A 57,671-nucleotide genomic window follows, 5' to 3' on the forward strand; every position below is an offset into this window, starting at 1 on the left:
CGTGCCGCCGCGCCGCAACGCCGCCTGGAGGCTGTCGCCCGTTTGCGAGCCTCGGGGATTCCAGTGGGGGTGATGGTGGCGCCGCTGATTCCGGTGTTGACCGATTATGAACTGGAAACCATCGTCATTGCGGCTCACAAGGCAGGCGCGCAGAGCGTGCAATACATCCTGCTGCGTTTGCCCCTGGAAACTGCGGACTTATTCGAAGAATGGCTGCAACAAAACTATCCGCTGAAAGCCGAACATGTGATGAATCGGGTGCGGGATAGCCGGGGAGGTAAAGCCTACGACGCGGCGTTTCATCAACGTCAAACCGGCAGTGGCAGTTATGCCGATCTGATCGCGCAACGTTTCAAGTTGATTACTAAAAAGTTGGATTTCGCGCGTTCACTACCGCTGCTACGCAGTGATTTGTTCCGCCCGCCAAACTTAGGCGGACAGATGAGTTTCGATTTTTTCGATTGAACTCGGCGTCAGGCTTCGTTTTCCTCTTCTTCCCGTCTTTCCAGCAAGCCTTGCTCACGGATCATCGCTTTAAAACCTTTCATCACCGGCCGGGAAATCGCGGTTTCTGCCATCAAGCGTTTTTCGTAAATTAGATTTTTCAAGGCTTCGTCGTTTTCGTTGGCGCGGGCGGTCTCGATCAAAGGATGCAGACCGGCTTCCAGAATTTGTCCAGGCAAGTGTTTGACGCAATCGTACAGCAGCCCCATCACCACCTTTTCTGTGGGACGCATTTTGCATTTGCCGTCGATGATTTTCAGCATCACCGTCACCGCGCAATCGACGTGGATGGGGCTTAATGGATGGCTGTTCACCCATTGCTGAACGTGTTCGGGCGTCATCCTATCTCCTCGCCGGCAGCGGTGCGTTTGGCATAGTCCAGCAAGGATTCCTCCACCGCCGCATAGGCGTACTCCGCCACTGCGCGGACGCCGATAGCATGCACTTTTGCGGTCGGACCGTCACCGATGCGCGCCACGAACACCGCATAACAGTCTTTAATGGTTTCCAAAATGCCGGGCATTGCGGACTCGTCGGCATGCTGGCCCAGACAGTAATTGGCTACTTCGCGGGTTTCCAGTAACTCGCAGGCGGTTTCGGTAACGCTATACACCGAAAACTGCTTGGCGTGGCCGAAATGTTCGTTGATGGAAATGTTGTCTTTGGTGGCGACGGCCAGTTTTAACGGAAACTCAGTCATGCGCATTCGTGTGTTTAGATTTCATGTGATGGCTCTTGCTTAGGTTTGGTTGACCCCAAGCAAGACCAATACCAAATGCGGCTAAGGCCTTATTTTCCGGGTTGTAGCGAGGGCGAGTCCGGGGAAAGGGGCAAGGTTTTGTCGAGTTTGCGACAAGCGTCGCCGACAAACGGCCTAGTCTTCGTGCTTTTTTAATGTGGTGCCGGCCGGCTTGAAGGTGTGCAAATCTACCAATGGCTCAGTACCCTGAGCGGCGCAACCCCAATTCAATTGTTGATCCTGGGTGAAGCGCTTGCCTAACTGCCAGGCAATTTCGGCGCGGGCCAGTTCCACGCCCAGGTAAAAGGCATGGCCGCCGTCGGTTTCGACATGTAGCTTGGGATAAAGATCAAACGGGTCTTGTGCGGTGTGCAGGCCATCGCGGTTAAACACATGAATACCGTCGCTGCTGACTTGAATGCGGTAGCTGGGGTCTTTGATTTCCGCTGCTAAACTTTCAATTTCCTCACGGCTATTCAAAAATGGCGAGCTGTCGTGCACGGTCAGCAAGTCCGGCGCGATGTGTTTGGGCAGGGTGTTGTGCTGCTTGGCCGTGTACATGATGCGGCGGGCGCTGTCGGCTTCTTTGATCGCGCGGCGCGCGTGCTTGCTCACTTCGGTAGCCAAAATATGGTTGATATTCAGCTCCGAGCAAATCCCCAACAGCATCGCATTGATGCCGGAGGTGTCGGCGTGGGTCAGTTCGGTGAGATTGCCGACGCCCATCATCATTTCCACCTCCGGGTAGCGGCGGCGGAATTCATGATTGCGGACGATGGAATCCGTAAAACCAAAGTGGATCGGATCAAGGATGGGATCGACGACGAAGGCGCGGTTCTTCGCGCTCAAGATTTCGATGGCTTTATCCAGTGTACTCAAGTCGCCGTGGGTTTCTGGGATCAGAATCGGCGTGGTTGCCACTTCCTCGGCAATCCACAGGCTTCTTGCGGTCAGGCTGAGCATGTAGTCGGCGCCGGCTTGGCCACCGGCCAGCAAATCGGCGTCTTCCAGAGAATCGATGCTGACGGTGAAGCCTTCTTGTTTTAATGTGCGGATGCTCTCGGCCAGATGCGGAAACGGCGTGCCGGGCAGGCAGCCGATGTCTATCACATCGGCGCCGTTGGCTTTATAGTAGTAGGCGCGCTCGATGACTGCCTCGACGCTGATGCTAGGTGCGTCGGTAATTTCAGCGAAAATTTTGGTTTGGTATTGGCTGAGGTCGTAATGCTGAGCAGCCATGCCAAAATGCTGCGGCAGATCCTTGATTTCTTCCGGGCCGCGTTCAAACGGCACGCCGAAATGCTGCCGCAGCGATTCCAGATCACCGCGACAGCGACCCGGCAAAATCACCCGATCAGCCCCTTGTGCGTCGGGCATGCGGCGGATGATCATGTCGCTGGTAATCAGCGCGGCTACGGTCACGCCCATCACATACACTTTGTATTGGAAATCCGGTTGCATTTTTTCCAATACCTGCCGAACTTGCTTCTCCGCCAGTCGGCCGGTGACGAACAGAATGCGCTCGGTCATAGACTGGCCAGTCGGGCCTTGACCGCAGCGATTAGTTGCTCGACATCATCAACGACCTGCGTGTAAGGGAAACTGCGAATTTTATCGGTTGCTTCCAGATCAATGGGGCGCGGATAGACCATGAATTTTTTCTTGCCGGGCGCCGTGGTTTCAATTTCCGGCATCGTATCGCAAGGGTAGACGATACTGGGCACGCGGCATTTGCCGGCCTGGGAATACAGGTTGGTCACCAATGAATCGGCGATGCCCAGCACGCATTTGGCGATGGTATTGGAGGTAGTGGGGGCCATCACAAAGGTGTGGTAATAGCCTTTATAAAACAAGCCGACCGGCGGCGCGGAGGCGGCTTTATCGCGATAGACCGGCATTTTGGCCTTGATGTCGTCCAGGCGGATGCCGTACATTTTCAACACTTCCTCGCCGGCCTGACTCAAATACAAATCGACGTTGTCCAGCGTCAGCATGAATTCGAGACATTCTTCGATATAGTGTCCTGAGCCGGTAATAGCCCAAGCAAGACGCGGCGTGGTCATGGTGTATGCATTAGTTTTGGGGACGGGGCATTATACGTGAAGACGGCGGCTAATCGACCATTCAGCCTTGTCCAATGACACATGAGCCTGAGCGAGGCGCTGTATTTCCACCGTGAGATGAGCCTGGAAGCGCGAAAGTTGGGATCATGGAGACATGATCGTGACGTTACAGACTCAAGGACTAAAAACGCTGGCACAAGTGCAAGCCTTTGTTTCCAGCAACCAAGCTATTTCGTTTACGCTGACGGATCGGGTCGCCGCTTATGGCTGGATGACCGATACGCTCAAGCAGTTTCATTACGCCCGCTGTACCCGCACTAACAAAGGTGTATTGCGCCAATACCTGGGCAAGATGACCGGCTTATCGCGAGCACAGGTCGCACGCTGTATCAAACAATTCAGCGATGACGGCGTGATCCAGGATAAGCGGCGGGCGCCCGCCGTGCCGTTTGTGAAGCGTTACACCACGGAAGACATTCGCTTGCTGGCCGAAATGGATGCGCTGCATGGCACCGTCTCCGGCACAACCACGCGTAAGCTGTGCGAGCGGGCGTTCAAGGTACATGGGGACACCCGCTTTTAACGGTTGGCGGGGATTTCCAACGGCCATCTCTACAACCTGCGCCAGCACAAGACTTACCAGGCTAAACGGGGCTCCTTCGATAAAACTCGCCCGACCAAAGTTAACATCGGCGAGCGCCGAAAGCCCTCCCCGGACGGCAGTCCTGGCTACCTGCGCGTGGACAGCGTCCATCAGGGCGATCTGGACGGCATCAAAGGCGTGTATCTGATCAACGCCGTGGATGAGGTCACCCAATTTCAGGCGGTGTTTGCCGTGGAGCGCATCAGCGAAGCCTTTTTGCTGCCGGTACTGGAAGCCATGATGGATGCGTTCCCGTTTGTGACTAAGAGCTTTCATTCCGATAACGGCTCGGAATATATCAATCACCAAGTGGCGAAATTGCTGGAGAAATTGCGTATCGAGCAGACCAAATCGCGTTCGCGCAAGACCAACGACAATGCGCTGGCGGAGAGCAAAAATGCTTCGACCGTGCGCAAATATCTCGGTTATAGCCACATTCCCCAACAGTTTGCCAGCCAAGTGAATGCCTTCACCGTCGAGGTGCTATCGCCGTATCTGAACTTCCACCGCCCCTGCCACTTTCCAAAGGAATATCAGGATAAAAAAGGCAAAATTCGCAAACGCTACTGCTATCAGGACATGATGACGCCCTATGAAAAATTCCGCTCATTGCCCGAGGCAAAAGGCTATCTCAAGCCGGGAGCCTCGTTTGAAAAATTGGACGCATTGGCCGCCCAATGCAGCGATAATGATGCCGCCCAACACCTCAATAAGGCCAGGGCAGAACTCTTTCAATCAATCAACAAATCCCAACAAAGCGCCGCCTAAATCATTTCTCATCAATCCCCTTCGCTCAGGCTCATGTCTGGATTGGAAAATACTCATTCGCCGGTAATACGGTCCTGTCTGTCGCTCATGCGTCGACATAGATAGTCTGGTTTGTTGTATGAATTCATGAATTTGTAAGATTGGGCTTACAATATTGCTTTAATTCGGCTGGCTTGGTTTGCCGATAGATTATTGGTTTTCGACCTTAAACAGCCTATTTCATTGCCACGATGGACAGTTTACATTTTTCAGAACAGCACAGCGCTGATGCTCAATTAAAACCGCACATTATCGTGTTTGCCGGTGCCAAGAGCGGGGTCGGTAAGACCAGTGTGGTGGCTAATGTAGCGGCAGCGATGGCAATGCGCGGCAAGCGCGTTTGTGTATTGGACGTCGATACCGGTCTGTCGAATATCAACACATTACTCGGGCTGCGGCCGGCGCACCGTTTGGAGCAGCTGCTATTCGGCGAAAAAACGATTGCTGAGGTTTTGCTGAAGACCGGCGAGGATGTGGGCGTGTTGTCCGCCGTAAGCTTAATTGGCGGCGCACCTGTTTCTGCCGCGCAGATGACTAAGCTGACGGAAGCGTTGACCGAGCTGGAAGCGCAATTTGATTATTTTTTGATCGACACCGCCGCGACGCATACCGAAACCGTATTGCGCTTTATCGAGCTGGCGCAATCTACGTTTTTAGTGGTCAGCGGTGATCCGGCGGCGCTAACCGATGCTTTTGCATTACTGAAGACCTTAAATTCCCGCCAGTATTCGGGCAGCCTGCGCGTCGTTGTGAATCAGGCTGTCGATTATCCGGCCGCGACCGATATCTATCGGCGCTTTGCGGCCGTGGCGGAAAAGTGTTTGCAACTTAAGGTGGAGTACGGCGGCTTTGTCATTCGGGACGAGAATCTGCCCAAAGCCGTGGCTTTGCAAATGTCGGTGGTGGATTTAGCCGCCAATTCCCCGGCCAGCCGTTGTTTGTTTGCATTGGCGGATAATATTATCAAGCACATCGGCAGCGAAATGGCCGGCACCGGGCTGTTGGATTACTGGCAAGCCTTGTTAACCCCCGCGCCGTTCAAGCATGCGGTGGCCGATACTGCCGAGAGCGAACCGACTGCGGCGGGTAATTCCTGGCTTGCAGGCGACAAAGCAGAGCTTAGTGTCAGTGAGTTGAGCCGGCGACTGTTGTCGGCGATGAAACATCAATTGCTCGATCAACCGGATCTGGAGCGCTTTACCGGCGAATTTGTAGAAGCCTATTGCGAGCAGTTCGGCCGTTTTCCGAATACCTTCAAACAGCTGTTTTATCGCTGGCTGGAAACCGAAAATTACGCCGAGCCCAGGCTAATCGAGTTGGTCACCACATTAGAAGCCTTGCAGGCGATGCGTTATCAACGGCCGATGTTCAGCCTGGAAGAAAATGCGGCCCGATTAGTAGCGCAGTTGCAAGGGCAGCGGGAACAGCATAAAGACTTGGTGGAGCAGTTATGCGCGGCTTATCGGCAGTCTTTTCACGAAGAGCTGTTCGATGCCGAACAGGTCTTGCTGGAACGCATGCAAGCCGAGGAGTTCACTGAACAGCGTTTCGAAAAATTGCTGGAAAAATTGCGGGACAGCTTTCAGGCCCGCTTCAAGCGGCCTTACCAAAGCCGGCACGAACTGGCGCTGGCATCCGCTGTCGAGGCTTTAAATGTGATGGGCGTCGATCAACAAAATTTGCAAGACGAAATTACTATGCTGATGCACGGTTTTCAGCTATTGGGTTCGCGGCGGGAAAAGTTGCTGACTGCTCTCAACGCCTTGCAAAATTCCGATTTGCCGCTCGTAGCCTCGGCCGTCCGGGATAATTGAGACGGCGCTTTAGGCGCGCGCGCAAACCCAGACATCAACTTTGCCTGCTCCGGCTTGTTTTAGCGCGGCGGCCAGTGCCGAGGCGGTAGCGCCGGTGGTCATTACATCATCAATAATTGCGACATGTTGAAACGTCAGGGGCCTCACAATCTTGAAGGCCAGGCGCATGTTTTTCCGGCGCTGCTTGGCCGGTAAGCCGGTTTGATGGCCGGTATCGCGCTGGCGAACGCAGCTACGTAAATCCAGCGGAATGCCGAGTTGCCGGGACAAATGCCGGGCAATTTCTATCGACTGATTGAAGCCGCGTTCTCTGTAGCGTTTGGGGTGCAGCGGTACGGGTAGCAGGCAATCCGGCAATTCCGCGCTATCGGCAATATGCTCGGCCAGCAAGGCTGCCATTAAGCGGGCGTTTTTATAATCGTTGGCGAACTTTAATTGGCCGATTAAATAGCGCATCTGGCTTTGGTACAAAAACGGCGCATAGGTCTCGTCGAAGGCCGGCGATTTCTGCAGGCAACGGCCACAGAGTTGCGGCACATCGATTGCGGTTTCGAAGTGTTCTCCGCAGCGGTAACAGCAAGACAGGTTACGCGGCAGGTCGGTCAAGCAGCCCAGGCACAAATCCAAATCGCCATATCCCGGACTTCCACATAACACACAACGTGGCGGCAGCAATTTCTTCTGTATAATGTTCAGCCAGTTGTTTACCATAATTTTAAATATAGGTTGATAAGTCGGCTAGCGCCGCTGTTGCCCTTAAACTCGGAGATTATCAGAATGTCTGCAAGCCAGAAACCCTTGGAGTCAGCGGCTACCATCCGTCACGACTGGCAATTACACGAAGTCGAAGCCTTGCTGGCGCTACCGTTTAACGATCTGATTTTTCAGGCGCAAAGCGTGCATCGAGTGTATTTCGATCCTAACGAGGTACAGGTTAGCAGTCTGTTGAGTATCAAGACCGGTTCCTGTTCCGAGGATTGCGGATATTGCCCGCAAAGTGCGCGCTACGATTCCGACTTAAATCCGGAAGCCTTGATGCCGGTTGACGCCGTATTAAAAGCCGCGCAGCAAGCCAAAGAGCAGGGCGCATCGCGGTTTTGCATGGGCGCAGCGTGGCGTAGCCCGAAGGACAGAGACATCGAAAGAGTCGTGGAAATGGTGCAGGGCGTCAAGGCGCTGGGTATGGAAACCTGCGTGACATTGGGTATGCTCAGCGACAAGCAAACGCAAGCCTTGAAAGACGGCGGCCTGGATTATTACAACCACAATCTGGACACTTCGGAAGACTATTATTCCGAAATAATTACCACCCGGACCTATCAAGACCGCCTGGATACGCTGGAGCGGGTGCGTGATGCCGGTATTAACGTCTGCTGCGGCGGGATTGTCGGGATGGGCGAGTCTGCAACCGACCGCGCGAAATTGCTGTTGCAACTGGCGAATATGCCTAAGCATCCGGAAAGTGTGCCGATCAACATGCTGGTGCAAGTCGAAGGCACGCCGCTGCACGGCACTGAAGCGCTGGATCCCATCGTTTTCGTGCGCACCATCGCTGTCGCCAGGATTCTGATGCCGCAATCGCGGGTGCGCTTGTCGGCTGGCCGCAAAGCGATGAGCGACGAGATGCAGGCTTTGTGTTTCCTGGCCGGCGCTAATTCGATTTTCTACGGCGATAAGCTGCTGACCACAGATAACCCGATGACCAACCACGACCAGCAGTTGTTCGAGCGTTTGGGTGTGCGGATGGGTGGATCAAGTTACGCCTGATGGTCAACGCTTTCTACGACTTTGCTGGTGAACTGCGGCGACTGGAGCAGGATAATCTGTATCGGCGCCGTCGCGTTGTCGACGGTCCGCAAGACATTAAGCTGAATGCCGATGGCCGGCAGCTGATCAATTTTTGCAGCAATGACTATTTGGGTTTGGCTAATCATCCGGAGGTGAAGGCGGCGTTTAAGGCCGGCGTCGATAGTTACGGCGTCGGTAGCGGCTCCGCGCATTTAATCTGCGGGCATAGTAATGCGCATCATGCCTTGGAAGAAGAGTTGGCTGCGTTTACCGGGCGCGATAGGGCCTTGCTGTTTTCTACCGGCTATATGGCGAATCTAGGTGTAATTTCTGCTCTGCTGGGACGCAGTGATACGGTGTTGGAGGACCGCTTGAATCATGCTTCGTTGCTGGACGGCGGCTTGTTGTCGCGGGCGCGTTTTCAGCGCTATCGGCATGCCGATGTCGAGGACTTACAGGCCAAGCTGTCGAATGCTGCCAGCAAGGCCATGGTGGTCAGCGACGGTGTGTTCAGCATGGATGGCGATTTGGCGCCGCTACCGGCCATGGTCGAGTTGGCGGAACGGCATCATGCCGGTTTGCTGGTCGATGACGCCCATGGTTTTGGCGTGTTGGGGAAAAATGGCGGCGGCGTGGTTGAGCATTTCGGTTTGAGTCAAAACCAGGTGCCTATCCTAATCGGCACACTGGGTAAGGCTTTCGGGACCTTCGGGGCGTTTGTGGCCGGTTCCGAGGACTTGATCGAGATGTTGATTCAAAAAGCCCGGAGTTATGTGTTCACGACCGCACTGCCGGCGGCTGTGGCTGAAGCGACTCGCGCCAGTCTGCGTTTGCTGCAAGTGGAGTCCTGGCGCCGCGAACAACTGCAAAATCTGATCGGCCGTTTCCGACAAGGTGCGCAGCAGCAAGGCTTGGAACTAATGGACTCTTTTACCGCGATTCAACCTGTTCTGATCGGCGACAGCGGCCAAACCGTCGCGGCTAGTCAGCGCTTGCTGGAGCAAGGGTTTTGGGTCAGCGCGATTAGGCCGCCGACTGTGCCGGCCGGCAGCGCTCGCTTGCGGATCACTTTTTCTGCTAATCACACAGAACAGCAGGTCGATGCCCTGTTGGCGGCATTGGCTAAGGCTTTTTCATGACTGGCATTCACAGAGAAATATATGGCCAGGGCAGACCATTGGTCATGCTGCACGGCTGGGCGATGCATAGCGGCATTTGGCGCGAGTTTGCCAGACAAGTGGCTAGGCATCGGCAAGTCATTTGCTTGGATTTGCCTGGGCATGGTCGTAGCACCGGGCTGGACCGATTCGATCTCTCAAGTATCGGTTCTGCCTTATTTGACGCGATCCCTGTCAATCGTTTCAGCCTGTTAGGTTGGTCCTTGGGCGGGACGGTAGCTTTGGATATGGCGGCGCGCTGCCCCGAGCGAGTAGAGTCGCTGTTTCTGTTATCCGGTAATCCTAAATTTGTTAAGACTGCCGATTGGCCGGGAGTGAGGCCGGAGGTGCTGGATGGTTTCGTCGCCCAGCTTAGCGATGACACGAAATTGACCTTGCAACGCTTTTTGGGTTTGCAAGTGCAAGGTTTGCCCGAAAGCCGGCAATTGTTGCAGCAATTGCGCTTGGCGGTGCATGAGTGCGATGCGCCGGCGCGCGATGCATTGCAGGGTGGCTTGCAGATTCTGAAAAACAGCGATGTACGTAAATCCTTGGTGGGCTTGCGTTGTCCGATCACGGTGATGCAAGGCGATAAAGATACTTTGATTCCGGTGCAAACCGGGCAATCGATAAAGACTTTAAATTCGCGCGTCAAACTGCATGTCTTGGCAAATGCCGGACACGTGCCGTTTCTGTCGCATGCCCAGCAGTTATGCGGCATTGTTGCTGCGGCTGAATGAGTCTTACGGTGCTGGATAAAACCAAAATCAGGCGTTCGTTTGCCGCTGCGGCCGAAAGCTACGATTCGGCGGCGATATTGCAACGCCAAGTGGGATTGGCTTTGCTGGAAAAATTTCCGTTGCAGCCGGCACCGGGTTGGGTGCTGGACGTGGGCTGCGGCACCGGTTTTTTGACGCGGTGTTTGCCGTGCGGCAGTCTGGATCAGTCTTGCTTGGCATTGGATATTGCTTTGCCGATGCTGCAAGCGTCACGTCGGAATAACCGAGATTTGCCGGTCGATTATGTCTGCGCCGATGCCGAAAATTTGCCGTTTGCGGATCACACCCTGCAACAGGTTTATTCGAATCTGGCTTTGCAGTGGTGTCAGGATTTATCGGCGGTGTTTGCCGATGTGCAGCGAATATTGAAACCCGAGGGACAGCTGGTATTTTCGACCTTCGGCCCGGACACTTTAAAGGAGTTGAAAGGAGCTTGGACCGGTGTCGACGATTTTGCTCATGTTAACGATTTTTATAGCGTCGGAGAGATTTGCGAATTTCTGGCGCTCGCCGGCTTAGGGCGGGCCGATGTGGAAACTGTGATGTATCGCTTAGCTTACCCTTCGGTGCTGGCTTTGATGCGAGAGCTAAAACACCTTGGAGCACATAATGTCAGCGATGCCAGAAATCGGCGGCCCACCACCCGTTCGCAATTGCAGCAAATGATGCGGCAGTATGAAACCAGTATGTTAAACGGCGAAATAGTGGCCAGCTATGAAATTATTTTCGTGTGGGCAAGGTCATGAAGGCCGGTTTCTTTGTTACGGGCACAGATACCGATGTCGGTAAAACTTGGACGACTATTGCGTTGATGCGCTGGTTTCAAATGCAGGGCTTGAGTGTGGTAGGGATGAAACCCGTAGCCGCCGGCTGCGAATGGCAAGACGGCATGCTGAAAAATTCCGATGCGCTACTGATGCAGCAATACGCTTCAGTGCCACTGGCATACCGGCAAATTAATCCCTATGCCTTTGAAGCGGCAATTTCTCCGCATTTGGCTTGTGGTGATGTTGAAGTTTCGATGGATGTTATTTCGGATGGATTTATCCGATTACAACAGCTGGCTGATGTGGTTTTGGTTGAAGGTGCGGGCGGCTGGTATTCGCCATTGAGCAGTGTTTTGGACAATGCCGGTCTTGCCCAAGCCTTGCGTTTGCCGGTGATTCTGGTGGTGGGTGTCAGGCTGGGTTGTATCAATCACGCGCGCTTGACGATGTCGGCTATACGCCACGCCGGTTTGTCTTGTGCCGGTTGGGTTGCGGTGCAAATTGACCCTAAGATGCCCGGTTTCGATGGTAATCTGGCGTTTTTGCAGGAAGTGATAGAGGTACGGCTGTTGGGTGTTCTGCCGTTTTTGGCTGCTGCCGACTTTGAGCTTTTGGCGCCGAACTTGAGTTTACCAAACTGGCAAAAAGTTGATGTACATCAAAAAAAATGATTAACAGATGTTCAAAATGACGACTCCATTACAAAAACAACCAGGAGACGTTATATGGCTTTAATTACTTGGACTGCGGCTCAGTATGGCACGAATGTCGGATTTGCCGACCAAGAACATCAAACCTTGTTCGGTTTGCTGAATAAACTGTACGATGAGGCCACGGGCGGCGCGGCGCGCGCTACTGTTGGCGCTTCGCTGGATGCATTGATTACCTACGTGGTCGATCACTTTGCTCACGAAGAAAGGGAAATGGTTGCTAAAGGCTTTGGCGGTTATGATCGTCACAAAGCCGAGCATGAAGCATTGATCGGTATCTGCGCGGATTTGCAGAAAAAATTCCATGCCGGTGAAGCGGAAGTCACAGAGGACGTAGGTCAATTGGTAAAAGGCTGGTTGGATAATCACATTCCGAAATTCGACATGGCTTATGCGGACGCATTGAAGTAATGACAGCATAAATCTGTCTCTAATATGCAACAAAAGGCTTGCGAGCAGCGATGCTCCCAAGCCTTTTTTATGTGTATTTTTTACAAACGGGAAAACCTCTTCTGGTTTGTGGGTGAGTCATGGGTTAAAATTGCCCAGTTAATTTATGATAATTATCAGTAAATGGAATTGTTCGCGCGCTTGATGTCGTGCGACGATATTACGAAGATATAACGCATACAAGTTTATAACTACTAATGGGGAGGCTGCTCCGTGAAGAAAACAAAGCAACTGCTCGCTTGTCTGGTCTTGATGGCTTTAGGCCTGGGGACTGCGCATGCGGACTATACACTCAACCTGATGAAGGGCGTGACGCAACTCAGTAACGAGCTTTACGATTTGCACATGCTGATTCTGTGGATCTGTGTGTTTATTGGGATCGCGGTATTCGGCACTATGTTTTACTCGATTTATCATCATCGTAAATCAAAGGGTCATAAAGCCGAGCAGTTTCATGAGAATACGACTGTCGAGATTATCTGGACCATCATTCCCACGCTGATTCTGGTGGGTATGGCGATACCTGCCACCAAAGCCGTTATCGATCTGGACAAGGTGCAGGACTCTGAGATGAGCATCAAAGTCACCGGTAAACAATGGTATTGGGAATACGAATATCTGGATAGCGGCGTGCATTTCGAAAGCCATTTAGACGAGGCCAGCGAAAAAACGCACCGGGTCAGCACAATGGATCCTCATAACGTACCAAACTATCTGTTGAACGTTGACAAGCCGTTGGTTGTGCCTGTGGGTAAGAAAATCCGCTTTCTGTTTACCGCTGCCGACGTAATTCACTCCTGGTGGGTTCCTGATCTGGGCTGGAAAAAGGACGCTAACCCCGGTTTCGTTAACGAAGCTTGGACTTATGTCGACAAACCCGGCACTTATCGCGGTCAATGTACCGAGTTATGCGGCCGCGACCACGGTTTCATGCCGGTGGTGGTGATTGCGATGGAGCAAGATCAATACGATGCCTGGGTTAAAGCGACTTTGGATAAGCAAAATCAGAAGCCTGACTTGAGCGACCAAACTCGCAATACGCTGATGGCAAAAGGTGAGTCTGTTTATCTGAAAAACTGCGTGGCTTGCCACCAGATCGACGGTAACGGTATCTCCGGCTGGTTCCCCGCGTTGAGAGGCAGCGAGAAAGTCACCGGCAATATGGATCAGCTGATTGGTTTTATTCAGGCAGGTACGAGCAAAATGCCGGCCTTCAAAAAATTGCCGGATGACGAATTGGCCGAGCTGATTACTTACATCAGAAACGCGCCGGCATTGGGTAACAACGTGGGTGATGAGATTCAGCCTAATAAAATCACACCTAAATGGGACGATGATGAGTAATTCACTGATTTTCGCAATGAACTCATTTTCTAATTTTTGCTGAGGTATAAAGTATGACTGCTGTCGTAGCTGAACATGATGATCATCACGATCACCACGATCACGGCCCCGAAAAGGGCGTTTTACGGTGGATATTTACCACCAATCATAAAGATATAGGCACCTTGTATCTGGTATTCGGCCTGATAATGTTTTTTGTCGGCGGTGCCATGGCCTTGGTCATTCGCTCCGAATTATTCGAGCCCGGTCTGCAATTTGTCGATCCTAACTTCTTTAACTCGATGACCACCATGCACGCCTTGGTGATGGTGTTCGGCGCCGTCATGCCGGCGTTCGTCGGCTTGGCCAACTGGATGATTCCGATGATGATCGGCGCCCCGGATATGGCCTTGCCTCGGATGAACAACATGAGCTTCTGGATGTTGGTAGCCGGCGTATTATTGTTGGCCAGCACTTTGTTCATGGAAGGTGGTGCGCCATCGGGCGGTTGGACTTTTTATCCGCCCTTGGTTTTTCAAAACGGTAAATCGTTTCCTTTCGCTATTTTCTCTGTGCATTTACTGGGTATCTCTTCGATCATGGGTGCGATCAACGTGATCGCTACCATTTTCAACATGCGCGCGCCCGGCATGACCTTGATGAAAATGCCTTTGTTCGTCTGGACTTGGCTGATCACCGCGTTTTTGTTGATCGCGATCATGCCGGTATTTGCCGGTGCGGTAACCATGTTGCTGACCGACAAATTCTTCGATACCAGCTTCTTCGATGCGGCTGGCGGTGGCGATCCTGTGTTGTATCAGCACATTTTCTGGTTCTTCGGTCATCCTGAAGTGTATGTAATGATTCTGCCGACTTTCGGCGTGGCATCTACCATCATTCCGGTGTTTGCGCGTAAACCTCTGTTCGGTTATGCCTCTATGGTGTATGCGACCGGTGCGATTGCGTTCTTGTCTTTTATCGTTTGGGCTCACCACATGTTTACCGTGGGTATGCCGGTCGCGGGTGAGTTGTACTTTATGTATGCCACCATGCTGATCGCGATTCCGACCGGCGTAAAAGTGTTCAACTGGACCGCAACCATGTGGAAAGGCTCCATGACCTTCGAAACGCCGATGCTGTTTTCGATTGCGTTTGTGGTGCTGTTTACCATGGGTGGTTTTACCGGTTTAATGATGTCGGTAGCACCGGTGGATTTTCAATACCACGATACGTATTTCATCGTTGCCCACTTCCATTACACCTTGGTGCCGGCGTCTATTTTCATCCTGATGGCTGCCGGTTATTTCTGGCTGCCTAAATGGACCGGCAATATGTACAACGAGAAAATCGGCAGACTGCATTTTTGGTTGTCAGCCGTTTCCGTGAACATATTGTTCTTCCCGCAACATTTCTTGGGTCTGGCCGGCATGCCGCGTCGTATTCCCGATTATGCGATTCAATTTGCGGATTGGAATATGGTGTCCAGTATTGGTGCGTTCATCTACGGTTTCAGCCAATTGTTGTTTGTGTACATCGTCATCGACACCATCCGCGGTGGAACCGGCGAAAAAGTGAGCGACGAGGTTTGGGAAGATGCCAGCAAACACAGTCTGGAATGGACCGTGCCTTCGCCTGCGCCTTATCACACCTTCAGCACGCCGCCGGCGAGAATCCCTACCGAGCATTTTTAAGGCTTGAAATGAGTGACTGAAATGGGCCATGTCGTTTGACATGGCCTATCGGGTAAATAAATGGATACAAAAAAGAAAAACATTTTGACGGCTCTGGTGTTGTTTGCGGTGGCCTTCACGATATACGTATTTGCGGTCATTAAGGCTATCTCGCAATGAGCGAGGATATTGGGCAAAAAAATACCAAGTTGGTCCGTAAATTGGCGCTTGTCGCAATTGCCATGTTTGGTTTTGGTTATGCTCTGGTGCCACTCTACGATGTGCTTTGCGATTTGACCGGCTTGAACGGTAAGGTTGAAGGTCAAGCCGTTCAAGAAGTGGCGTATCAGGTAGATAATAGTAGGGAAGTGACAGTAGAGTTTCTCACGTCCTTAAACGAGTCCACTCCAATGTTGTTTCGCTCAGAAGTGAAAAGCATGAAAGTGCATCCGGGTGAATACTACACGGTTAATTTTTATGCCAAAAATACCACTAACATGCCGATGATTGCCCAAGCCATACCCAGTATTACGCCGGGTCTGGCCGCAGAGTTTTTTAAAAAGACCCAGTGCTTTTGCTTTACCGAACAAACCTTTGCTGCGAACGAAGAAAAAACCATGCCGGTCCGTTTCGTTGTAGAACCGACGTTACCCGAACGCTATAAGACCGTCACGCTTGCATACACTTTTTTTGATAACACTAACATCAGTAAAAAATAGAGGGGAAGGATATGTCTACACACGATAGTTATTACATACCGCATAAAGCCGTGTGGCCGGTTTTGGCTACCGGCGGCTTGATGATGACGCTGGCGGGCTTTGCCAATCATTTGAACGGTTCGTCGATAGGTTCCGGGATGATGCTAACCGGCTTCGTCATTTTCTTGGTGATGCTGGGTTTGTGGTTTGCGTTGCAATCCACCGAGAGCGAATCCGGTATGTACAACCATGGCGTCGGTATTTCCTATCGGATGGGTATGATGTGGTTCATTTTTTCCGAAGTCATGTTCTTCGCCGTTTTCTTTGGTGCACTCTGGTATACGCGTAATCTATCGGTGGCTTGGTTGGGTGAAACCGGTCTTCCAAGCGGACCGGGCCGTTCGACACACGATACTTTATGGCCGGCGTTCCAAGCGGTTTGGCCGACTAACGGTCCAGGCAAAGTAGGCGGCGATTTCGAGCCGATGGGCGCTTTTGGTTTACCGTTCCTGAATACCCTGTTGCTGTTGTCTAGTGGCGTAACCTGCACCTGGGCGCACCACGGTCTGTTGGCGAAAAACCGCGACCAATTGATCAAAGGTTTAATCGCTACCGTCGGTTTGGGCTTTTTGTTCGTGGGATTTCAAGCAACCGAGTATTACGAAGCCTATCACGAAATGGGTCTGACACTGGGTTCCGGCATTTATGGTTCAACCTTCTTCATGTTGACCGGTTTCCACGGTTTCCACGTTTGTGTCGGTGCGATTATTTTATCGGTGGTGTTATTCAGAAGCTGGAAAGGTCATTTCACCCCGGAAAACCACTTTGCCTTTGAAGCCGCTGCTTGGTATTGGCATTTTGTTGACGTGGTCTGGTTGGGTCTGTTCGTGTTTGTTTACATGATGTAACACCGATTAACTACACCCGAAAAAGCGCGGTCTGTGCAGATCGCGCTTTTTTTTTGTCGGCTCTTATGGGGTTGAAGTTGCTGTTGGCGGGTTTTGATTGGCATGTATACGCGCAGCAATGCCGTGGGGTTGGATCATTCCGCTGGCGTAGGCGATGAACAGCAGAATGAACAAAGCCAGCGATAGGCCGATCCGCATGGTCAAGGCCTTGGCAGTCTTTGCCGAATCGCTGTCTTCCTTGTGTTTGACAATGTGAAACAGCGCGGAACCAAGACTGATGACGATGGCCAGGAATGCGACGATAGTGAGCGTTTTGATGAGCATGGCGGCGTTAATAAATAAAAACCTGCATTCTCGGCGATTCGGGTACGCTTGCCAATAGCGCATATTCATACTGGAGCTTTCACCTATGATCAAATTGAGTACCGGCGGTATCGAATTCCGTTGTTCGCTATCAGCACTGAGCGGATACCTGCTGTTATTCGGCTTGTTGTGCAGTTTGGGGTTCTGGCAGCTGAGTCGAGGCGAGCAGAAGACGATTTTGTTAGCTCAACAGCAAGAGGCCAGCAACGCTGAAGCCTTGGATTTAACTCGGCAAACCGGAATCAATAGTGATGCTTTACGTTATCGGCCCGTTTTAATCAGCGGCCATTATGATGCTGTGCATCAGATTTTGATTGATAACCAAATGCTGAACGGTAAACCCGGTTATCTGGTTTTAACACCGTTTTTGCCCGACGGCGGTCAGCCTGGCATATTGGTTAACCGCGGCTGGATCGCTTTAGGCGTCTCCCGTGACGTTTTGCCGGACATCAGTATCAGCATGGTCGCTCAGCAAGTACGAGGCAGAATCAACCGTTTTCCGGAGCCTGGTCTGAAATTAAAAGGTGCGGAAATTCCAGGGGAAACATGGCCGGTCAGGGTGCAAGTTTTAGATAGCAAACTCTTGGGGGATAAATTGGGGTATGCGTTGGCTGATTATCAGATCGAACTGGACCCGGCGCAGTCCGAGGGTTACCAACGGCAATGGAAGATTGCTGTCGCAATCCCGCCTGAAAAACATAGAGCCTATGCAGTACAATGGTTCGGCTTGGCACTGACATTAACAGCCCTATTTGTTTGGACTAGTAGTCGAAAAATACCCCGTGGATAATCAATATAAAAAAAACCGCATCACCATAGTAGTGATATTTGCCATGTCCATTGTGCCTTTTGGGTTTGCATGGTTTTTGGCGAAAAATCCGGACATCGTTAAGCTTGGCACCAACAATGGTGCGCTAATTAGTCCGCCGCAAGTAACCTCTGCCGACGAGTTTTCCGGCTACGATACATTTTCCGAGCAAAACATGCAGGAGTTGAAAGGCCACTGGGTATTAGTCAATCCGGTGCCGAAGAATTGCGAGGAAACATGTCGCGATGCCTTGTATAAAACTAATCAACTGACATTAATGATGGGTAAGGATATTGCCCGGATTCGACGCTTGGCGGTGCTGTTCGATAAAAATTATCAGTTGCCGGCCGAATGGCGCGATGACGGGCGCTTATTAAAAGCCTTGCCAGCCGCCTCGTTGCAGGAAAAATTAAAGCAATTAAGCGTGCAGCCTTTGCCGGAAGGCATGCTGATCATCATGGATCCACTTGGGAATCTGATGATGCAATACGCCCCAGGTTACGACCCTTATCAAGTCAAAAGCGACTTAAGCAAGTTACTCAGAATTTCACAAATCGGTTAGAAATATGTTCAGAAAATTAACTCTGTGTTGCGCGTTTTTGGCGCTGCTCGTCATACTCGTCGGCGCTTATGTCCGACTCACGCACGCCGGTTTGGGTTGCCCGGACTGGCCTGGCTGTTACGGCAAGGCGTTCGTCAGCGACAGCGCGGCATTTAAAGCCGACGCCGCCGCAGGATTTCCGCAGTATGCCTTGGATACCGCAAAAGCCTGGAAAGAGATGGCGCACCGCTATTTGGCTGGCGGCTTGGCGTTATTAGTGTTGGTTTGGTTTGGGCTGGCGTGGAGGGAAAAGCCCCGAGCGCCCGCAGTGATGCTGACCACCTTGGTATTGCTGTTGATAGCCGGGCAAGCCGGTTTAGGCATGTGGGCGGTGACATCCGGCACCCGACCTGGTGTCGTAACGGCGCATCTGTTACTGGGGTTTTTCACGTTTTGGACGCTGGGCTGGAGTTATTTACGACTTAATCCGGCTGCCTCGCTAAGGCCGGTTCGTTCCGGTCCGGTAGTATTTACCAGTTTGGCGATGCTGGTGTTACTGGGGCAGATAGTGTTGGGTGGCTGGGTCAGTAGCAACTATGCCGGCTTGGCCTGTAGCGATTTTCCGCGCTGCAACGGCGAATGGTTGCCGGGCGCCGATTATCTGAGCATTTTGGATCTGTTCAGAGACAGCGGTCTTTCGGCCGATGCGAAAATGGCGATTCAGGCGCTGCATCGGGTCTTGGCGGCTTTTACTTTTCTGGTCTTAAGTGCCCTGATGTTGTCCGCTACTTCGGAACGTTATCCAAAACCGGTACGTTTGGCGGGAAATATTCTCAGTATGCTGTTATTGGTGCAGATCGCACTGGGGATTTTTAGCGTCAAGTACCAGCTTCCATTGGCTTTGGCTGTCGCGCACAATGCGTTCGCGGCCTTGTTGATGTTGCCCTTGCTGGGAATTTTGTTTTATAGCCGATACAGCACGGGCGCTGAAGACGAAATCTTAAGCTTTGAAGCTGATGAGGTTGTTTCAGCTGAACAGGCGCCTGAACAACCACAGGTCAGCAGCGAAGATTCTTTATATCTGCGTTTGACCACCCAGCTGAAAAGAACCAGAACTGGTCTGGGCGGGGTGCTGAGCAGTCTGGCTTTCGGGCAAAAAGCGGTTACCAAGGAGTTGTTGGCGGATATAGAAGCCCAGTTATTGATGGCTGATTTGGGTATCGAAACCACCACGCAATTGATTAAACAACTGACCGATAGTTTAGAGCGTGATCAGCTTAGAGATGGTCAGGTGTTAAGCCAGACCTTGAAGCAAAACTTATTAGCCATGCTGGAGCCTTGTAGTTTGCCGCTGCAAATTCCCAAGCAGGATGGGCCGTTCGTAATTCTGGTGGTGGGTGTTAACGGTGCCGGCAAGACAACTTCGATCGGTAAACTAGCCAAACGCCTGCAACAACAAGGCCATAGCGTGATGCTGGCTGCGGGGGATACCTTCAGGGCCGCAGCAGTCGAGCAGTTGCAAACCTGGGGCGAGCGTAACGATATTCAGGTCGTGGCGCAGCATACCGGTGCCGATTCCGCATCGGTGATTTTCGATGCCTTGCAGTCCGCCAAAGCCAAAGAGGTGGATGTACTGATAGCTGACACCGCCGGACGGTTGCATACCAAGTCCAACCTGATGGACGAGTTGAAAAAAATCAAACGCATCATGACCAAACTAGACGAGTCGGCGCCACACGAGGTATTGCTGATCCTGGATGCCGGCACCGGGCAGAATGCTCTGTCGCAGGCTAAACTATTCAACGAAGCGGTGGAGCTGACCGGCATAGTCTTAACCAAGCTGGACGGTACCGCCAAGGGCGGGATTATTTTCGCGCTGGCCAATCAACTGCATATCCCCATTCGTTTTATCGGCGTGGGCGAGCAGATTGACGATTTACAGGATTTCAATGCGCAAAACTTCGTCGATGCCCTATTTGTTCAAGAATGACGCGTAAAAGACTGATCCCATGTTGAGATTCGAACACGTAAGCAAACGCTATCCTGATGCCGGGGAAGCCTTGACCGATGTCAGTTTTCACTTGCATCGCGGCGAAATGGCATTTTTGACCGGCCGTTCCGGCGCCGGCAAGAGTACCTTGCTGAAGTTGATCGCGATGATGGAACAATGCACGCGCGGCAGCGTATCACTGGACGGTCAGGATATTACGCGCATCGGCGAGCGGAAGATTCCTTATATGCGCCGCAATTTGGGCCTGATTTTTCAGGATTACAAATTGCTGAACGATAGAACGGTATTCGATAACGTGGCCCTGCCATTGGTAGTGTCTGGGTATAACCACCAAGAAGTGGCGCGGCGGGTGCGGGCATCTCTGGATAAAGTGGGGCTGTTAGGTAAGGAAAAAAAACATCCCTTGGCGCTGTCCGGTGGTGAGCAACAGCGCGTGGGTATCGCCCGAGCCATTGTCAACAAGCCTAAGCTGATTCTGGCCGACGAGCCGACCGGTAACCTGGACCCGGATCTGTCCGCCGAAGTGATGTTCATGTTCGAGCAATTCAAGCAAGTCGGGGTGACGGTGTTGATAGCCAGCCACGATATAGAGTTGATTAATCATCTCGGCCATCGAGTATTGACACTCGATAAAGGCCATTTGGTTGCGAGTTGACGATGAAACACAATCACCGCAAACAAGCCGGCAGCAGGCTGGTGGAGTTATTCCAAGCTTATTTGCTTAATCATGCTCATGGCTTATTTTCCAGCCTGGGTCGATTGAGCCGCACGCCGTTTACGTCTTCCATGACCATATTGGTACTGGCCATCGCCATTTCCTTGGCCAGCAGCTTTTATATCGTTGTCGCCAACATCCAGCAATTGACCGGTAATCTGGAGTCCAGCAATCAGATGTCCTTGTTTTTGCATGACAACATTACCGATGCGGCCGGGCAGAAGCTTGCCGAGCAGATACAACAGAACGGTAGTGTCGTGGACGTGAAATTCATCAGTAAGAAGCAAGCCTTGGAGGAGTTCAAAGCCAATAGCGGCTTCAGCGATGCGTTGAATGCGCTGGAACGCAATCCCTTGCCGAGTGTGATTCAAGTAGTGCCGAAAAATGCGCTGGAAAACAACGAAGACATCGAAAAATTGATGGCAGATTTTAAGCAATTCCCGCAAGTCGATTTCGTCCAGGTCGATATGCAGTGGGTGGCGCGCTTGCAAACCATCATGCTGATCGCCAGCCGTGGCGTGATGTTGGTCAGCTTGTTGCTGGGTTTTGCGGTAACGTTCATTACCGGCAATACCATTAGGCTGGAATTGCAGAATCGCCAGGATGAAGTGTTTATTTCCAAACTGGTCGGCGCTACCCATGCTTTTATTCAACGGCCATTTTTGTACACCGGTTTTTGGCTGGGTTTTATCTCGGGCTTTCTCGGCTGGCTGATCATGACGATCATGCTATTGATCCTGGAAACGCCGGTAGAGAAGTTATCGACCTTGTACAACAGTTCTTTCGACTTACTGTTTTTGAGTTTCTCGGAGTTTATTTTGCTATTGATGATCTCGTCGGTATTGGCGGTAGTCGGCTCCTGGGCCGTGCTGCACTATCAATTGCGCCAACTTAAACCGCAATAAGCCTATGAAATTTTGGGAAACCAAGACCTTGGCGCAAATGAGCACGGAAGAGTGGGAATCGCTGTGCGATAACTGCGGCAAGTGTTGTTTGAATAAGCTGGAAGACGAAGACACCGGCGAAATTGCCTTTACCAGCGTGGCATGCGATTTGATCGATTTGGAGTCCTGCCGTTGCACGCGTTATAGCGAGCGTTGCACGCTGGTGCCGGAGTGCATCGACTTGAAGCAGCACGATTTCGCCGAGTACAACTGGTTGCCTTCAACCTGCGCGTATCGTTTGTTAACCGATGGCGAACCTTTACCTAGCTGGCATCCCTTGCTTACCGGGACTAGCGAATCGGTGAAAGAGGCGGGCGTGTCTATCGGCAGCTATGCGATCAAGGAGTCGCAAGTCACCGATCTGGAAGATCATATTATCGAATGGTTGCAGCCCTGATTAAGGGCAGACTGGGCCGCCGGTAACCTTCGTTTTCCGGCGGCGACAGGTGTGAAGTATCCTGGATTGCTTATCCTTTGGGTGTCCGCTTTTGATTATCCTTTGCCGGGTAACATGCCTACCGTACCCGGTTTAATGCGTTTACAACTAACCACTACGTCTTCCTGACGGCATTTTGCTTCCTGTGGATTGCTGCAAGTGTCGCAAACCGTATTGCCACTGCTTTTTACCGCATCAACATGCCAGCCGTAACCTTGTGATTGGCAGAATTTCTTGCTGAATCTATCGATGTTGTAATTTTTGGAGGCATTCTCCTTGGCTTTACTCTCAACTTGGCAGTGCTCCGGGGCCAAGGTGTTCGCCATGATGTCGCGGTAAATATATTCGGTAGCCTGGGCTGAGCTGGCTAACAATAAAGAGGCTAACAGCGTGCCGATAAAAGTCGTTTTCATCATATTAATCCTCGCGATTGCCGATGACGCGGATGTTCATTAAGCGGTTTTCTTCGGCAATTTGGTCCTTGATGGGTGCAAATTTTTCGTTTTCGCTCATTTTGACCGCCAGGATGGCGCCAACAACAACTGCGGTAGCCAGCACCACATACAACACGAAGTTATCTTTTTCTTGTTTTACTTCTGTCATGGTTTTACCTCTTGTAATAGTAAATCGGTCAGTGCCGAACCGAATTTGTATTGAAAAACCTGTTCGCCCTATATCAGGGCCGGCACTGATTTGACGTCAATCACAGCGATTTCTCCGATACCCATAGCATGCTCGCGCCGCAGAGCCAGTTCGAATATCTCGCTGAAAGCATTGAATGCATCAGCCAGGAATTGCGTTACACCTCCAAATAAGCAGTTCCGGATTGAAAAAGCCTGATTTAAGCATTTCCGGCCTGCTTCATGGTAGCGAATCGAAACAATAAAAGAAATGAGCGGGCTTGTCAAACAAATATCGTATCAATATTATGAGTTTGCCGTTGTTTCCGCAAAGACTGTCCGCAAATAGCGCTAGGGTTTTGCGCTATCATCTGCCTTCAACAATCTGATTTGACGCGGTTTGGCTTGCAAAGCCGATGGCGCTATATTTGAAACGTCTTGAAAACGGGGTGTACATTTGGCGATAGAATACGCGCCAAGTTGAAATTGGCGATTATCCTGGTAGTCTTCAGTTTTGATCTTGTCTAATTACTTTACTCACAAAAATAGAAAAATCTCATATGCAAACATTAACTAGAAAAATTAAAAAAAATGTGACCGTGATTTTTTTAGGTGCGTTGCTTCCGGCACTCAACCCGGCTTGGGCGGAATCCGATAAGCAACTCCAGGAAAAAACGCTCAAAGCGCGGGAAATGATTCATCAGAAAGACATGGATCACTCCGCTCATGCTAATCTGGCAGACAACACCGAGGGATTTCGTGGTGTGTTTTACGGTTATTTGCCCTGCAAGGAAAAAGATTGCGATGGCTTTAAAATGACCTTGTCTTTGAAACAAAAAAACAATTATTTATTGGTAACTCAATACGCAAAAGCCTCCTCCAGAGAGTTTTACGAAAAAGGTAAGTACGATTGGGACGACAAAACCCACATACTGTCGTTAACCTCCAATAAAAACGATCTCAATCGCAAATTTAGTATTAAAGACGAAGGGACCTTGATTCAACTCAACAGCGATGGTACGCCCATGCTGGGCGATCAGGACGACTATACGCTGGCAAGAAGCGATAAATCCAAGTCTCGGGAAGTGCACATTCATTAAGTAACGCTCGCTGGGAACTAGCCGGCAAAGCATCCAAGTCGGCTAGTTAAAGATAAAAGGTATTCGACTTAAAAGTCCGATGCGAGCCAACGGCTAGTCTGGAGAAGAGTGCACTGTTTTAGGAAATGTTCCGGCTAAACAGAACAGTGTTTATAGTGCGGATTCGGCCAAATAGTCGTTTTTCAACTTCACGTAATGTTTTGCCGAATATTCCAGAAAGGTTTTTTCGGAGTCGGTCAGCGCCCGGATTTGTTTGGCGGGTGCACCGACATATAAATAGCCACCTTCCAGTTTTTTGCCTGGCGGCACCAGCGCGCCGGCGCCCAACATCACATAATCTCCCAGTTCGGCATCGTCCATCACAATAGCACCTATGCCGATAAGGCAATAATCGCCTATCGTACAGGCATGCACCACGGCGCGATGACCGATGGTTACGCCTTTGCCGATTGTTAACGGATGGCCTTGCGGCGAATAATCGCCGGCGTGGGAGACATGTAACACCGCGCCGTCCTGAACGTTAGTGCCATAGCCTATGGTAATGGCTTCCACATCCCCGCGTATCACCGTGGTCGGCCAAACCGATACGTCATCGCCGAGTGTCACATCGCCGATCAAGACCGCCGCCTCGTCGATATACACGTTTTTGCCGACTTTTGGCTGTTTGCCTTTATATGCTCTGATTGCCACCGCAACTCCCGTTTTTTGCCATACTTAAACCGCGATGTTACGCAATTAATCGATTCTTCTCCAGTCCAACGAGGGAAATAATGGCATTCATAGACGGTATCAAACGGCAGCTACGCTCGGTTATCGAGTGGGAAAATCCCGATCCCGATCTGCTACTGGCGCAATGGACCGAAAACGGCGACGAGATCAAAAATGCCTCCAAGCTAATTGTCGGTCCGGGGCAGGGCTGTATTTTTGTCTATCAGGGCCAGGTCAAGGCGATTATTGAAGACCAGTGCATGATCAATCTGGAAACCGATAACGTGCCGTTCTGGACCACCATCAAGAAATTCATGCAGTTTTTCGAAAGTGAGCATAAGGTGGGGATTTATTTCTTCCGCAAAACCAAGATTCTCGATCAGAAGTGGGGCACAACCTCGCCAATCAAATATCAGGATCCGAAATACCATTTCCCGGTCGCTTTAAAAGCCTACGGCAACTATAGCTACCAGATAGCCGACCCAGGCGATTTCTTCGTGAGTATCGTCGGCAGCCATAACCAGATGCGCATAGACGATTTCCGCAATATTCTCTCGGCGCGAATCATCAATCCCATTTCCGATTACCTGGCGGAGTGTCAGCATAGCTTTACCGACATCGACGCCAACCGTGACGAAATAGCCCGGGGCATAGCCATCAAGTTGGCCATCGTGTTTCGCAAGCTGGGTTTTAGCATTAGCGATTTTCGCATCGAAGGTACCGATTTCGACGAAGACACCTTGCGCCGTATCAATCGTATTGCCGATCTGACCGCTGAAGCGCAAGCCGCGCAAGCGGTGGGTCTGGATTATGCCAAGGTACAACAGCTGGATGCCTTGCGTGAAGCGGCTCGTAACGAAGGCGGTGGGGCAGGTCTTGGTATGGGGATGGGGGCCGGCATCGGCTTGGGGCAAGGCATGGCGCAAGCGCTTGGCGCGACGACTAGTCCGGCTGCTGCCGATAGTAATCAAACCGTCGCCAAATTGACCGAATTGAAGCAATTATTTGAGGCGCAACTGATTACCGAAGCGGAATACGCCGCCAAGAAACAACAAATATTGGCTAAGTTTTAGCATGGCCAACTGCACAAGTTGTTCTGCGCCCTTACCAGCCAACACGCAATATTGCAGCTATTGTGGGGTCCGCAACGATATTGATCTACTAGGCAAGCACGATTACCAAGTGATCGATTCCACCAGCGAGCGAGTTTGCCCGGAATGCGCACAAAGCCTGCAAACCATTAGTCTGGATGCCGCCGGTTCCTTGCATATAGAGCGTTGCGCCAACTGTTACGGCTTGTTTTTCGATCCTGGTGAAATTGAAACCTTGTTGGATAGTGCGGTAGCGCCGGTCGTTACCGTTAATTTAGAACTGCTGAGCAACATCAATCAGGACCGTTACCCGCAAAACGCCAAGGTGAAATATCTAAGATGCCCGGTGTGCCGGGTGTTAATGAACCGGGTGATCTACGGTTATCGCAGCGGTGTCATTATCGACCAATGTAGAAGCCATGGCATCTGGCTGGATGGCGGACAGATCAGCCACCTGTTGGAATGGAAAAAAGCCGGAGGCCAGATTTTGAACCAGAAAAAAATCGCTGCCAAACAAGAAAAAGCCAATGCCGAGCAATTCAAAAAAGCCTTTCGGAAAGACTATTCCCGGCCGCAACAAAGCTACGGCGAACAAAGCGCTGATGGGGATTTGGTGGCGTCGGTAGCGGAAGTACTATTCAAGATTTTTGAATAAATGGCTTATCGATTTTCGGCGGGTGTTCAACTGCCGGTGCCAATACCGCAGGTAAAAAAAACTCCGCCACCAGCAGCGGCTGCCCATGAATCGCGTAAACTGTGCGCCGTCCCCAAATAGCATCGTCAACACCAACCTCCGTTTGCAGACCTGGCGACCAAATATGGCTGTCAGCCCGGCTAAATTGCCTCTGGCGGCGCTCCAAATCCGGATAGGCGAAAATCACTTCGCCCAACGGCCTGGTGCCGAGGTGGGATAGATTGCGGTGGGCAATTTCTATGGTTGGCTCCGGCAGAATGGTGCGGGCCAGCACCAAAGGCACGCCGTCGGCATGCAATAGCACTTCGCGGATCAATTGATAACGGCACGGCTGCAAGCCCAATAGCCGGCATTCGTCGATTAAGGCCGGCTTCCAGCGATGAAATAACAGTTTGACGCCGAAGCGGTTGCCGTGTATGCCGCGCAGACGTTTGGTTAACGAGCCGGTTTCATTGAGCCAGGATTGCAAGTCAGCGGGTAGTTGCCGTTGACTGCTCTGTTCGTGGCTTTTCCAGAGCGGTGGACGGCTGAATAAAAAACTTTTGTCGGGCAAGCGCTAAACCTCGGCGTAATGGCGGCTATGGCCGATCCAGCGTTGGATCAGCGGTTGAATGGCGTCTGGATGTTGGCGATGGATCAATTGCGCGGCGGCCGGGATCAGTTCCAGCAGGTCGCTGTCGCGGCTCAAGTCAGCGATTTTGAATTGCATCTGCCCGGTTTGGCGTGTGCCCATTACTTCGCCGGGGCCGCGCAATTCCAAGTCTTTTTCGGCGATGACAAAGCCGTCATTGCTTTCTTTCAGGATAGCCAGGCGTTGCTTGCCAGCTTGCGAGAGTGGTGCTTGATAGAGCAGCAAGCAATAGCTATCCTGATTGCCGCGGCCAACACGCCCGCGTAATTGATGCAATTGTGATAAGCCCAAACGCTCCGGGTTTTCGATGATCATCAGGCCGGCGTTCGGTACGTCCACACCCACTTCTATCACCGTGGTGGCAACCAGTAAGTCGCAATCGCGATTTTTAAAAGCTTGCATCACAGCGTCTTTTTCAGCGGCTTTCATCCGGCCATGCACCAGGCCGACACGTACGTTCGGCAGGGCTTGGCACAGATAAGCGGCGGTTTTCTCGGCGGCCTCGCATTGCAGGGCTTCCGATTCCTCGATTAGGGTGCATACCCAATAGGCTTGGCGTTGCTGTGCGACCCAGTGTTCGATACGGCCGATGACTTCTTCGCGGCGCTCCGAGGAAATCACACTGGTGGCAATGGGTTTTCGGCCGGGAGGTAGTTCATCAATGATGGAAATGTCCAAATCGGAATATTGCAGCATCGCCAAGGTGCGTGGAATCGGCGTGGCAGTCATGATCAATTGATGCGGTCTTAGGCCGCCATGTTGGCCTTTTTCGCGCAGGGCCAAGCGCTGATGGACGCCGAAGCGGTGCTGTTCGTCGATAACGATCAAGCCCAGCTTATGAAAATGCACGCTGTCTTGAAAGAGTGCGTGCGTGCCGATCACGATATTGGCCGAGCCGTCCGCTAGGGCATCCAAAGTGGCTTGCCGGGATTTACCTTTCAATTGCCCGGTCAGAAACAGCACTTGGTGGCCGGTTTCGGCGAACCATAGGCTGAAGTTACGAAAGTGCTGTTCGGCTAATAATTCCGTTGGCGCCATGATCGCGACTTGATAACCCGAGTTCAGCGCCAGCAAGCTGGCCAGAGCAGCTACCACGGTCTTGCCGGAACCAACGTCACCTTGCACTAGGCGCAGCATGGGTTGCGCTAGGTGGCAATCTGCTTCGATCTCGGTACTGACTCGCTGCTGCGCACTGGTCAACTGAAACGGCAAGCTTTTCAGAAACGCTCGTTTGGCAGCCTGGTCTATTTTAAATATCGGCGACTGCCAGCTTTTGTAAGCCAATTTGCCTTGCAGTAGCGCCAGATGGTGGGCCAGAAACTCTTCAAACACCAGGCGTTTTAACGCGGGCAAGGAACCGCCGCTGATGATTTCCGCTGACATATGCGGCGGCGGATTATGTAGGGTTTGTAGCGCGTCGTTGAGGGAAGGGTAAGCATGCTCGGTCAGCAAATTAGCCGGCAGCCAGTCTTTGATCGCGTTGTCGCTTGCCAGGCATAGCGCTAATGCCTGTTTGATGGCTTTGCGGAGCGCGGATTGGGAAATGCCTTCGGTCAGCGGATAGACCGGTGTTAGAGTAGATTCCAGTAGTTGCTCGGCGGCAGAAACGATTTTGTATTCCGGATGCACCATTTCCAGACCATTGTATCCATAGCGAATTTCGCCGAAACAGCCGAGTAGGGTACCCGGTTTAAGCTGTTGGCTTTGTTGGACGCTGAAGTGGAAAAACCGGATCGACAAACTGCCGCTGTCGTCGGCAATGCGGCAAATCACACTGGGACGGCCGCGTTGAATGCTGTCGGTAAATTCCACGCTGCCGCAGACTAAGGTGGTCATGCCGGGTGACAATTGAGATATAGCCGTGATGCGGCTGCGATCCTGATAGCGTAAGGGTAGGTGGAACAACAGGTCTTGGAGGGTATGGATGCCCAATTTTTCCAGGCGGGCGGCGGACTGTGAACCGATGCCTGTCAACGTGGTGACAGGCTGTTTGTGCGGTTCCGGGTGATTCATGAATAAGCAATTGAGGCGAATTGACGCGCCTCGCGGACTTGATCAGTAATATTCGTTGCGCAATACCATGACGCCGTCCATTTCCACGCCAACGCCTTTGGGTAATGCCGCAACGCCAATCGCGGCGCGCGCGGGGTAGGGCTGGCTGAAATATTCGGCCATGATTTCATTGACCACCGGAAAGTTGCTTAAATCGGTCAGAAACACGTTTAGCTTGACGATGTCGTTGAAATCACCGCCTGCGGCTTCGGCTACCGCTTTCAGATTATCGAATACCCGGCGGATATGCACAGCGATGTCGCCATCCACTACTTGCATGGTTTCCGGATCGAGCGGGATCTGTCCGGATAAATAAACAGTCTCGCCGACTTTGATAGCTTGCGAATAGGTGCCGATGGCTTGCGGGGCCAACGGCGTCGAGATGATTTCCTTGTTCATGCTATGCCTTGATGCGGGTAATTTTTAAAACGATGGAGAGTTTTTTCAGTTTACGGATGATAGTGGCCAGATGCACGCGATCCTTCACGGCTAAGGTCAGCAAATCGACTGAGACGCGATCATCCTGGCTGACCACGGTAATATTTTCGATATTGGAATCCATGCTGGAGATGGTCGAGGCGATGGTGGCCAGCGAGCCGCGTTGGTTGAGCAATTCTATGCGAATTTCGGCGGGGAATTCTCCGCTGGCTTCCGGGCTCCATTCCACATCCAGCCAGGTAGTCTGTTTTTTTCTGACTTCGTTGCTGTTACGGCATTCGTGATGATGGACGACGATGCCTTTGCCGGGATTGAAGAAGCCGATAATCGAGTCGCCGGGAATCGGCCGGCAGCATTTGGCTAGGCTGACCACGATGCCCTCGGTGCCTTTGATGATTAAAGGCGTTTTATGGGTGGATTCGTTGTCGTCGAGTTTGACTGCCGCGTTAACGTCGGTTTGGCTGATGCGTTTCGCCACCAGGAAGGGCATGCGATTACCCAGGCCGATGTCTTCCAGTAACTCGTTCATCGAGTGTTTTTTCAAAACCTGTAACACCTGGATGATGCGGGTATTGTCGACATTTTCCAGTTGAATACCTAGGCTCTGCAACTCTTTTTCCAGTAGACGGCGGCCAAGATTGATCGCTTCCTGCTGGTTGAAGTTTTTCAAATAGGCGCGGATGCAGCTACGGGCCTTGGCTGTGGTGACATAGTTCAACCACAGGGGGTTGGGTCTGGCCCAGGTGGCGGTGATTACTTCCACCGTCATGCCGTTTTCCAGCTTGGTTTGCAGCGGCACTAGTTTCTTGTCGATGCGCGCGGAAATACAGGCGTTGCCGACATCGGTATGCACCAGATAAGCAAAATCGACGATGGTCGCTCCGCGCGGCAGTTTGATGATCTTGCCCTTGGGGGTAAACACGAAAACTTCTTGCGGGAACAGATCGACTTTTAAGTTATCGATGAATTCCAGTGAATCGCCGGCGGATTTTTGGATCTCCAATAAATCGCGCAGCCATTCGTTGGCGCGGGCCTGGATGGTTTCGCTTTTATCATTGTCGGATTTATATAGCCAGTGCGCAGCAATTCCCGATTCCGAAAGACGATGCATCTCGTGGGTGCGAATCTGAATTTCGATAGGTACGCCGTAAGGGCCTATCAATATTGTATGTAGCGACTGATAACCGTTGGCTTTGGGCAAGGCTATGTAGTCCTTGAAGCGGCCGGGCACCGGTTTATATAAATTATGCACGCAGCCTAAAGCCCGATAACAGTCGTCGACTTGCTGACAATAAATCCGGAAGGCGTAAACGTCGAAGACATCAGTAAACGAGATCCGCTTGCTGAGCATTTTTTGATAAATGCTGGCGATGTTTTTCTCTCGTCCAGCCACCGCACCGTCCAAGTTGGATTCGTTTAGACGATTTTGGATGGCATTCTGGATGGTATCGATGATTTCCTTACGGTTACCCCGCGATTTTTTCACGGCATTATTGATGGCCGTATAGCGGTTGGGGTAGAGCGCTTTAAAGCCCAGCGATTCCAGCTGATGCCGAACATCATTCATGCCCAGACGATTCGCGATCGGGGCGTAAATTTCCAGCGTTTCCTTGGCGATGCGGCGTTTTTTGTCGACCGGCATATTGCCCATGGTTTGCATATTGTGCAAACGGTCGGCGAGTTTGACGACAATTACGCGCAGATCTTGCGCCATGGCCAGGAACATTTTTCTGACGTTTTCCGCTTGCGCTTCCGCGCGGGAGCGGCTGTCGATTTTGGAGAGTTTGGTCACGCCGTCAACCAGCTCGGCAACTTCGATGCCAAACTGCTCGCCCAGTTGCTCCTTGCTGATAGGGGTATCTTCGATTACATCGTGCAGAATGGCCGCCATGATGCCATGGTGATCCATGTGCATGCTGGCCAGAGTGATTGCTACGGATACCGGATGGCAGATATAGGCTTCGCCGCTTCTGCGGAATTGCCCGGAATGCGCGGCCGCGCCGAAATGATAGGCGCGGATCACATCGTTGATTTGTTCTTGGTCGAGATAGCTGCGCAGGATTTCGCAGAGCTGATGAAGAAGTTTTTCTTCAGGATGCTCGATAGCAGGTAGCGCTGGTGCGAGTTTGACAGCTATCTCGGGCATGGACGTTAGATTTCCAGATGGGTTTCCGAAACGTATCCCGCGCGATGCAAACGGTCGATATTCTCTTCGTTGACAAAGCCGGCAGCAATTTCGCGAAGCGCCAATACGGTGTCCTTGTCTTTGCCGCGTGGAATGAATTCATCGGCGCCTTTTTCCAATTGCCGTGCTCTTTTGCTGGCGAGTAACACCAATTTGAAACGGTTTTCAACATTTTCCAAACAATCTTCAACGGTAACGCGTGCCATGATTAAACCTTATCTGAGTTTGCGGGGGAGCTTTGCCCGGTAGACTGTAACAGTATCGAGCGGACAAGGTTGAATTATAAGATAAATGGCGCACTTAGGCCAATCGAGGCTGCAAGCGGATAGCTGGAGAAGGTAAAACGACAGGCAATAAAAAGCCCGCTATACGCGGGCCCGTCCTGTTTGTTGTAATTATTATTGTTATTGTTTTGGACGCCTGCCTTAGGGCAGTTTAGTCAAGCAATTACTATTTTATAGTTATTATTATCAGCCATTTTACTGGCTGTTTCCCTCCCCCCTCAAAGATACAACCCGTTAAGGTTGAACGCACTCCGTATTCAAGGTGGGCGAAGTGTATTTTAAAAAAAACCGGGTGTCCAACAAAAAAATCAGTTTTATTTTGGGAAATGGTTTCGCCACGAAATTAATTTTCTTAAACAGAAACTTAGCTAGCATCAGGTTTTTCTAATATTTAAAATTAGCGCTCCGCTCGGCGCGATTCTTCCTCACTGAGAAAGAAATTTAGCCGTTCGTTCAGGATGGCCTGTAGTTGAAAGCTGAGATCGTTCTGCTGTTTTGCCAATCTGATTTGCATGATCGCCGCTTCGGTTTCGCCGCTGGCGTAATAATACTCGGCCATGTAGCGATGCGATTCCCCTGGCTGCTTGAGGTCGGCGAAAATCTGCGCGAGTAGTTCGTAATAATATGGCTGGTCTTTCTCGCTGTCCGACAAGCTTTGTATTACTTGCTTCGCGCGTTGCGGTTGAGAGTTTTTGACCAGGCTGCGGGTATATTGAATTTTCAGCGCGTCGTTGTTGGGGAAGGTATTAATCGCTTTTTCAAATAATTTGCCGGCTTTTTCGTAGTCGTGAGCATCCATGGCCGCGCGGGCCAAGGCTGATATATATTGCGGTTGAGCCGGATATTGCTCGGTGAGTTTTTGAAAAATTTCGCTGGCGGCGGCATATTGTTGATTTTCCAAATACACCAACCCTATGCCGTAGCGGGCAACGGCGCGTTGTTCCGGTGTGCCTTGCATTTCAAGCGTGGTGAAATGCTGTAGTGGAGTGCGTTTGTCCTGTGCGGATAGCACGGTAAGCTTGGCTTTGGTCAACAAGTACGCTAATGAATCCGGATATTGCCGGTACGGATAGATTTCCGCTCTGCCGCGGGTGTCGGCGACGCGGTTCTCGGATACCGGATGCGTCCTTAAAAATTCAGGTACGCCTTTGCCGTAATAGCGGGTGGATTGCTGCAAGCGTTCGAAAAAGGTCGGCATGCTGCGCGGGTCGTAATTGGCGCCTGCCAAGGTTTGCATACCCACCCGGTCGGCTTCTTTTTCGTGGTCGCGGGTAAAGTCGATTTGAAACTGAATATTGCCGGCTTGGATTGCCATCAAAGCCGCTTGACCCATGTTGGGCGACTGGGTGCCGATTAATATGGCCGCCAACGTGGCCGCGACTGTCGGAATCGACATTTTGCTGGCTTTTTCGATCGATCTATACAGATGACGTTGGGTAACGTGAGCAATCTCGTGAGCCATTACCGACGCCAGTTCGCTTTCTGCTTCGGTCAACAGAATCAAGCCGGAATTGACCCCGATGTAGCCGCCCGGGCCGGCAAAAGCGTTGATGTTGGGGTCCATCACGACAAAAAAGTGGAAGGGATTGGACGGCGTATCGCTATGGGACGCTAATTGCCGACCTATGTTCTGGATGTATTGCTGGATTTCCACATCCTGGTTAATCTCTGTTTGTTGATGCAAATTACGAAAAAATGCTTCGCCGAATTCCTTTTCCTGGGCGGGTGAAATGATGGCGCCAGCCGAATCGCCCATGTCCGGCAGTTGGATTTTTTCGATATCCAAGGCTCGCGGCGAAGAACAGAACAGGATCAGGCCAAGGCTAAAAATAAGAGGCTTAAGTGTCATGGAAGCTCGGACTGGAAGCGGTAAATTTGGTTCAAAGGCAAAACAATGCGCGGCAAAAGCGGGCAGCTTGAGTGTGCTCGTATTAAAATACGCCAGATATCAGTTTAACGATTATTTTACAGCGCGATGAAATATGCCGTACAAGTTAATGCCAGTCCTTACGCCAGCAATGCCGGCCTGAATGCCTACCGGTTTATTCAAGCTGCGTTGGCGGCCGAGCACCAAATTCTGCGAGTATTTTTTTACAAGGAAGGCATCTATCATGCTTTTCGTTATGCCAATCCTCCGGATGACGAAATGTCGATTACCCAGCATTGGTCTGCTTTGGCTGAACAATATGGCTTGGATTTAGTGGTATGCATCTCAGCCGCACAGCGCCGGGGTTTGTTGTGTGCCGATGAAGCGGTGCGGCAGGATAAGCAGGATGACGATACGGCGCCAGGGTTTCGGATAGCCGGTTTGGGGCAATGGCTGGAAGCCACATTGTTGGCTGACCGCAGTATTGTTTTCGGTTAATTGTGCAATGAAACGCTATCTATTTATTATGCGCCGCTTGCCTTACAGCGGTACTCATCTGCAAGAAACCCTGGACGCGATTTTGACTGCGGCTGCCTTTGATCAGCACGTTGCATTACTATTCGTCGATGATGCCGTGTGGCAATTGAAAAATCAGCAGCAACCGACCGGATTAGGTTTAAAGGATACCTCGGCAATTTTCCAGGCCTTGCAAATTTACGACGTCAACGATGTGTACATAGAACAAGAATCTTTGCAGGCAGCCGGGCTAACATCCACGGATTTGATCTTGCCTGTTGTCAGTCTGCCACGCGCCGAAGTTAGCGGCTTGATGCGCACTTATGACCTTATTATTCCTGATTGACGCGACGGAATTAAGCAGTTGAAGCCGCTTAAGCTAAAATTCCTTATTCGAAATATTACCCCACTTAAATAGACCGAGGACGAGCACACCATGGCGGATGAAATTGAAGAAAAAAGGCGCTATTTCCGAGTCAACGACACGATAAATCTGCTGCACAAAGTCATCGACAAAAAAAATGTCGACGCCTTGAGTCATGTTTCGAATGATGTGTTGGGAAATTGTTCATTAACGTCCGCGTTGGACGTGTTGGCGCAGGAAGCGCGAATGTTGTCGCCGCGCCTGGAAAGGCGCGATCCGGAAATGTTCGAATACCTTAAGATCATCGACACCAAGATCAACCTGATCGCACAGGCGATCAGCGCGCAGAGCGAGGAGTTTTCCGAGCACGATACCCGCGAAGTAAGCCTTAGCGCGACCGGATTGGCTTTTAGCAATGAAACGCCGATAGAGGTTGGCGAGCTATTGGAACTGCGGATGCTGCTGACCTCCTGTATGGCGGTGATCGTTGCCTACGCGAGCGTCGTACAGTGTAAGGATATTTCCGAAGAGAGCCCGGAGCGGCCGTTTTCTATCTGCGTCGAGTACGTCAATCTCACTGAAGACGATAGAGAGCTGTTGATCAAGCATGTCGTTAAAAAACAACTACAGCAATTGCGTGATAAAAACGAGTTTTAGCTGCGTAGTGCAGTTCTACAGCAGGTTCGGCAGGTTGACGATTGATCTCTCTTAAACTCAAACAGTTGCTAAATGCTCTGGCTGATGGTCGATTCCACTCCGGGACCGAGTTGGCGGGCTTGCTGGGCGTTAGTCGTTCGGCAGTATGGAAACACTTAAGCGCATTGTCTGAATTCGGTGTCGAGTTACTAGCGGTATCCGGCAAAGGTTACCGCCTGCATCGCCCCCTACAACTGCTGGATGCGCAACTGATCGATCAGTATTTGGAGTCTCGGGTCAGACCCTTACTCGCTGAGCTGGAAATTCACGATCAGATTCATTCTACCAATACCTATTTATTGGAAAAGGCGGGGCAGGGCGCTGACATCGGCTCGGTCTGTTTGGCCGAACGGCAAACCGCGGGGAAAGGGCGGCGCGGTAGGCATTGGGTTTCGCCGTTTGGCCACAATATTTACTTATCGATTTTGTGGCGCTTCCAGGGTGGGCCGGCAGCGATCACCGGATTGAGTCTGGCGATGGGCGTGGCGGTAATCCGGGCGTTGCGAGGTTTCGGGATTTCCGATGTGGGTTTGAAATGGCCGAATGACATTTATTGGCGACAACGTAAATTGGCCGGGATTTTGATAGAGGTGTCCGGAGAAACTAGCGGACCGTGCCACGCGGTGATGGGTTTGGGCTTAAATGTCTACTTGCCGGCGCATGAAGGAGAGGGTATTGAGCAGGATTGGGTCGATTTGCACGGTATTTTGGCAGAATCGATTCACGGTAAACGCAATGGACTGGTAGGCGAATTATTGAATCAGTTGTTACCGGTGCTGGCGGAGTACGAGACCCGTTCGCTGGGTTATTATCTCGAAGAATGGCGCGGCTACGATTGCATGCAAGGCAAGCAGGTCGATATTTTTATGCACGAACAGACGTTTAGCGGCGTGGTAACGGGCATCGACGATCAAGGCCTATTGCTGCTAGAACTAGCGGATGGTCAAATCCGCGCGTTCGCTTCCGGCGAAGTGAGTTTCCGACAACTATGATTTTATTGGTTGATATTGGCAACTCGCGTCTGAAATGGACCCAGGCAGATGCCGGTCGGCTGCAACCGACGATTTTTATGGATTATCGGCAAGCGGATTTTTTCGAACGCTTGCGTGAGTTTTGGCTGAATATCCTAGCTCCCAAACAAATAGCTATCGCGTCGGTATCGGAAAATGCTCTGACCTTATTGCTGGTTGACATGGCGCGCTCACTATGGCCCGGTATTGAGGTAATCATTCCGCAGTCTTCGCCAACGGCTTTTAACGTCAAGAATGCGTATGCACAACCGGAGAAGTTGGGGGTGGATCGCTGGTTGGCATTGCAGGCGGCACACCGTTATTATCCAGGGGATACCTGTATTGTCGATTGCGGCACCGCTATTACAATTGATTTTATCGGGGCTGATGGCAGCCATCTGGGCGGCTTAATCAGTCCGGGGCTTTTGTTAATGAAAAAATCCTTGGCGCAAAATACCGCCGCGTTGGCGTTTAGTGAGGACCAGGCAGGTACAAGCTTGGCGGTTGTTACGGCGGCAGCCATCAATAACGGTACGTTGTTAGCTGCGGCTGGCCTGGTAGAGGCTACCTTGGCGCGGCAGCCCAAAGCGTATCGGCTGGTGTTGAGCGGTGGCGATGGCGAGACCTTAGCCAGACACCTGACAGTTCCAAGCATTCTCGACGGCGATTTGGTCTTTAAAGGCTTGCTCAATTATTGCCGAAATGAAAACGCCTCATGAAAGCGCTGTTTTTTTTATTATGTCTGCTGAATGTCTTGTTTTTTTTCTGGAAGCTACATTTTGGTGCGCTGACGCCATCGGTCGAGCCAGTCAGCAATATTCCGACATTACTGATGGTAAGCGAAAGACAAATCGCTAGGCGTGGAGCACAAATTTCTGCTTATCTGGATAGCGCCGCCGCTGAATTACAAGCTAAGCAAGTGACGGACATTCTGCAACGCTTGAATCCGCCCCACGCTGCTTGGATATTCAAAACCAGCACCCATGCTCCTAAGTCAGCAGTTTCCGGTAGGCAGCAAGCCGCGATCAATCATTGTTACGAGGCTGGACCGTTCAGCGATCAGGACGCGTTGCGGCGATGGGCCAATACTGAGCGTTTAGCTGAGTTCAAAGCCATCAACAAGTCAATAATTGTCGCGTCGGATTTCCAGGTTTACTACCCCGCTGGAAAAGATGCCGAGCAAACCCGTATCAATAAGATGATGTTAAAAGCCAAAGGATTTAACGATGTGTGGCCGGTAAGCGATGGCGACATCAAGGGGGCTATATCGCTCGGAGTGTTCAACGACCGGCAGCGCGCAACGCTTTATAAAAATCAGTTGGCCGACCAAGGTGTAAAAGCGGAGATCAGGCAGCGCAACAAGCTCCGAGATCAATTGTTCATTCGGTTCTTTGCGGCCCAAGGCACTAGTTTCAAGAATGTTGGGTACACGCGTCTGGCCGATTTAGACTGCGGAAATGCGTTGAAATAAGTGCCTGATGCCGACCGCGTTGATACTGACGCGTTAAGTGACTTTGAGCCGGATGAGACAAATTTAGTTTCATCCGGCTTTTTTATGTGTGCAGAATTACCTAGTCGCGGTTTCAAATTCAAAACGCACCGATTTGGTGACTTTTTTATCTAAAAGGCAGAAATCCTTCGTAACGTGTCGGTAATATTTACACCTCGTGCTTTGTGTGTCTGTAAGCTTTTGAAATAGAACAAAAATAAATATGGCATTATATTTGCTAATCTATGTATGAGTGGGTATTTGTATATATCCACTCCCCTTCTTGGTTGGAATTGAGGAACAATTTCAACTGCGGAGTAAGGTGGTCAAAAGGATGACCAATTGTTAACGTTAATTTTAAATGGGGAATATCCATGAAAACGCTTTTATCTTTAAAACTTTGGCTTGCTGTTTGCCTGTTTGCAGTTTCGACTGTAAGTTCGGCTGGCATCATTTGGGAATCAACATCAGAAGATAGCGAATTTTTCGCTCCTAGTTTTCTGACACCTTCAAGCGAGACCTTTGGTATTTTTTCCGCTGGCGCCGATCTGAGTAGTGCTGCGCCATTGGAAACCTTTACCGGTTTTAAAAGTTATGGCTCTGCTAGCCCTTTTAAATTGGCTCTATGGACTACAAGCGGCTGGATTAGCGAATCCGGTAGTCTTGCATTCTCAGGTGATGATTACCTGTTGAGCTTTCTTAAACCAGGCTTGCTGACCAATAACTTGGTCTTATTGTATGGCGTTGATATCAAAGCAGCAGCGGATCAAAATCCAGTCTCTGGCGTACCTCTCCCTGCCTCTGTATGGTTTATGACTAGTGCTTTGTTGGGTTTCCTGTATACCGGTCGTCGTAAAGCGGCCGTTCAAGCCTAATTATTTCGGGCTTTTAAACCGGATGGAGTCTAGTGCTCCATCCGGTTTTTTTATGTCTGTTGAAAATATCGGATTCATATATCTCTAACTCGGTAATGCAATAGTTGATGCTCAGCTAGCTGAGGCTGAGCAGTTTATGTATGCAATGGGCTATAAAGCCAGCGTCGGTATCGATTTTAGATCAGAGTTTTTGATGTACTCATTGGACGCAAACATTGGTTTGCTTTTAGAGAAATACGACGTCAATTCTTAGTCTTAGTCTTGGTCTTAGTGCCAAGTGGTAAATCAGTGTTAGTTTTTATGAACCTTGCATTTGCAACTCGTCATTCCCTCGAAGGCTGGAAGCGTTAAGCCGCGCAGCGAATCCAGTATGGCCCCCTAGGCTCCCGCGCCATAGCGGGAGCGCCGATATGTAAGGGCAGGGTCAATAATTGCTTTTCTTCGCTGTTTTTCTGCTAAGAAACACGCCGAGAGCGCTACCGAATAGCCAAATTGGTGCAGGCAATGGAACTGGCTGAACGGAGCCGGATACAGGTTTGAACGACACCAGTCTCAATAAATCGCCATTCAGAAAATCGTTATTCGCCGCCAGGGTAAAATAACCGGAACTGGTTGGCGCCGAGGACCCGGCTTTGGCGTAAAGATTAAATTCACCCGCATTGCCGTCCCATCTAGCGCTTGTTCCCCAGCCGCCACCTTGTGTCCACTGCCCAAGCAATTGTTGGCTAAAGTCCAGCGTTTCTCCTGCGCTATCCCAGGTCGCAAAATCGAAATCGGTCATCTGAAAAGTGCCGTTTCCTAAGCCTCCTGTGGCGTTGGAAACGGTCAATGTGAAAGCTTTGATTACCTCATTGCTACCCAAATCAAGAAAAGTCGAGCCTGGATTAGGAATCAGTTGGTCGTCCAGGCTGATGAGGCCTTGCGCTGTGGCAGCGTTTCCAAATGCTAAGCCGCTGTAATCCAAACTAAAAGTAAGTATTGCGGCGTGAGCGTTGCTGACCGTGCATATTGGGATTAGTGCAATCAGGCTGGTTTTAAATAGTTGTTTGAGCTGTGTGTTCATGGTCGTTCTGTTATTAATAAATAAGGAGCCACCCGGATTTGGCAGACTGTAAGGGTGCGGTACGAGTGGCTTGATAGTTTGCAGAAATGCCGGGACTAGAGCAGCCAGCCCCGGCTAATAGTACTAACCGCCGCTGACGATCATGGTTCGCGCCTGATTCTTCAGATTTATAGCGTTTTGCATGAGCGTCGAGCGGTTTGGATAAAACTTATTCGTGGCTTGTGTTTCGTAATAAAGTGCTTGTTGCAGTTTATCCAACGCATCCGGATAGGGATTGATCACCGCTTCCTTGAGCACGTCGATAGCATCCTGAGTATCGGCAATCGCCAATTTCAAGGTTTTAACGCTTTGATCGCCGCTCAATGCAATGGCTTTTTGGTCCAAAAGATTAGAGCTGCGGATGTTTTCCAGCACGTTGATCGAACGCAGGAATAGGGCTACGGCAATAACTTGCGACGAATCCAGCTTGCCTTGACGATTAGCTTTGCTTGAGGTGAATGCGCCTGGCGAACTGTTAAATGCGTCGGAGCTGTAAAAAGCCACGGTCTCTTCCAGTGTGGTGACGCTGTTGTTGTGGAAGAATGGCGCGGTATCGGCGGCTTCGATCAGCGACGGGGTGTTGAAGCGATTCAAACCGTGATGGCCCGTAGGACGAGTAGTGGTGCCGGCGGGTGCAATACTGCCGTCGCTATAACAGGTTTCGTTAAAATTCGGACCGCAATCGGTTTGTAGTGTTTGTCCAAAACCGCCATCGTAGGCCAGATTAGGATCGGCCAAATGATGCAACTGGTCGCGCATGCGCTCTACGCCCGTGTCTCGGGTGGGGTTGGCATTGGTGGTTGAGCTGATGCCGCCGGCGTTGGAGTGACAGCCGTTGCAGTTGCCGGTGGTGCCGAATAACACCGTACCGTCCGCAAGTTTCGGATTGTTTTTAGTGTTGAACAATAACAAGCCGTTTTGTACCAGAGGCGACTTGAAATACATATTGGCAAGATTGATTTCTTCACTGCGGCCAAGAGACAACATATAGGCTTCCAAAGCATCCAGTTCGGCTTCGGTAGGCATTCTAAAGTCGATGTTTTCGGCGCGAATCAGGGTTTTGGGTAAATGCTGCTTGATGGCGCCCTTGGCAAAATCGCGCAGCGACCCACCGTCGGGTGCACCGTCTCCAGACCAACCGATAGCATGAGTATGCGTACCGGATTGCTGGGCTTCGGGATCGTGAGCATTGAAATAATCGGTATCCTGGGTAAATTCACCATTGCCGTAACCCGGATTGACGGTTTTTTCAAAGGTCAGGGTGTTGGCTATACCAAGCAGATGCGATGAGCTGCGCAACACCGGCGGTCTATCGAAGCCATCGACGTTTGCCACGAATAAACCAAACTGTCTAAGCAGCGCAGGTTTTTCCAGATCGGCCAGCACCGGATTGGTTTCGGCTATAAACAGCGGATCGGTTTTCGGCAGCTTGGCGATGTAGCTGGGGTCGATGGTGTGGTTATTGTCCGGCCTATGGCAGGTGGCGCAAGTGCGGCCGTTACCGTTAAAGGTTTGTTCGGTAAACAGCTGTTGACCGGTGGCAATCAATTGCGTCAGTTGTTCGGGAGAGGTGGCAGCTGAAGACGTCACCGCCGCTTGCGCGGTTTTGGGCAATAAAAATTCGAACGCAGCTTGTGCGGGTGGGGTATTTATTTCCGTCGAGACAGAGCCTATCGTTGCCGCCGGCCAATAGCGCTCGGTGTAATAAAGCCGCTGCAGTAAGCTTGGCGAGCCGAATAACAGGCCGCCGGCTTGTGGTGTCTCTCCGGACTTGGCAACTGCGACGGCATCCATCGTAAAGCCAGCGAAACGGTCGCGGTCCAGTTGGGTTGTCAGCAAATGTTTATCTTCATGGGAAGACAACGGACCAATTTTGATTGCTTTATCGTTTAGGTTATCGCCGGACTTGTGATTATCCAATAACCAAACATCGTATTGCTCTTGATTGGATAAGCCGCTAACCGCGACTTGTAATTGGCCGTTGACCAGATTCAACGCTGCTTCGCCGCTGGCGGCGGTAAATTCCCGAGATTGCGCTCGCGAAAAACTTAAGCCGACACGCAAAACCTCCGGGTTTCCTTGTTCTTCGTGCGCGGATTTCCAGCGTTCGTACACTTTATTTAAAGCGTCGACATTGCCATGGCCGGTGAAAGGGGTTTCCGGTTTGGGGCTGAGAGCATAGCCCAAAGCGATTGCGGCGACAAAAGCCAAGGGAATTTTTAATTGTTTTTTCATGCTTATAATCCTGGGTTGAGCTAAATAAGGCTGATGCGGCGGACAACGACGGGATTTGATAGAAAGCACGGTTCCGGATGTTTCTGATCATGGTAACCAATTGAATTGTGTTCCAGCGCGGCATCCCCTTCGCAACAGCAATAGCCATGCCTGATTATGTTTCATAGAAAGCTGGTATAAAAATGTCTTAAAAATCAATTGCAAGACGTTTTTGTGTTCTGATTTTACTATTTGGGTTCAAGCATAAGAGCGCTGCTAGATGATTTTTTCCATATGTCAAACTTTTAGCTTTCGGGTGAATGGGTCATATGCCTCAGGTGAGCGTTATATGACATAGTTATTTAGATTGCCGGCAGTAAACACCGCTAGTTTTTCGCCAGTACGTTATTTTTTGCTGAAATAGAAGAGGAAAAAATTTTGAAGCTTAAAATCCTGCACAAAATTTCCGGTTTCTTTGCGGTGATTTGGGTTTTAAGCTAATTTTTGTTGAGTTGTAGTACTAAAAATTAGGTTATATCACCCAGAGCTGGATATTTGGGGCCTACAGCTAAGCTCTTCTGCCGGGGTTTTGGCGGTACTCCCACTGACTGCGTGATGTGATCTGGGGTCATTCGGGTATTCAGCGATTATTCAGATGTCGGTTATAGCGAAGAAATAATACCCCTCGTTCTGCGTCTATAACGGAACATCATCGTAAACATATCCACAAAATTTTAGACTCTGCGGATTCAGTTTCTATTGTCAATACAAGTCGGTGGCAAACTTAAGTCAAGCATTTTTCTTTAAAGACTGCGGGTCGGAGATTATTTATGGGCTGTGAGTTTCGAGAGAAAAATGAACAGCTTTGGGTCAGAGGTAACCATATTCTTTCAAGTAGGGCTGCAAATAGGCGTTGATTTGGTCGAACTGGTCTTGATAGTTTCTCCAGCGTGCGACCGAAGAGGAATAAAGTGGCTGGGCGACTTGGCTAAAGCTGGGGCTGGCGATTAATTTCCTTGCCGCATACTTATGAAAATCTGCTGCGGCGGGACTCCATTCGAGGTCTAAAAATTGAAAGACACTGCGGAAGGTGGGTTCGAAATTAGCAATCGCATCTTCGTAGCGCAATTCGTAATAAGGCATGGTTAATTTGGGTTTGACCGTTTGCCACCAATCCATCAAAAGCGCGTAAAAGCGCGCTGTGCCCTCCCATGTTAAAAGGTGTACTGTCGATGGATTTGGCGTCATGGTCTGCATGAAGCAGCTTAAGCAGACGTCGCGCGGGTCGCGTAATAGAAATATCAGTTTGGCATCTGGAAATACGGTGTGGATTAAGCCGATATCAATAGAGTTCATCGTGGTTTTATCGAGAAATGTCCGGTTGTCTATAGTGTCTCCGAACAATGCGCGAGCACGTTGCCAGTAAAATGAGCGTAAGTGCGTGATGCCTTCAATATTGAGCGAGCGCAGTTGCTGTGGAACGGTTGCGTCCACGTTTCCGGATATTCGCTTCAGTTCATTGACTAACGAAACGACTAAGTCGGTTTCGTCAGCAACAAATACTTTGGGGTGTGCAGCTAACACCTCCTGAGTCAGTGTTGTACCAGTGCGCATGAAGCCAACCAAAAATATCGGTGCAGGGTGGTCTTTTGGAAAGGGCGTATCTGCCCAACGCTTCAGTAATTGTTCATCGAAGTCGGTTTTATAGAGGTTTAGCATTTTAGGTACCATGGTATGGTCTTGGCTTTTTACCTCAGGCAACAGGGCCGATACTTCGCCGGCGGCATGGAGATGCTGGAAAACTTCTCCATATTCATGGAGTTTGTCTAAAGTTTTGGCTAACTCCTTATGGGTGCGAAATTTCTCTTCCGGTTTCAATAATGGATATTGCAGAACTTTTTGTAGTCGCTGTTTAGCTTCTATAAATTGACGGTCCTCGATTTCCAGTGTCGCCAGCAATATTGACAGCGTAGCGTTGTCGGGAACCAATTTGACTGCTTGTCGACCGGCGGCAAGTGCGGATTTTTTCTGGTTCAAGCGCATATAATTCAGCGCTAAAAGTTGGTAAGTACGTACTTCGCGCGGGTTGATTTGAGATGCTTGCTTACATATTTCCAAAGAGCCGGCGAAATCATTCCAGTGTTGTAATTGTTCGGCCAGATTTAGGCTCATGCCGATATCGCGGGATTTTTTGGCTTTTTTTAACAATAATTGGCCAGACTGTTTTAAATGGATAAGCCCTTGTTTACGATCTCCAAGCCAGCAAAGTGCCTGCCCAAGGCAAGCCAACACTTGAGGGTCTTTTGGGGTTTCCGTTAATGCTTTGCTAAACCACTCGATCGCTTCGGGGATGTTTTTATTCTGAATGGCCTGCTGGCCGCGTTGCATGGCTGTGATCATTGGATTGGATCAATAGACGTTTTATTGGAGATAGTTTAACGAATGATGATCAGTGTTAAACAAAAAACCGTTCGGCTGTATGGTGGCCGAACGGTTTCAGGATGATGCTATGCGGTGATTAACGTGATGAGCGTTTGCGCCGTTGCACGCCGATCATGCCCACAAATGCGCTACCGAATAGCCAAACAGCGCCGGGGACCGGTACCGAGGAGATGGTTAGTTGATAGTCGTTGCGAGTTTCTGTCCAGTCGCCGCCCATGAAGCCCCCCAGATAGATCGTATAGACTTGGCCGGCTTCGGCTAAAAAGGTGGCGTTATTCCCGGAAGTGTCATCCAGGATGAGGTTGGCAAGTGTTAAGCCTGTGGTGCCGAAGGGATTCGAACCTGTTATTGGGTTAACATTGTCGCCAACAGCTAGTGCGTCGGCGTTAGACACGGCATGCCAACCTGAGTGATGACTGTATCGTTGTGAAGTCGATGTTGGGGTTTTGGTATCCATCCCTTTGAATACGGTAAAACCATAGTCAGGAGTTTGGTTGGTATCCCCGTTGCCTAATAAGCTGGAAATGGAAAGCGTGACGACTTGTGTTACTGAGGAGCGAAATAAACCGATGTCGGTGTCGTGCCGCCAACCTGTGCCGGAACCGAGAGGGTCTACCGGCGTTCCTGCTGGTGTTCCCGCAAGTCCGCCGTCATGCCAAGCGCCTTTGGCGGTATCAATATCGGCATAGTTAAAAATCGAACCGTCGCTGAGCGTCGTATTTTGGTAGCGGCTATGGGAGTCGAGCTTCGAAACCACGGCAGTATTACCGGCGCCGATTTCGGCGGTCCAATTTAGAGTCTGCATGCCGATGTAACCGAATTGGCCGGTACCTACCGCATTGGCGCTTCTCGGGTCGCCACCCACCCAGGGCACAGCGCCGTTGCCGCCAGCGAGCACGGCGGTAGCATTGTTGCCGGGTCCGCCAAAACTTCCTGGGGCGGCTCCACAAGTTCCCCCCGCGACCGCGCCGCATGTTGCTACTCCGTTAGTTGTTGTGCGCATCCAGCCATCGGTACCTGTTCCACCGGACACTAAATCATTCGGCGCGTTGCGGTCGTGATTGAATGCATTGTATGACACTACAGCAGATGCCGATGCATCGGATAGCGTTAACATCATGGTTGTTCCGGCCAAGGCCAGACTTATAGCGTGGGATAACTTGGTCTTAAGTATCATTGATATACCTCGTCGTATAAAAAGTAGTGATTCATTCGAATCTGCTGTGTGGCAGCTATGCGAAACCGGTTTTATGGCTTGATTTGTATGACTCGGCTCTTGGGTGGTCAATTCTGCATACTGACAAGCATAGAAAAACGTATGTTGCGAACTATCAAAAGCACAATTTATGCCATCAGGTTTTAGATGTTTGCTGTAGGGCCCTAGCCGCTTCTGCGGGAGTTTGGGGGCAGCGGTCCTGAAAAAAATAGGTTATTTCACACACTGTCATGGCAAAAAGCCTGTTTGGCTGGCTTGGCCATCGATAGTATTAGCTAAGGTAGATTGGGTTAGCTCGTAAGCGATTACGCCGCGATCAACATAAAGCAGAGGAATATGTAGCGAAAGAACATCGGCAACCTTTAGAAGGGGGTATTCTGTTCAGTCGGCGATTAGTTTTTATGCTTTATAAGCCTGAAGACATTAAAAAGCGAAAGTCCAGGTGGCATTGAGGCTTCCCTCTCGCTCTAACTGATAGCCATTGTAATTGTCAGCCACCGGTTGCAGCCATTCGACGCTGACCTGATGGCCGGTGAGCGGCCCTTCAGGAATGGTTGCGTTTAGCCCAAATCCTACATCCCAAAAACGACCGCCGTAATTGCTCGCATAGTCCACTGTCGACGTCGTGGAATGAGCACGGTTAAACTCGCCTTGAATGCGGCCCTGCTCAGAATATATGCCGCGAATCGAAGTGGATAGCCAATTGAGTACCTGATAACTACCCCAAGCGGTGGATTGGAAAACATCGCCAAGTGCATAACCAACTCGGTTACGATTTTGCATCCGCTTGATACCGCCGAGCTGGGCGCCCCAAGACCACTCTTCGGACTGACCGGTATAAGTCAGGCTGGGTCTAAAATCCCAGGTGCCGCTGCCGATTTGCATGCCGTAATCTTGTAATTCGCTGGTCATGGAATCCTGACCGTCGACCGTCACTTCATTGTCCCCGGTTGGCGCACTGACCCCTAAGCTTAAGTGAACATGATGACCAGGCATGTCGAATACCTTGATCATGGCCGCCATTATTGTGTCGCCTAAAGCGCCGCTACTGTGTCCGCTGCCGTGCTCGTTTTCAACTGTCGTGCCGGGCACCTCCGCAAGGGACATTTTCATATCCATAATCTGCGGCATCAGCATCAGATTTAGCCAGTCGGTGGGAGCGTACATGAGGTCGAGCATGTGCATGTTCATACTCATTTCCGTAGGACGTGACGCGCATTCGTTAGAGCCGCACGCAAGATGTAATAGCGATGCATCCTCCATTGCGTGGTCGCCATGCCGGATATCGCCGGTCTGGTTCGCATACATATAGCGATAACCAACCATAAATTCTCCCGGGGCGTTCATCATATGACCATACATGACGCCCGCTGGTAACGGAGCGCCGTGGTGATGCATATTCTGATGCTCGCTGTGTTGCGAACGCGGTGCGCCGAGATTGACATTCAAGCCGGCATGCACCAGATAATAACTGTAATCTGCATAACTATTGTCTTCTCCGCCGCCGAGTTTTAAGCCGCTTTGGCGCGTGTAGTATTCAAAGCCTGCATCGAGTTTAATGCCTTTGCTGAGTTGTTTACTAAACGAGATGCCACCGCTCAAGGCGCCGAAATCGGCTAGCCGGAAATCACTGGAGTAGTGGTCGTCGGCGCGAGGTGCCAGGAAATATGGGGCGAAAAATTCCGCTTGCGATTGCGAGTAATAGCGCATGCTTGGCGTGATCGTGAAACCCATCGGTAAGCTTTGATACCAAGCAAACTCGAAAGTATGCGAATTCACGCCCCAATCGTCCCTGTAATAGCGGTAATCGAAATGTAATGAGGCATCCAGTGCTGGAATATGTTGATTGATGCGATTGGATAACGACCACTGATTGCGTTGATCAGGACGAACTTCGCGGAATAGATCTATTCCGACCATTTCTAAATTGGTGATGGAGTTCCAATTGAAAGGGTTTCCCGACGAAGCCATTTGGATTTGATAATACTCTTCCGGAGTGACTTCTCCTCGCACATAGACGAACTTATACGGATTGCTCAAATAGCCGTTCTGGTTGGTATAACTTAGCGTGGATTGGATCAGGGTATTTTTTGTGATTACTTGCGAAAGACCTATGTTAAATCCGTGATAGTTGCTGTTTTCGTCGAGTCGTGAGTAGCCGGGCGAATCGCTACCGCCGTGCGCATGTCCGCTACTGGCCGCATGCTGGTTATCGGTGGATCGCGAAATCTGATTGCTCGAGGTGTTGTAACCCAAAGAGACTGTTGTCAGCTTATTGTTGAACTCATGGCTGACGTTGATCGAACCGAAATTCGAAACGAAATCCGGTTCCTCAGATTTACCGCCGGAAAATGCCAAGGTGTAGTCGTCAAAATAATATTTGCCACTAAATGTCGGCATGGTGCGGGTTTCAATAGGTTGCTCTTGAAATTTTTGCACAATGGTGGTCATCGGTGGGGTCATGCGGTTCAGCACGGCAGCGTAGGCCTGGATGGTGAGTTGTTTGGTTAACTCGGTTTGCAGCGCGGAAAAGCTTGCATTCAATTCAGCGGTTTTGCCGGCTTCGAAATTGTTCAAAGCTGCTTGCCAGGCGATGGCAGCGGGGCTGCCTGAAGACACTAATTTATCGTAAGCGATTCGGATGTTGTCGACGTTAACCAGGAACTGACTGGCACCAAGATTAGCGGCTTCCGTAGACGTTAAAAATCCCGGAGCACTGGTGCCGGCAATGGGGTTGCCGGCAGAGGTTGTGCCTTTAAAATGAATCCAAAGCGCGTTGATGCCGCTAGCCGCGCTAAATGTACCGTCCAGGGCTAGTGAGCCGTCAAATCGCAAATTGGGGGCGCTATTGGTTTGGGTTACAGTCTGGTATGCGTTTCTCGTAGCGTAATTTGTTCCGTCGCCTGTTGACAGGCTTGGATTAGACGGTGCATTAAACCCCAGGATTTCCCACACCCCGCTTTTTGGATTACCGGGGTCAATATTGTCCCAATCAAGCGATAATACTCTGAAGGCGCTGCCGTCCAAGGCCCTTAGATAAATCCCCGTGGAGTCGTTGTGATACGCCAGCCGGATACCGCTTCCGCTGGCATCGCTGTGAAGGTGATTGGTAGGATTGCCGTCGTCTACCACGCCCAACACAAACCCTGACTCTACATAACAGTCTGCGCAAGCCCCGCTGGCAGCGGTATTGGCTTCTCCTGAATACGAGCCTTGGGTCATGCCTTCAAAATTGATGGTCACGTTTTCTGTGACTGTTGTAGTTGTTGCTCCCGGCGGTTGCGGATTATCGAGTTTAAACTGATTTATGGCGGCATTAAACTGAGCTGACTTTTGCGATTCAATCGACAAATCTATATCTGCTTTAGCGGGGTCGTAGATAGCGCGGAAATCGGCAAACGTATTGAGTCCTCCCAATATTGTCAGTCCGCCGGCAGTGACCCCCTGAGATGCAGCCGACACAATGTCGACATTACTGTTCAGCACGCCGTCCTCATAGCGCGACTGGTTAGTCATGGTTTTGGGAAGACTAAAGGCTGGTGTCGCGCCGCTGTAGGTGTCCCGGTCTATGCTGAATGATAACTCCAAGCGTTCCTTGTAGGGCACGGTAAAGTCGGCGTGATACACGTCGACCTGCATGCGGTTGTTGCTTTCCTGATAGTGGCCGTAGTGCAGATTTAGTTGCGGCTCGGCGCCGGGTGTGGCGGCATCCGCCTGTAAACCTGGCAGGCTCAGCGCCGCTGTTGTGAGAGCGGCTAATGTCCTTCGGTTATCGGCGTTAGTTACAGCCACAACCGCCGCCTCCGCCGGCATGACCGCCCTGCGAAGCTTCCTTGCTCGTAAAAATGTGGTCACGAATGTGGCTTAAATTCGGATTGGGTGTGATCGCCATGCTCTCTTTCGCCAGATTACCTCTTTCCCAGGGCGAAACGTTTGCGCAACCCGTTAAAACACCTAGTGCGTAAGCAATTATCAGGTTTTTTGAGAGGCAGCTGAGCATATAAGACTGTTCGGACTTCATTGCTTTATTAGCTGGTCAATCTCATTTTGTATCGACGTTTGATCCTCGTCTCGATAGCCGAGGTGAATATGTCGAACAACGCCTTGCTTGTCGATGATGTAGCTGGATGGCATCGCTTTTACACCAAACGAATTTGGGCATTTGCCCTGTGGGTCTAAAGCGATCGGGTAGTTTACGGAATGCTCATTTAAAAACTGCTGAAGCGTATCGTCGTCTTCGTCCACATTAATCGCAATTATTTCAAACTGGTCTTTGGATAATTGCTGGTAAAGATGATTGAAAAAAGGTATCGATTTCAAGCACGGTGGACACCACGTGGCCCAGAAATCCACCAGAACGACCTTGCCGTGATAGCTTTTGATATTAAAGGATTGAGCACTAGCCAGTTTAGCGTCGCAATTCGGTGCTGCCTCGTTTTGTTCTAAGGCTGTTGCACTAGTGGAGGCTGCCAATAAAATTGCTGAAAGAATGGCGGGTGCGTTCATTAGAGTGAAATTCAAAATTATAGTAAAGCAGTTATCGTGCCAAATTGTTTTTGTGTTTCCTGGGGCAGTTCGAGAGGTAATCTAATTCAGGAGTAGGTGAAATGCCCTATAGCGAGGTATATGACATAGTTTAATTATGAGGGGGTATTTTTAGGGTGAGTGCTTTTAGTTCTAAGTTCTATTTTTGGGTTATGTCGATATCAATAGTCGAAGCAGGTTGCGAGCATAAGCCGCCTGAGCGCATGGTTAACCAGAACCAGGAAAACTAAAGGTAAATCATGGGTTTTCTTGCGACTGACTCGCCGTGTTAACCACATTCAATTTGCTTTTACCTTAAAGCAGAGAGTATTCGAAAGAATTTAGCAGGGTTGTGGTATGTATTTTGCTTAGAGCGTAAGGGGGTATGTCTGTTGCGCAATCTGAAAGTTTCGTGTCAGGCAGTTTTTAAAAGAGAAAGCGCGTTAGGCCCGGGTGGTTGGGTTCTAGAGGTTTTGGGTGTTTCTCGTTTTTTATAAACATTTGGAGTAGTTAATGAAGAAAAAATTAAAGCTAGTCAGTCAAGTATTGTTCGCGGGCCTGCTAAGTGCTTCTGGCGCAGCATCGGCGATTTCCACAATCAACTTTAACCCAGTTCCTTCCGGTGAGGTTGATGAATTTGGAGACCCAATCGTTACGGGTGGTATGCCGGGTAGCGTGGCCGGTTACGCCAACGTATCCGGTAACTGTGTGGCTTGCTACCATGAAACGACCGCCGATGGCGAATTTGTAATGGGTACTTTGAGCGATTTGCTTGGTTCAAATCATGTGCACGGCGAAACTAACAACGGAAGTTCTTCTGTGGGTTATCACAACGATTCTTCAGGTGTTTACATCAGAAGAGCGGATGGTGGTGCCTTTACGGCATTTTCATTGTATTGGGATACTATCAATAGCGAAAATCCCAAAAGCGGTGTTTGGGAAATCTTGGGATTTAATACCGCCTATAACACCTCAGCGCTGACCGGCACTGTGTTCGGAAATATAGCTGCGGAAGGCGACGCTTTGCATGATGGCGATGGTAGCAATTATCCTAGTCGCGTAGCCTATCAAACCGTTACGCAAAGTGGTGCCAGCCCCCGCACGGAAGGCACTCTGACCTTGAACAGCGATTTTAATGATGCGGATGGTATCAACGCGATCTGGATTCATTTTAAAGGCACAGGTTCTAGTGGTGCCAATATTGCCGGCAACTCCGGATCTGGGTATTTAACAGCGGCAGAAGCAAATGCGCTTGGTGCAAGTCAGTTCAAGGTGAATATAGACGATGTCGTGGTTGGATCCGTAGCAGCTGTTCCTGTGCCTGGCGCTGTATGGATGTTCGGTAGTGGCTTGCTCGGATTGTTGTCTTTTGCTCGTCGCAGAGCTGCTTAATCCTTTCGAGATCGATTGAGTATCACTGAATATTAATTGCAGCTACTTTAAGCGCTATTACATTCTTTAAGCGTTGAGGCATAAAACGAAAGGTGGTGGCTGTAAATTCAGTTGCCACCTTTTTTTTGCCAGGCTGAGCTAACAGTTGCGGATATGTCAAATGAAGTTATGTAGAGGGATTTGGCATGTTTTTTCAGCAGTGATGAGCCTAGTTTGCTTTGAGCGACAAGTGTTGTTTTATAAGTGTTTATTAAGTTACTGTTATATAAGAAAAAATTTGTTGATAGATTGGCCTCGGAGTTTGATGCGAAATCTTTTTTGGAGTTTTGATGGTGCGATTATTGCCTGGTTTGAGATGAACGAAATTGGCGGGCTGTTTTTGCGTTGCCGGTGGTTTGTATGTGGATTGTTAAGAAGTACGTTACAGACTAAGAGTAGGCGAATAGACACATCTTGGGCGAGGGTGGCTCACGGCTTCAACCATAAAAATGTCGGCAACTTGGTAAATGACATTGCCACAAGGCTTAGAACTAAAAAATGTTAAGGAGTTATGATGAATTTGATTGGTAAATTAATGCTTGGGGTCGGAGGGCTGCTGTTGTCGCAAGTATCATTCTCCCACGGTCCGCAGCCCATGCCGTTACAGGGTGTACCTGTTCCTCATGTTCAAGGATTTTTGCAGGAAAAACAGTCGAATACCTGGGTCAATACGGCTGTTAATTTTTTACCGGAAGATGGTGCCGACTCGATAGTTATAGATAAACAAAAAGCAATTGCTTTAGGTAAGGCGCTGTTTTGGGATGTCAATGTCGGCAGCGACGGTATGTCTTGCGGCTCCTGTCATTTCCATGCAGGTGCTGACGCCAGAACCAAAAACCAAATTAACCCTGGACTAAAAAGCAGTAATGCTTCTGGTCAGACCTTTCAACCTCTTCCGTCAGGTGCTTTGAGCGGTGGGCCGAACTACCAATTGACTCAAACCGACTTTCCGACCTACAAATTTAACGACCCGTTGAATAAGGCAAGCGGTTTGACGTTTGCCACAGACGACGTGGTTTCTTCGGCAGGTACCTTTTCAGGCGACTTCACGGGTGTCTCGAAATTCGTCGGTAGTTCTGATCAATGCAATCGCGCGGTAAACGATCCAATTTTTCACCTGGATAGTACTGGGACTCGTCGGGTAGAACCGAGAAATGCGCCAACGGTCTTCAATGCAGTATTCAATCACCGTAATTTTTGGGATGGCCGCGCGAATAATATTTATAACGGTAGCAGTCCTTGGGGGGATCGCGATGAAAATGCTGGAGTATGGGTGAAAACGGCTTCTAAAGTGCAACCAGTCAAAAAGAACCGGTTACATCTGGAAAACGCGTCATTGGCTTCTTTAGCGATGGGGCCGCCGTTGAACGATGCCGAGATGGCTTGTCGACAACGGACCTGGCCGGAAATTGGACGAAAACTGTTGTTAAGACAACCGTTGCAAAACCAGAAAGTACATAACGAAGACAGCGTGCTTGGGCCCATTAGTTTAAGTTCGGCAGGGAATTTGAAGCCCGGTTTGAACACCACTTATAAACAATTGGTGATGCAGTCTTTCAATCCTAAATTCTGGTCGTACGCCAGCACTGGTCCTTTCGGAAGCAGGCCGGGGCAGCCGCCTTACAATCAAATCGAAGCTAACTTTTCGATGTTTTTCGGTATTGCATTGCAGTTGTACCAAAGCACTTTGATTTCCGATCAGGCGCCGGTGGACTTGACTCAACGCGATGCTTTCAATATCCCGACATGGCAGGGCTTGGGTTATTCGTCTGATAAGGTCGCCCGCATCGCTGACGGTTTCAATATCTTTACCAATAATCATTGCAATCTTTGCCATGCCGGACCTTTGTTGACGTCCGCTGCAATCAGCACAAACTCAGCGTTGTTGGAAGAGAATGGCAAGTTTTTTGGACCTTCATACGCGCAAGTGCCTTACGGTCCTGATGCTCTGGGTTTGGATAATGCCACTCATGCCATTGGTGTGACTAAACATCCTAGTCTCGTCAATCGCGATTTGATGTCTGGAGTCTTCCGAATGTACGACTTAGGGTTTGCTAATACCGGTGTTAATGACCCGAATGCTGATATAGGTCTAGGGGCAAATGATGATTTTGGCAATCCCTTATCTTTCGCTAAACAATACGTTCAATATTTGCTAGGTGCTTATGCGAATGTCAAAGATCCCGGCGTGAATCAAGTTAGAGCTTGCGATTTCATTATTGCGCTTGCGTATGAGAGCAATTCAACGAGTTCGGCTTATTTTACAACGCCTAACGGTATCCAAGCCGACGGTAGTCGCGAAGGTGTGGCAAGAGATCAAGACTGTGTTACTCCGGAATATGCATTCATTCCTACTGTTGCCGCGGCTAATACAGCGCAAGCGAATACGCCTGGTAAATTGGGTACGGTAACTTCGGGTGTTTTCAAGATCCCTACCCTAAGAAATATCGAATTGACCGGGCCTTATATGCATAACGGCAGTATGTCTACTTTAAAACAGGTAATTGAGTTTTATTCGAGAAAAGGCAATTTTGATTCAACTAATAAGCACCAATTTGTAAACAATATTTCTCTAGCTTCAGCTAGCGAGACTGCTAGGGCAAATTTGATTGAATTCCTCGAAACCTTAACTGACGACCGTGTCCGCTATGAGAAAGCGCCATTCGATCATCCTGAGCTGAAAGTACCGCATGGACACACCGAAAACGGTTCAGGCGGAGTTGTAGATGGTAATAGCTTAAGTGCGAATCTGGCTTTAGACGATTATTTGGAAGTTCCAGCCGTTGGTGCCAATGGGCGTACTAATAAGCTGTTGCCTTTCCATTGTCAATTAGGGCCGATTGCGCAGTCAGATCCATTGTATTCATCATGTCAGCCGTAACAATGGTTGTTTATTAAATGTTTTAAAAGTTAAAGCCGGTAACGGGGTTGCCGGTTTGCTTATCAAAGCAGATTTACCTTAGTTCAGGAATTAATCATGAAATTTGATTTCAAAACAACTGTTGTTATTTTAGGGCTACTGTTGCCCGGTATCAAAAACGATGCTTTTGCTAGTATCGATTTTTCAAATCAAGCTAGTTTAACGTTTGCTTTGGACGGCGCTTACGCCGGATTGCAGGCCAACGGCTCTTTCAATCAAGAGATTATTCTGCCAGGCGATGATAACGGTGGAACCGTTACCGCAACGAATCAGGATCTATCGAGTTTGGACTTAGATCAAGCCTATCAGTTTGCAGTAACTGGATCGGTAGCCGATGGCAGTATTTCTGCAAACCACGTAGGGCATTACACATTCAATTTCACAAACAACAGCACCAATACCTACAGCATATTGCTTTCAATTCCCTATGTTTTAAGTGCAACGACTAATGGTATCGACAGCTCACTCTCTTTAGTATTTTCCGACGATGTAGATATCTTCGATGAAATTTACTTTAGTGCTTCGGTTTTCGGAAATAGCAACGTTGAAAATATAGGTACGCTTTCGCGATCATTTACATTAAGTGCTAATCAACAGAAAAATTTCTATGTTGACCTGACGAGTACTGCGGATATCTATGCAGCTCCGGTGCCGTTGCCTGCGGCTGTTTGGTCTTTTCTCGCGGGGCTGTTTGGTATATTAGGGATTAAAAAGCGCAAACAAGAATCAGCCAAACATGCTTAGTGTCGCGGATAAAAACTCAGGTCTCAAACTATACGATCCGGTAAATCCTGCCCTGAGAAATGAGCTTTAAGATTATCTAGCACCTTCTCCCCCATCGCGGTGCGCGTTGCAATGGTGGCGCTGCCCAAATGGGGAAGGAGTGCGACGTTGTCTAGCGTCAAAAAGCCGGGGTCTATATTAGGTTCCCCTTCGTAAACGTCCAGGCCAGCGCCGGCAATGCGTTTTTCTCGCAAGGCTTCGATCAAAGCCTTGCTATCCACGACATCGCCACGCGCGGTATTAATCAAATGCGCGGTGGGTTTCATTAAACTCAAGGTCTTTTCATTAATTAAATGCCGGGTTTCATTGCCTCCCGGGCAATGTAGCGACACGTAATCGCATTGCGGTAACAGTTCTTCCAGAGTCTCACAGCGCACAGCTTGTAGTTCCTCGACGATGGCTGGGTCGGCTGGGCTGGGTTTGAGATACAGAATTTTCATTCCAAAGCCATGATGAGCTTTCCGTGCCATGGCTTGGGCGATTCGGCCGAAGCCGATCAGCCCTAGTGTGGCGCCGGTCACGTCGCTGCTCATCATATGGGTCGGGCACCAGCCGGTCCATGCGCCGGCGCGCACCAATCTATCGCCCTCGGCGCCGCGCCGCGCCGACATAAGTAGCAAGGTCATCGCAATATCGGCGGTGCTTTGTGTCAACACGCCCGGGGTATTGGTGACGACCAGGCCTTGCTGTTTGGCGGCGACAATATCGATATGGTTATAACCCACGCCAAAGTTACCCAGAATTTTGCAGCGCTTGTTAGCCACATTCAGCACCTCGGCCGGCAGGGAATCGCAAACGCTGGGACACACCGCGTCGTAATTTTGTAAGGCCGCTTTAAATTCGTCGGCGCTCAAAGGATGGTCGTCGGTGTTCAGAGTGACGTCGTAAAGTGCTTGTAGTTTAGCTTCAACACTTGCCGGCCAACGGCGGCTAAGCAGGACTTTGGGTTTGGTCATTGGATTTCCTATCGTGCTTTCAGGCTCGAATCAGTTGCGATGAGATTAAGGATCGACGGCCGGGTTTGAGGTGCTTATGCCGCCATTGCCGTGGTCACGGTCGTATGCTTTCAAACGTGCCGCGCGCAGGCTGTTGATGCTGGCAATGTTTTCATCGTGTTGTTTTAAGGATCTTTGCCGCTGTAGGGCCAAATGTTGGTCTTGTTGCTCTTGCAAGGTCATCGCCATGGCCGGTTTTTTGTATTGCAGTTCGGCTTGGCGCTCGGCGATGTTTTGTTCTTGAGCGCGCGCATCCGTATTCAGGCGTTTTTCCATTAAATCCAGGCTGCGAGCTTGGTTTTGCAACTGCTGTTCACTAAGCATTCTGGCGTCATCTAACTGCTGTTGCCTTTGGCGCAGTTCGATTTCTGCAAGTTTGGCTTGCTGTTCGTCTTGGTATTGAGCGTTAATCTGTTGATTTTCGCGTAACAATTGCTCTTGCTGGCTTTTTAGCAACGCGGCGGCGGCAATCGACTTGTCATTTTGGCTTCGCTCTAGTTCAGCTTGTTGTTTGGTTTGCTGCTTATTGTGATAAAGCCATGACACTATTGGAAACAGCAGCAGGAGAGCAATAGCCATTCTTTGCAGCCATTGGCCTGTGTGGCTGCTTTTGATTGCTGTAGGAGGCGTTATTTCCGTAAGTGGTAAGCGGCTCGCCGCTAATTTGCGGTCATAGGCGACGCGCCGATTGGTATCGGACAGAATTACAAACGCTTCTCTTGCCCGGTTCAACGTCTCTATCGCTGAGTCGTCTTCGCGTTTTGCCCAATGTCTTTCAATGTCTTT

57 protein-coding genes (1 of these 57 running past the window's edge) are annotated in these 57,671 nt (G+C 50.3%); 33 read left to right on the forward strand and 24 right to left on the reverse strand.

The window, feature by feature from the left end; all coding sequences use genetic code 11:
- Positions 1-465 (forward strand): SPL family radical SAM protein (locus tag NP589_RS07240; protein WP_371929652.1); only part of this gene is annotated, 465 nt, incomplete at its 5' end.
- Positions 466-473: 8 nt separating this feature from the next.
- On the opposite strand, the gene NP589_RS07245 is transcribed toward NP589_RS07240, so the two are convergent.
- The 4 genes from NP589_RS07245 to NP589_RS07260 form a co-directional block, all read right to left on the reverse strand.
- The gene (locus tag NP589_RS07245) at positions 474-845 is read right to left on the reverse strand and encodes a hypothetical protein (RefSeq protein ID WP_256606371.1); all 372 of its coding nucleotides are present in this window, start codon (positions 843-845) and stop codon (positions 474-476) included.
- Positions 842-1,204, reverse strand: a complete 363-nt coding sequence (locus NP589_RS07250) for a NifB/NifX family molybdenum-iron cluster-binding protein (RefSeq protein WP_256606372.1) — start codon at positions 1,202-1,204, stop codon at positions 842-844. Before NP589_RS07250 ends, NP589_RS07245 begins: the two co-directional genes overlap by 4 nt.
- Before the next feature lie 174 nt (positions 1,205-1,378).
- Positions 1,379-2,773 (reverse strand): DUF6513 domain-containing protein, encoded by a 1,395-nt coding sequence (locus NP589_RS07255; RefSeq protein ID WP_256606373.1) that lies wholly within the window; start codon positions 2,771-2,773, stop codon positions 1,379-1,381.
- Positions 2,770-3,306, reverse strand: coding sequence for a flavoprotein (locus tag NP589_RS07260; RefSeq protein ID WP_256606374.1), 537 nt, complete (start codon positions 3,304-3,306; stop codon positions 2,770-2,772). The genes NP589_RS07255 and NP589_RS07260 overlap by 4 nt, the downstream gene beginning before the upstream one ends.
- 160 nt (positions 3,307-3,466) lie before the next feature.
- Here NP589_RS07260 and NP589_RS07265 point away from each other — a divergent pair, with 160 nt between their 5' ends.
- From NP589_RS07265 to NP589_RS07275, 3 genes are all read left to right on the forward strand, one after another.
- Positions 3,467-3,889: a cyclic nucleotide-binding domain-containing protein gene (locus NP589_RS07265; RefSeq protein ID WP_256606375.1), complete on the forward strand. Its 423-nt coding sequence runs from the start codon at positions 3,467-3,469 to the stop codon at positions 3,887-3,889.
- Positions 3,890-3,892: 3 nt separating this feature from the next.
- Positions 3,893-4,717: an integrase catalytic domain-containing protein gene (locus NP589_RS07270; RefSeq protein ID WP_256606376.1), complete on the forward strand. Its 825-nt coding sequence runs from the start codon at positions 3,893-3,895 to the stop codon at positions 4,715-4,717.
- 230 nt (positions 4,718-4,947) lie between these two features.
- On the forward strand, positions 4,948-6,570 hold the full coding sequence (locus NP589_RS07275) for an AAA family ATPase (RefSeq protein ID WP_256606377.1): 1,623 nt from the start codon (positions 4,948-4,950) through the stop codon (positions 6,568-6,570).
- 9 nt (positions 6,571-6,579) lie between these two features.
- On the opposite strand, the gene NP589_RS07280 is transcribed toward NP589_RS07275, so the two are convergent.
- Complete coding sequence (locus NP589_RS07280; protein WP_256606378.1) at positions 6,580-7,281, reverse strand: ComF family protein; 702 nt, start codon at positions 7,279-7,281, stop codon at positions 6,580-6,582.
- Between the two features lie 66 nt (positions 7,282-7,347).
- Here NP589_RS07280 and bioB point away from each other — a divergent pair, with 66 nt between their 5' ends.
- From bioB to NP589_RS07330, 10 genes are all read left to right on the forward strand, one after another.
- Positions 7,348-8,337 carry a biotin synthase BioB gene (gene bioB, locus NP589_RS07285; protein WP_256606379.1) on the forward strand — a complete coding sequence of 330 codons (990 nt, stop codon included), beginning with the start codon at positions 7,348-7,350 and terminating at the stop codon, positions 8,335-8,337.
- Positions 8,337-9,497 (forward strand): 8-amino-7-oxononanoate synthase, encoded by a 1,161-nt coding sequence (gene bioF, locus NP589_RS07290; protein ID WP_256606380.1) that lies wholly within the window; start codon positions 8,337-8,339, stop codon positions 9,495-9,497. Before bioB ends, bioF begins: the two co-directional genes overlap by 1 nt.
- The gene (gene bioH, locus NP589_RS07295; RefSeq protein WP_256606381.1) at positions 9,494-10,255 is read left to right on the forward strand and encodes a pimeloyl-ACP methyl ester esterase BioH; all 762 of its coding nucleotides are present in this window, start codon (positions 9,494-9,496) and stop codon (positions 10,253-10,255) included. The genes bioF and bioH overlap by 4 nt, the downstream gene beginning before the upstream one ends.
- On the forward strand, positions 10,252-11,040 hold the full coding sequence (gene bioC / locus NP589_RS07300) for a malonyl-ACP O-methyltransferase BioC (RefSeq protein ID WP_256606382.1): 789 nt from the start codon (positions 10,252-10,254) through the stop codon (positions 11,038-11,040). Before bioH ends, bioC begins: the two co-directional genes overlap by 4 nt.
- On the forward strand, positions 11,037-11,732 hold the full coding sequence (gene bioD, locus NP589_RS07305; protein WP_256606383.1) for a dethiobiotin synthase: 696 nt from the start codon (positions 11,037-11,039) through the stop codon (positions 11,730-11,732). The genes bioC and bioD overlap by 4 nt, the downstream gene beginning before the upstream one ends.
- A 54-nt stretch (positions 11,733-11,786) precedes the next feature.
- Entirely contained in the window at positions 11,787-12,182 is a 396-nt protein-coding gene (locus tag NP589_RS07310; protein ID WP_020482136.1) for a bacteriohemerythrin, read from the forward strand.
- A 252-nt stretch (positions 12,183-12,434) separates the two neighbouring features.
- Positions 12,435-13,565, forward strand: a complete 1,131-nt coding sequence (gene coxB / locus NP589_RS07315; RefSeq protein WP_064008598.1) for a cytochrome c oxidase subunit II — start codon at positions 12,435-12,437, stop codon at positions 13,563-13,565.
- Positions 13,566-13,618: 53 nt separating this feature from the next.
- Entirely contained in the window at positions 13,619-15,235 is a 1,617-nt protein-coding gene (ctaD, locus tag NP589_RS07320; protein ID WP_020482134.1) for a cytochrome c oxidase subunit I, read from the forward strand.
- 155 nt (positions 15,236-15,390) lie between these two features.
- Entirely contained in the window at positions 15,391-15,933 is a 543-nt protein-coding gene (locus NP589_RS07325; RefSeq protein ID WP_256606384.1) for a cytochrome c oxidase assembly protein, read from the forward strand.
- Positions 15,934-15,944: 11 nt separating this feature from the next.
- Positions 15,945-16,820, forward strand: coding sequence for a cytochrome c oxidase subunit 3 (locus NP589_RS07330; protein ID WP_064008600.1), 876 nt, complete (start codon positions 15,945-15,947; stop codon positions 16,818-16,820).
- A 63-nt stretch (positions 16,821-16,883) separates the two neighbouring features.
- Here NP589_RS07330 and NP589_RS07335 read toward each other — a convergent pair whose 3' ends face one another.
- Positions 16,884-17,144, reverse strand: coding sequence for a twin transmembrane helix small protein (locus NP589_RS07335; protein WP_256606385.1), 261 nt, complete (start codon positions 17,142-17,144; stop codon positions 16,884-16,886).
- An 85-nt stretch (positions 17,145-17,229) separates the two neighbouring features.
- Here NP589_RS07335 and NP589_RS07340 point away from each other — a divergent pair, with 85 nt between their 5' ends.
- From NP589_RS07340 to NP589_RS07365, 6 genes are read left to right on the forward strand one after another with little or no spacing between them, the layout of a single operon-like run.
- Positions 17,230-17,973 (forward strand): SURF1 family protein, encoded by a 744-nt coding sequence (locus NP589_RS07340; protein ID WP_256606386.1) that lies wholly within the window; start codon positions 17,230-17,232, stop codon positions 17,971-17,973.
- Positions 17,966-18,553, forward strand: coding sequence for a redox-active disulfide-containing membrane protein (locus NP589_RS07345; protein WP_256606387.1), 588 nt, complete (start codon positions 17,966-17,968; stop codon positions 18,551-18,553). The genes NP589_RS07340 and NP589_RS07345 overlap by 8 nt, the downstream gene beginning before the upstream one ends.
- Positions 18,554-18,557: 4 nt before the next feature.
- On the forward strand, positions 18,558-20,522 hold the full coding sequence (ftsY, locus tag NP589_RS07350) for a signal recognition particle-docking protein FtsY (protein WP_256606388.1): 1,965 nt from the start codon (positions 18,558-18,560) through the stop codon (positions 20,520-20,522).
- 19 nt (positions 20,523-20,541) lie between these two features.
- On the forward strand, positions 20,542-21,198 hold the full coding sequence (gene ftsE, locus NP589_RS07355; protein ID WP_064008604.1) for a cell division ATP-binding protein FtsE: 657 nt from the start codon (positions 20,542-20,544) through the stop codon (positions 21,196-21,198).
- 2 nt (positions 21,199-21,200) lie between these two features.
- The gene (ftsX, locus tag NP589_RS07360) at positions 21,201-22,163 is read left to right on the forward strand and encodes a permease-like cell division protein FtsX (protein WP_256606389.1); all 963 of its coding nucleotides are present in this window, start codon (positions 21,201-21,203) and stop codon (positions 22,161-22,163) included.
- A gap of 4 nt (positions 22,164-22,167) precedes the next feature.
- Entirely contained in the window at positions 22,168-22,599 is a 432-nt protein-coding gene (locus NP589_RS07365; protein ID WP_256606390.1) for a YcgN family cysteine cluster protein, read from the forward strand.
- Positions 22,600-22,694: 95 nt separating this feature from the next.
- On the opposite strand, the gene NP589_RS07370 is transcribed toward NP589_RS07365, so the two are convergent.
- Positions 22,695-23,051, reverse strand: a complete 357-nt coding sequence (locus NP589_RS07370; RefSeq protein ID WP_371929653.1) for a hypothetical protein — start codon at positions 23,049-23,051, stop codon at positions 22,695-22,697.
- Between the two features lie 4 nt (positions 23,052-23,055).
- The gene (locus tag NP589_RS07375; RefSeq protein ID WP_020482122.1) at positions 23,056-23,241 is read right to left on the reverse strand and encodes a hypothetical protein; all 186 of its coding nucleotides are present in this window, start codon (positions 23,239-23,241) and stop codon (positions 23,056-23,058) included.
- 577 nt (positions 23,242-23,818) lie between these two features.
- Between NP589_RS07375 and NP589_RS07380 the strand changes: the two genes are divergently transcribed.
- Complete coding sequence (locus NP589_RS07380; protein WP_256606392.1) at positions 23,819-24,358, forward strand: copper resistance protein NlpE; 540 nt, start codon at positions 23,819-23,821, stop codon at positions 24,356-24,358.
- Positions 24,359-24,508: 150 nt separating this feature from the next.
- On the opposite strand, the gene NP589_RS07385 is transcribed toward NP589_RS07380, so the two are convergent.
- Positions 24,509-25,048 carry a gamma carbonic anhydrase family protein gene (locus NP589_RS07385; RefSeq protein ID WP_256606393.1) on the reverse strand — a complete coding sequence of 180 codons (540 nt, stop codon included), beginning with the start codon at positions 25,046-25,048 and terminating at the stop codon, positions 24,509-24,511.
- An 80-nt stretch (positions 25,049-25,128) separates the two neighbouring features.
- Here NP589_RS07385 and NP589_RS07390 point away from each other — a divergent pair, with 80 nt between their 5' ends.
- Together NP589_RS07390 and NP589_RS07395 are read left to right on the forward strand one after the other, a co-directional pair.
- On the forward strand, positions 25,129-26,139 hold the full coding sequence (locus NP589_RS07390) for an SPFH domain-containing protein (RefSeq protein WP_256606394.1): 1,011 nt from the start codon (positions 25,129-25,131) through the stop codon (positions 26,137-26,139).
- A gap of 1 nt (position 26,140) precedes the next feature.
- Complete coding sequence (locus NP589_RS07395; RefSeq protein ID WP_256606395.1) at positions 26,141-26,812, forward strand: zf-TFIIB domain-containing protein; 672 nt, start codon at positions 26,141-26,143, stop codon at positions 26,810-26,812.
- Here NP589_RS07395 and NP589_RS07400 read toward each other — a convergent pair.
- From NP589_RS07400 to NP589_RS07425, 6 genes are all read right to left on the reverse strand, one after another.
- Positions 26,796-27,404, reverse strand: a complete 609-nt coding sequence (locus NP589_RS07400) for a chorismate--pyruvate lyase family protein (protein WP_256606396.1) — start codon at positions 27,402-27,404, stop codon at positions 26,796-26,798. The genes NP589_RS07395 and NP589_RS07400 overlap by 17 nt on opposite strands.
- 3 nt (positions 27,405-27,407) lie before the next feature.
- Positions 27,408-29,495 carry an ATP-dependent DNA helicase RecG gene (gene recG, locus NP589_RS07405; RefSeq protein ID WP_256606397.1) on the reverse strand — a complete coding sequence of 696 codons (2,088 nt, stop codon included), beginning with the start codon at positions 29,493-29,495 and terminating at the stop codon, positions 27,408-27,410.
- A 42-nt stretch (positions 29,496-29,537) separates the two neighbouring features.
- On the reverse strand, positions 29,538-29,933 hold the full coding sequence (gene ridA / locus NP589_RS07410) for a deaminase RidA (RefSeq protein WP_256606398.1): 396 nt from the start codon (positions 29,931-29,933) through the stop codon (positions 29,538-29,540).
- Between the two features lies 1 nt (position 29,934).
- Positions 29,935-32,118 (reverse strand): RelA/SpoT family protein, encoded by a 2,184-nt coding sequence (locus NP589_RS07415; protein WP_256606399.1) that lies wholly within the window; start codon positions 32,116-32,118, stop codon positions 29,935-29,937.
- 5 nt (positions 32,119-32,123) lie between these two features.
- The gene (gene rpoZ / locus NP589_RS07420; protein WP_020482113.1) at positions 32,124-32,363 is read right to left on the reverse strand and encodes a DNA-directed RNA polymerase subunit omega; all 240 of its coding nucleotides are present in this window, start codon (positions 32,361-32,363) and stop codon (positions 32,124-32,126) included.
- A 475-nt stretch (positions 32,364-32,838) separates the two neighbouring features.
- Positions 32,839-34,290 carry a M48 family metalloprotease gene (locus tag NP589_RS07425; protein ID WP_256606400.1) on the reverse strand — a complete coding sequence of 484 codons (1,452 nt, stop codon included), beginning with the start codon at positions 34,288-34,290 and terminating at the stop codon, positions 32,839-32,841.
- A gap of 126 nt (positions 34,291-34,416) precedes the next feature.
- Between NP589_RS07425 and tusD the strand changes: the two genes are divergently transcribed.
- The 7 genes from tusD (at position 34,417) to NP589_RS07460 (ending at position 39,258) form a co-directional block, all read left to right on the forward strand.
- Entirely contained in the window at positions 34,417-34,806 is a 390-nt protein-coding gene (tusD, locus tag NP589_RS07430) for a sulfurtransferase complex subunit TusD (protein ID WP_256606401.1), read from the forward strand.
- Positions 34,807-34,813: 7 nt separating this feature from the next.
- Positions 34,814-35,170, forward strand: a complete 357-nt coding sequence (tusC, locus tag NP589_RS07435) for a sulfurtransferase complex subunit TusC (RefSeq protein ID WP_256606402.1) — start codon at positions 34,814-34,816, stop codon at positions 35,168-35,170.
- Positions 35,171-35,260: 90 nt separating this feature from the next.
- A complete protein-coding gene (locus tag NP589_RS07440) occupies positions 35,261-35,845 on the forward strand; it encodes a PilZ domain-containing protein (RefSeq protein ID WP_256606403.1) in 585 nt (194 codons plus the stop codon).
- A 41-nt stretch (positions 35,846-35,886) separates the two neighbouring features.
- Positions 35,887-36,876 carry a bifunctional biotin--[acetyl-CoA-carboxylase] ligase/biotin operon repressor BirA gene (gene birA, locus NP589_RS07445; protein WP_256606404.1) on the forward strand — a complete coding sequence of 330 codons (990 nt, stop codon included), beginning with the start codon at positions 35,887-35,889 and terminating at the stop codon, positions 36,874-36,876.
- Complete coding sequence (locus NP589_RS07450; protein WP_256606405.1) at positions 36,873-37,613, forward strand: type III pantothenate kinase; 741 nt, start codon at positions 36,873-36,875, stop codon at positions 37,611-37,613. The genes birA and NP589_RS07450 overlap by 4 nt, the downstream gene beginning before the upstream one ends.
- Positions 37,610-38,365: a hypothetical protein gene (locus NP589_RS07455; protein ID WP_256606406.1), complete on the forward strand. Its 756-nt coding sequence runs from the start codon at positions 37,610-37,612 to the stop codon at positions 38,363-38,365. Before NP589_RS07450 ends, NP589_RS07455 begins: the two co-directional genes overlap by 4 nt.
- Before the next feature lie 392 nt (positions 38,366-38,757).
- Positions 38,758-39,258: a hypothetical protein gene (locus NP589_RS07460; protein WP_256606407.1), complete on the forward strand. Its 501-nt coding sequence runs from the start codon at positions 38,758-38,760 to the stop codon at positions 39,256-39,258.
- 424 nt (positions 39,259-39,682) lie between these two features.
- On the opposite strand, the gene NP589_RS07465 is transcribed toward NP589_RS07460, so the two are convergent.
- The 7 genes from NP589_RS07465 to NP589_RS07495 all read right to left on the reverse strand — a co-directional run bounded on the left by NP589_RS07465 (position 39,683) and on the right by NP589_RS07495 (position 50,738).
- Positions 39,683-40,321 carry a hypothetical protein gene (locus tag NP589_RS07465; protein ID WP_256606408.1) on the reverse strand — a complete coding sequence of 213 codons (639 nt, stop codon included), beginning with the start codon at positions 40,319-40,321 and terminating at the stop codon, positions 39,683-39,685.
- 123 nt (positions 40,322-40,444) lie between these two features.
- A complete protein-coding gene (locus NP589_RS07470; RefSeq protein WP_256606409.1) occupies positions 40,445-42,595 on the reverse strand; it encodes a hypothetical protein in 2,151 nt (716 codons plus the stop codon).
- A gap of 849 nt (positions 42,596-43,444) precedes the next feature.
- The gene (locus tag NP589_RS07475) at positions 43,445-44,962 is read right to left on the reverse strand and encodes a tetratricopeptide repeat-containing sulfotransferase family protein (RefSeq protein WP_256606410.1); all 1,518 of its coding nucleotides are present in this window, start codon (positions 44,960-44,962) and stop codon (positions 43,445-43,447) included.
- 130 nt (positions 44,963-45,092) lie between these two features.
- Positions 45,093-46,193, reverse strand: a complete 1,101-nt coding sequence (locus tag NP589_RS07480; protein ID WP_256606411.1) for a hypothetical protein — start codon at positions 46,191-46,193, stop codon at positions 45,093-45,095.
- Positions 46,194-46,655: 462 nt separating this feature from the next.
- The gene (locus NP589_RS07485; RefSeq protein WP_256606412.1) at positions 46,656-50,024 is read right to left on the reverse strand and encodes a DUF3570 domain-containing protein; all 3,369 of its coding nucleotides are present in this window, start codon (positions 50,022-50,024) and stop codon (positions 46,656-46,658) included.
- Positions 50,011-50,253: a DUF4266 domain-containing protein gene (locus NP589_RS21735; protein ID WP_371929654.1), complete on the reverse strand. Its 243-nt coding sequence runs from the start codon at positions 50,251-50,253 to the stop codon at positions 50,011-50,013. Before NP589_RS21735 ends, NP589_RS07485 begins: the two co-directional genes overlap by 14 nt.
- Entirely contained in the window at positions 50,250-50,738 is a 489-nt protein-coding gene (locus NP589_RS07495) for a TlpA family protein disulfide reductase (protein ID WP_256606413.1), read from the reverse strand. The genes NP589_RS21735 and NP589_RS07495 overlap by 4 nt, the downstream gene beginning before the upstream one ends.
- 531 nt (positions 50,739-51,269) lie before the next feature.
- On the opposite strand from NP589_RS07495, the gene NP589_RS07500 reads away from it, so the two are divergent.
- From NP589_RS07500 to NP589_RS07510, 3 genes are all read left to right on the forward strand, one after another.
- Complete coding sequence (locus tag NP589_RS07500) at positions 51,270-52,148, forward strand: hypothetical protein (protein WP_256606414.1); 879 nt, start codon at positions 51,270-51,272, stop codon at positions 52,146-52,148.
- A 553-nt stretch (positions 52,149-52,701) separates the two neighbouring features.
- A complete protein-coding gene (locus NP589_RS07505; protein WP_256606415.1) occupies positions 52,702-55,068 on the forward strand; it encodes a cytochrome c peroxidase in 2,367 nt (788 codons plus the stop codon).
- 96 nt (positions 55,069-55,164) lie between these two features.
- On the forward strand, positions 55,165-55,851 hold the full coding sequence (locus tag NP589_RS07510; protein WP_256606416.1) for a VPLPA-CTERM sorting domain-containing protein: 687 nt from the start codon (positions 55,165-55,167) through the stop codon (positions 55,849-55,851).
- A 23-nt stretch (positions 55,852-55,874) separates the two neighbouring features.
- Here NP589_RS07510 and NP589_RS07515 read toward each other — a convergent pair whose 3' ends face one another.
- Both NP589_RS07515 and NP589_RS07520 read right to left on the reverse strand, forming a co-directional pair.
- On the reverse strand, positions 55,875-56,846 hold the full coding sequence (locus tag NP589_RS07515; protein ID WP_256606417.1) for a 2-hydroxyacid dehydrogenase: 972 nt from the start codon (positions 56,844-56,846) through the stop codon (positions 55,875-55,877).
- A gap of 45 nt (positions 56,847-56,891) precedes the next feature.
- On the reverse strand, positions 56,892-57,671 hold the 3' portion of the coding sequence (locus tag NP589_RS07520; protein WP_256606418.1) for a DnaJ domain-containing protein. It continues 72 nt past the right edge of the window; 780 of the gene's 852 nt are visible here — the last part of the coding sequence; its start codon lies beyond the right edge, outside the window — the gene reads right to left on this strand; the stop codon is at positions 56,892-56,894.

Origin of the sequence: Methylomonas rosea, assembly GCF_024505055.1 — a bacterium.
Classification (GTDB): domain Bacteria; phylum Pseudomonadota; class Gammaproteobacteria; order Methylococcales; family Methylomonadaceae; genus Methylomonas; species Methylomonas rosea.

Coding starts and splice junctions, on each gene's coding strand:
- NP589_RS07245 (WP_256606371.1), bottom strand. CDS start 845: ATGACGCCCGAACACGTTCAGCAATGGGTGAACAGCCATCCATTAAGC.
- NP589_RS07250 (WP_256606372.1), bottom strand. CDS start 1,204: ATGACTGAGTTTCCGTTAAAACTGGCCGTCGCCACCAAAGACAACATT.
- NP589_RS07255 (WP_256606373.1), bottom strand. CDS start 2,773: ATGACCGAGCGCATTCTGTTCGTCACCGGCCGACTGGCGGAGAAGCAA.
- NP589_RS07260 (WP_256606374.1), bottom strand. CDS start 3,306: ATGACCACGCCGCGTCTTGCTTGGGCTATTACCGGCTCAGGACACTAT.
- NP589_RS07275 (WP_256606377.1), top strand. CDS start 4,948: ATGGACAGTTTACATTTTTCAGAACAGCACAGCGCTGATGCTCAATTA.
- NP589_RS07280 (WP_256606378.1), bottom strand. CDS start 7,281: ATGGTAAACAACTGGCTGAACATTATACAGAAGAAATTGCTGCCGCCA.
- bioB (WP_256606379.1), top strand. CDS start 7,348: ATGTCTGCAAGCCAGAAACCCTTGGAGTCAGCGGCTACCATCCGTCAC.
- bioF (WP_256606380.1), top strand. CDS start 8,337: ATGGTCAACGCTTTCTACGACTTTGCTGGTGAACTGCGGCGACTGGAG.
- bioH (WP_256606381.1), top strand. CDS start 9,494: ATGACTGGCATTCACAGAGAAATATATGGCCAGGGCAGACCATTGGTC.
- bioC (WP_256606382.1), top strand. CDS start 10,252: ATGAGTCTTACGGTGCTGGATAAAACCAAAATCAGGCGTTCGTTTGCC.
- bioD (WP_256606383.1), top strand. CDS start 11,037: ATGAAGGCCGGTTTCTTTGTTACGGGCACAGATACCGATGTCGGTAAA.
- NP589_RS07310 (WP_020482136.1), top strand. CDS start 11,787: ATGGCTTTAATTACTTGGACTGCGGCTCAGTATGGCACGAATGTCGGA.
- ctaD (WP_020482134.1), top strand. CDS start 13,619: ATGACTGCTGTCGTAGCTGAACATGATGATCATCACGATCACCACGAT.
- NP589_RS07325 (WP_256606384.1), top strand. CDS start 15,391: ATGAGCGAGGATATTGGGCAAAAAAATACCAAGTTGGTCCGTAAATTG.
- NP589_RS07330 (WP_064008600.1), top strand. CDS start 15,945: ATGTCTACACACGATAGTTATTACATACCGCATAAAGCCGTGTGGCCG.
- NP589_RS07335 (WP_256606385.1), bottom strand. CDS start 17,144: ATGCTCATCAAAACGCTCACTATCGTCGCATTCCTGGCCATCGTCATC.
- NP589_RS07340 (WP_256606386.1), top strand. CDS start 17,230: ATGATCAAATTGAGTACCGGCGGTATCGAATTCCGTTGTTCGCTATCA.
- ftsY (WP_256606388.1), top strand. CDS start 18,558: ATGTTCAGAAAATTAACTCTGTGTTGCGCGTTTTTGGCGCTGCTCGTC.
- ftsE (WP_064008604.1), top strand. CDS start 20,542: ATGTTGAGATTCGAACACGTAAGCAAACGCTATCCTGATGCCGGGGAA.
- ftsX (WP_256606389.1), top strand. CDS start 21,201: ATGAAACACAATCACCGCAAACAAGCCGGCAGCAGGCTGGTGGAGTTA.
- NP589_RS07365 (WP_256606390.1), top strand. CDS start 22,168: ATGAAATTTTGGGAAACCAAGACCTTGGCGCAAATGAGCACGGAAGAG.
- NP589_RS07370 (WP_371929653.1), bottom strand. CDS start 23,051: ATGAAAACGACTTTTATCGGCACGCTGTTAGCCTCTTTATTGTTAGCC.
- NP589_RS07375 (WP_020482122.1), bottom strand. CDS start 23,241: ATGACAGAAGTAAAACAAGAAAAAGATAACTTCGTGTTGTATGTGGTG.
- NP589_RS07380 (WP_256606392.1), top strand. CDS start 23,819: ATGCAAACATTAACTAGAAAAATTAAAAAAAATGTGACCGTGATTTTT.
- NP589_RS07390 (WP_256606394.1), top strand. CDS start 25,129: ATGGCATTCATAGACGGTATCAAACGGCAGCTACGCTCGGTTATCGAG.
- NP589_RS07395 (WP_256606395.1), top strand. CDS start 26,141: ATGGCCAACTGCACAAGTTGTTCTGCGCCCTTACCAGCCAACACGCAA.
- recG (WP_256606397.1), bottom strand. CDS start 29,495: ATGAATCACCCGGAACCGCACAAACAGCCTGTCACCACGTTGACAGGC.
- ridA (WP_256606398.1), bottom strand. CDS start 29,933: ATGAACAAGGAAATCATCTCGACGCCGTTGGCCCCGCAAGCCATCGGC.
- NP589_RS07415 (WP_256606399.1), bottom strand. CDS start 32,118: ATGCCCGAGATAGCTGTCAAACTCGCACCAGCGCTACCTGCTATCGAG.
- rpoZ (WP_020482113.1), bottom strand. CDS start 32,363: ATGGCACGCGTTACCGTTGAAGATTGTTTGGAAAATGTTGAAAACCGT.
- NP589_RS07425 (WP_256606400.1), bottom strand. CDS start 34,290: ATGACACTTAAGCCTCTTATTTTTAGCCTTGGCCTGATCCTGTTCTGT.
- tusD (WP_256606401.1), top strand. CDS start 34,417: ATGAAATATGCCGTACAAGTTAATGCCAGTCCTTACGCCAGCAATGCC.
- tusC (WP_256606402.1), top strand. CDS start 34,814: ATGAAACGCTATCTATTTATTATGCGCCGCTTGCCTTACAGCGGTACT.
- NP589_RS07440 (WP_256606403.1), top strand. CDS start 35,261: ATGGCGGATGAAATTGAAGAAAAAAGGCGCTATTTCCGAGTCAACGAC.
- NP589_RS07450 (WP_256606405.1), top strand. CDS start 36,873: ATGATTTTATTGGTTGATATTGGCAACTCGCGTCTGAAATGGACCCAG.
- NP589_RS07455 (WP_256606406.1), top strand. CDS start 37,610: ATGAAAGCGCTGTTTTTTTTATTATGTCTGCTGAATGTCTTGTTTTTT.
- NP589_RS07460 (WP_256606407.1), top strand. CDS start 38,758: ATGAAAACGCTTTTATCTTTAAAACTTTGGCTTGCTGTTTGCCTGTTT.
- NP589_RS07465 (WP_256606408.1), bottom strand. CDS start 40,321: ATGAACACACAGCTCAAACAACTATTTAAAACCAGCCTGATTGCACTA.
- NP589_RS07470 (WP_256606409.1), bottom strand. CDS start 42,595: ATGAAAAAACAATTAAAAATTCCCTTGGCTTTTGTCGCCGCAATCGCT.
- NP589_RS07475 (WP_256606410.1), bottom strand. CDS start 44,962: ATGCAACGCGGCCAGCAGGCCATTCAGAATAAAAACATCCCCGAAGCG.
- NP589_RS07480 (WP_256606411.1), bottom strand. CDS start 46,193: ATGATACTTAAGACCAAGTTATCCCACGCTATAAGTCTGGCCTTGGCC.
- NP589_RS21735 (WP_371929654.1), bottom strand. CDS start 50,253: ATGAAGTCCGAACAGTCTTATATGCTCAGCTGCCTCTCAAAAAACCTG.
- NP589_RS07495 (WP_256606413.1), bottom strand. CDS start 50,738: ATGAACGCACCCGCCATTCTTTCAGCAATTTTATTGGCAGCCTCCACT.
- NP589_RS07500 (WP_256606414.1), top strand. CDS start 51,270: ATGAAGAAAAAATTAAAGCTAGTCAGTCAAGTATTGTTCGCGGGCCTG.
- NP589_RS07505 (WP_256606415.1), top strand. CDS start 52,702: ATGAATTTGATTGGTAAATTAATGCTTGGGGTCGGAGGGCTGCTGTTG.
- NP589_RS07510 (WP_256606416.1), top strand. CDS start 55,165: ATGAAATTTGATTTCAAAACAACTGTTGTTATTTTAGGGCTACTGTTG.
- NP589_RS07515 (WP_256606417.1), bottom strand. CDS start 56,846: ATGACCAAACCCAAAGTCCTGCTTAGCCGCCGTTGGCCGGCAAGTGTT.